Here is a 57,671-nt window from a genome sequence, read left to right as displayed (position 1 = left end):
TGGTTCCCGGCGAAACCGTGGATTCGATAACGACTGTCGCTCCCTTGGAACACACGTTCATCACCTCTTTGACAGCTCCGATTACATAAGATGGATCGACCTTCTTACTGAATTTATCGTAAGGAGTCGGTACCGAAATGATGTACGTATCTGTTTTCTGATATTCCGTAGTAAATTTGATGCCGGCTTTCAGCGCATCGCGAAAAAGTTCATCTATGCCTTTTTCTTTAAAAGTGGTCTTCCCCGCATTCAATGTCGCAACAAGTTCCTTATTATAATCCGTTCCAACGACCTCCATTCCGTGGGCAGCCATCATTAGGGCGGTCGGCAGTCCGATATACCCTAAACCGATAACATTTATCATACTATGTAAATTTATTATATTTTTAGTCTATGCTTTAATAATGATATTAGATCTTCTAAAAAGAAGCGGCGCCGTTTCCCCAAATAGGTTTTTTAACTATACCGGTCTTGGCCATGTTGTAAATGTGGATTCTTCCTTTGGATTGAGAAGTATTGGATTCCAAATGCTTCTCAATTCGGTTTAAAGAATAAGAATATATATTGTGTTTACTTAGAAAAGTGACGGAATTTTTAATTAGATAAGGGAAAGCGGGAGCTATGGAAAGAAAGATGACAATCAATGCCGGGACTATAAACTTAATTACGTTATAGGAAATGGTCATCCATATTCCCGAATCCGTCTGCTCAATCAAATCGATTTTAAGTAGAGAAGGAAATAAGAGCAAGCCCAATATCGATAAACTCTTGAACATTGCTTTATAATCTACCGGAACAAAGGGTAAAAACAGAAAAGGAATACCGAAAATAAAGAAATCGAGAAAGTAATGTATTAATTGCGATTCCGTGTTTCCTAAAAAAAGCGGAATCAAAAAAAACAATAATACATATACGACAAAAATAAAATGATGCGTATAATTCCGTTTTATTAAGTATCCAATGTTTAAACCGATAATCAGTATAAATGGTACGTATATCGAAAACACAACACACTTGGGAATAAAATCCAATAATATTGCTACCGAGTTGCAAGCCAACATTACGGAAATTAAAATACTGTTGATTGTTTCTATTTTATTTCTAAATAATTTCATATTCTCTTTAAACCGGAATGCGGATACTTACATTAAATACTCCCGGAAGAATCTCTCCGAGCAAATAAATGTCCATAATATTTTATGTCAGTTCGACGTAACATTTTTTATATAAAATACCCGAAGTCTTTCTTATAAATTGTAAGACTTTATAATAGTAAGGCTTTTTGGTTATTTGATGCAACTTTTCTATATCATTATATGTAAATTGGGAATTTATAGAATAACGTATGAAGTTTTTGATTATTGTTTCGAAAGAATGATTCGCATGAGCATGATCAAAACTTTTCAGAGAAAGTTTTGTATAATCCGACTTATGATAATCCCGGATAATATCATAAAAGAAACGGGATTTTCCGTTTTCATTATACGACTTGTCTACGGAGAGATCAAAGCCGTCTGAATCAAATAACCATATGTACCGTTTTTTTGTTTTGCTGAAAAATGCACTTTGTACGGGAGAGGGGAGAAGAACTGTCGGGATTTTTCTTATCGCGAACTCCAATGCAGAAGTACCCATGGCAAAACCAATGTCAACCAAATTCAAATATTTGTCTAATTCCTTTCCAAAAAGCTTGCCGATTACAACAAGGTTTTCATCGGCATTTATTTGTTTTAGAAGCGAGCCGTCTCCTATAATATGCAACCTTATTTTATAGCCCGATATGCGATTAAAAATTTTCACATCTTCAATCAAAAGCTCTAAACTTCGAATCTTATCTGCTTCTATTCTACCAAGCCAAGATATATTAATCTCATTTTTTCTCTCACAAATTGATTGCTCGTAATTTATCAGTCGATAATTTTCGGGTATCGGAATCGGAAGGAATAGCGGTTTTATGTGGAAATTAAATAAATTTTTATTAAATAGCAAATTCCTCTTACACATAAAATACACGGCCGATCTCCGAGTCCCTTTCTCAATAAATTCTCTAATTCCACGAATCGTCCCTTTTTCCAATAATTTACAACAAGCTGATAAAAAAGAGAAGGACGACATTTTATAAATATTAGAAAAAATCAAAGAATTGACCAAAGCATTGGGGTGCAAATCCCAAAATACAAAACGCGTCTGCTTTTTGGGGGTTACATAAATTCGAAAATCCCAAAAATCGGACAAAGATAATACGTAGAGTTCGTTTTCGGACATTCCATATTTTTCATTTTCGCTTACAATCGTAAAGTCGAATAAAAGATTTCTTTCCTCGATATATTGATGAATGAAACTTTTTTCTTTAAATTCCAAGATAACTACTTTATAGCCGGCGTTTATCAAGCCTTCTGCCAAACGGGAAAACAATAACTGAGCCCCCCCTATTCTTATAGAAGGGTAAAAAAATACATATTGAGGCTTTCGTCGATCGTTCATTTTTTTAAAGCAATTGCAAAATTTCCAATAAGGGTTTTCAACTCAAGAATATCTGCTTTGTTCAACATAAAAAGAACGAATAAAAACGGTAAAAAAAGCATATATGCTACCAAACCGTGGAAATACATAGATAACAGATTGATAATGATTATAAACAAAACAGCTATATATGATTTATATCCTATGAAGAATATATGCATCTTTACCGCCCAAAAAGAAGCGATAAGCAAAGCCAATAAATAACCGATAGGTATTGTATATGAAACGCCGACAATTCCAGATCCGTTCTGAAGCAGTATTACACATAAAACAAGACCCGTTAAAACTCCGCTTCCTAAAGATATCAGTGAAAAATAACTCTTTCCTGCAATCGTGAATTGATTCGCTATGATTTGATATAAAATCAAAAAAAGCGGAGATAAAAACAATTGATTGAAAACAGAATATCCTCTGATATAATCGCCTGTGAATAAACTCTTATAAAACCATGGGGCAATAGGCGTTATCAGTGCATATGCCACGATTATTATTAAGAATAGAATGTGAAAAATTTTTTCTTTCATTTCTTTTTGGTCCGAATCATTCATTGTCGAAAAAGTAAAATAAGACCAACCTCCGGCAAAAGCAGCCTGCAAAAAAGTACTTATGGAAGCATATTTGCTGCCTATTGCAAAAACTCCGAGTTCCGAAGCTCCCAAATACTTTACAATCAGCATACGAGCTACGGAGGTATTCGCCCAATATATTACAAAAATTGGCATTAAAGGAATACCGATTCGCAATAAGGGCTTGACGATTTCCCAATCGATTTTTAAAGGAAATATTATCTTTCTATTGATAATAAAAAATGTAAGCATCAATAATCCGGCGGCTATAATCTGGCCATATATCAAAGCGAATATTCCGAAAGAATATTCAAGGAATAAGATTACGATACCGTAATAGAGAAGGGCATAAATCAGTGTATTTAATAATAAATGTTTTCTGTTATTAACTATTCGGGATGGATGAACAGCCATGTTCATCATATTTTGTACAATCGCATATAAAACAATGAAGTATATGATAAAAGGATCAGAGACACCTTGAAAAAACGATTGATAAATTATATCTTTAAATAATAAAAAAATTCCGGAAGTTATAAAAGAAGTTATAAAGATCAATGCGGTACTGGTGGAATTCACCTTTTTACGATATGCGATATTCTCGATTATATGGCATTGACGAAACATTGCTTCTTGTACGCCCAACATGGAGATACTGCATAGAAAGCTCCCAATTACTGTAAAAATATCATATGCGCCGAATGCCTCTGCCGAACCTAATTTAAATGTTATATAAGGTAATATCAGTAATGGGAACAATGAGCTAAAAACCTTTAAACCTCCGAAAAAAACTATATTGGTGATCAATAATTTAAAACGACTATTTCTATTCTCCATTTTAAAGCTGGAAATGATTCAAAGCATATATAACTTTCTGGGTCTCTTCTTCAGTCAAAACCGGACTTATCGGAATGCTTAATTCTTCGTTATGGATTTTCTCTGTGATGGGATATGACCTCATATGCCATTCCCGGTAACACTCTTGTCTGTGAGGGGGAATAGGGTAATGGATCAATGTTTGAATATCGTTTTTTTTCATATGTTTCTGAAGGCTCGTTCTCTCTTCTGTGCGTATCGGAAAAATATGAAAAATATGAGTGCTCTTATCTTCTAATACAGGTAAAATGAGCCGAGGGTTCGAAATATTGTTGAGATACATTTCAGCAACTTTTTTACGTTGCTCGTTGTCTCTGTCGAGATATTTTAACTTTACATTTAAAAAAGCAGCCTGTATTTCATCTAAACGGCTATTTCTTCCCGTATATTGAAAAACATATTTTTCCGACGAACCATAATTTGCCAAGGCTCGAATTACTGCAGCCAGTTGAGCGTCGTCCGTAGTTACGGCACCTCCATCTCCTAATGCTCCAAGATTTTTCCCGGGATAGAAACTATGTCCTGCCGCATGTCCAAGCGAACCGGTCTTTTTGTTATTATAAATACAACCGTGAGCTTGCGCATTATCTTCCACTAAATACAAATTATATTTATCGCACAATCTGCCTATCTTATCCGTATAAGCACATTGTCCGTAAAGATGGACAATAAGAATCGCCCGTGTACGTTCCGTTATGACATCTTCTATTTTTTCAGCATCAATTTGATACGTTTCGATATTCGGTTCGACGAGAACCGGCTTTAATTTATTTTCTGTAATTGCTAAAATCGATGCGATATACGTATTAGCCGGTACAATGACCTCATCCCCCGGTTGCATCATGCCTAATTCTATATAGGCTCGGAATATCCATATCAAAGCATCCAATCCATTAGCCACTCCGATGCAATATTTAGAGCCTATATACGAGGCGTAATTGTTCTCAAATTTCTCATTCTCCGAACCCTGCAAGTACCATCCGGAATCTATTACCTTTGCGGCTGCGTCTTTCAATTCCTGTTCATATTGCGCATTGATTTTTTGTAAATCCAAAAATTTTATCATAATAATACTAACTACTTGTTTTCTCAATCAATCTTTGCGAACATTTTTCATGTATTTGGCCGGTGTCCCTATATGAATTTCATAATCCGGAATATCTTTTGTCACCAAACTTCCGGCACCTGCAACTGCAAAATTTCCGATATTTACTTTTTCAATTATTTTTGCTCCCAAAGTTACATCCGAACACAAACCTATATTAACATAGGAACTTGTTATAGAGCCGACGGAGAAATGACAAAGCGCTCCCACTTCCGTATTATGTCCGATCATAGAATTGGCCATCATCAAAGAGCATTGTCCTATATGTGCCTGAGCTCCGACATAGCAATTGGACATTATAAACACTCCGGGATCCAAAACGGCCGTATCCGCAACAAATGCCGTTTTATGTACTATAGTCGCAAATCTATCTTTCGGAATATTTACTTTCCTGAACACTTGTTCCGTAAGAATATTTCTTCCGATCATATGTATTCCCCACATAAAATAATAATCGGGATTTTCAAGTAATCTCGAAACATCATCCGTCCCTCCTAAAACCGGATATTTCACAACCCGTTTTTCATAATCATTGACAAATCCGACAACCTCCCACTCTAAATCGCCGAATCTTTTGCGATTGTCTTCGATACACGCAGCAATAACTCCTCCATTACCCTCTCCTCCGATAATTACAACCTTCTTATTCATGCCTTCCCCTTATTTGATATAAGTTTATATTTTTTCAGAATTTTATTCGCCATTTTTACCATCGGAGGTCCGATAAATTTCCCCTCTTTTACAGCAACCCCTTTACCTTGAGCAACGGCCTCTTTCGATAACTGCAACATCTCTTCGGCCCAATAAACTTCAGTATCGGTAGGGGAATAATACTTATGAACCAACGGCAATTCTTTCGGATTCAAAACAAGCATACCTTCAAATCCCAAATTCCTTCCGATAATCAAATTTCGCTCCAAGTCTTCCAAATCGTGTACTTTAATATGAACCGTATCAATCGGAATAATATTATATGCCTTAGCTCCCATGGCAATCATTGCACGGGCGGTAAATATACTATCGCTTTTATCATCATGCTTCCCTCCCAATTCGGTCATAAAATCCTCGCATCCGAATGCAACAGCCACCAATCTTTCGGGACATGCCGTACAAATATCCTGTATATTAATTACCGCTCCCGGAGTCTCGATTAATGCGATTATCTTAAAAGTATAACGAGGGATATTTTTCTCAGCTTCAATAGTTTCAAGCAGTTTTCCGAAAAAATATATATCCTCTCCCTTTTGGGCTTTGGGATACATAAAACCGGTAATTCCCTTTAATGTGAGTTGATATACATCCTGTAGAAGATGTCCGCTTTCTCTGTCATTCACTCGCGGAAATACAATTCTGTTTTCTAATTTCCCCTCTGCCAAATATTTTTTTATATTATCTCTTGCTATTTGTTTATTTTCCGCCGGCAGAACAGAATCTTCTATATCGAGCAACAATACGTCCGCTTCTCTTTTAAGAGCGCTTTCAAGAAGTTTTTCGTTATGTGCAGGAACGAACATTAAGCTACGCATCAAATAATCATTGATTATCATATTCCCGTTTTTTAATTAAAACCTTTCTTTTAAAACTGATAACATCTATTCCATCTTGATTATAACCGATTGTTTCAACGTACACAATCCCTCTATCAGGCTTGCTTTTCGATTCTCTTTTACTAAGAATCTTGGTTCTTGCGTAAATCGTGTCATTTATAAAAACCGGAGCCAGGTGTTTTATTTCCTCATATCCTAAATTAGCAATTGCCTTCCCGCTTATGTCGGGAACCGTCATTCCTACGACAATCGAGAAAACCAAGGTTCCGACTACAAGAATCCGACCATGTTGATTTCTTTGTGCATAATCAATGTTGGTATGCACGGGATGGTGATTCATCGTTAATAAACTAAACAGATTATTATCGCTTTCAAAAATTGTTTTTGAAAGCGAATGTTCGATTTCTTTACCTTCTATAAAATCGTCATAAAATAATCCCATTATCGATTGCTTCATTATCGGAAATTTTTGTATTTTAAATAATCTTCATAATCTCTGATATAATCATTTTCATCGTATTTATGAGAAGCCAACACCAGGCAAACGGAACCGGAAGAAAAATTTCTTAATTCCCGCCATATACCCGGCACTATTAATAAGCCTTGATAAGGGCGATTTAACGTAAATGTTCGTTTAACGCATCCGTCATCCAAAACGACATCAAAGCTACCGCTCACAGCTACAATCAATTGTTGAAGTTCCTTATGGGCATGTGCTCCGCGTTCTTCCCCGCCCGGAATATCGTAGAGATAATAAATTCGTTTGATATCAAAAGGTATAACAATATTATTTTCGACAACTGTAATATTTCCTTTACGTTCGCTATGATGTTTATCCATTCGAATAATGGAACATTGATAAACATTGGCTTCTTTCATCCCCGGTTAATTTTTAAAAATGTGTTGTAGTCCCGAATGTAATCGGCTTCTTCAAATTCTGCAGAAGCCAGGACCAAAGCGACAGCATTCGTCGAAAAGTTTTGCATCTCTCTCCACAGCAGATTAGGCACATACAATCCGTAATAAGATCTATTCAAAGTAAATGCTTCCCGAATATTGCCGTCATCCAAAACGACATCGAAACTCCCGGAAAGAGCGATGATGAATTCCCGGTTTTTCTTATATGCATGTCCTCCACGAAATTCTCCTCCGGGTACATCGTATATCCAATAAGTCCGTTCGATTTTAAACGGAATATGGTTATTTTCTTCCACAAATGAAAGATTGCCTCGAGCGTCCAAAAATTTGGGGAGGTCTATAATTTTTACTTCATCAATCGTCATATACTACCTCTCTTTATACATCGTATCGTAATATCTCTGATAATCTCCGCTCGTTACATTATCCAACCAGGCCTGATTATCGAGATACCACTTCACCGTCCTTTCGATGCCTTCCGCAAACTGAAGACTCGGCTTCCATCCGAGTTCCCTGCTCAGTTTCGTCGAATCTATGGCATAGCGCATATCATGCCCCTGTCTGTCCGTTACATAAGTAATAAGCCCCATGTCCTCGTTTTCCGCCCTTCCCAGAAAACGATCCACTATGCGGACGAGCATTCGGACAATATCGATATTCTTCCATTCGTTAAAACCTCCGATATTGTAGGTCTCCGCTACTTTCCCGGAATGAAAAATCACATCGATCGCCCGGGCATGGTCTTCAACATAGAGCCAGTCGCGCACATTCTCCCCTTTACCGTAGACCGGAAGCGGCTTACGATGCCGGATATTGTTTATGAACAGCGGAATAAGTTTTTCCGGAAACTGATAAGGACCGTAATTATTAGAACAATTCGTCACGATAGTCGGCATTCCGTACGTATCGTGACAGGCTCTTACGAAATGGTCGGAAGAAGCCTTGGATGCCGAATACGGACTATGGGGATCATATTTTTTGTCCTCCGTGAAAAAATCTTTTCCATAGGGGCCTCCTCCGCATTCATTTCCACCCGGAATTCCTTCCGGAAGCGTCAACTCAAGCGTCCCGTAAACTTCGTCCGTACTTATATGGTAGAAATATTTACCGTCGTAACCTTCCGGAAGCGATTCCCAATACAGTCTTGCCGCCTGAAGCAGCGATAAAGTACCCATCACATTGGTCCTGGCAAAAGCAAAGGGATCTTTAATACTTCTGTCCACATGACTTTCGGCGGCAAGATGAATTACGCCGTCTATCTTTTCCTTCCGCATTAAGGCATATACGGCATCAAAGTCGCAAATGTCCGCCTTGACAAAAGTATAATTCGGTTTATTTTCAATATCCTTGAGATTCATAAGATTACCGGCATAAGTCAGTTTATCCAGATTAATGATACGGTAATCCGGATATTTATTGACAAAAAGTCTGACAACATGGCTGCCGATAAAACCGGCGCCGCCCGTAACGATAATATTTTTTTTATAGTTCGATATCATGCGTCCTCCTGCTCTAACTTTTTTTCATTGACAATCTTGAGCAAATACTGTCCGTATTCATTTTTAACCATAGGCTGCGCCACCTCCCGCATCTTTTTCTCATCAATCCAACCTTTCCGGAATGCGATTCCTTCGAGACATGCGATTTTCAGTCCCTGACGCTTTTCAATAACCTCCACAAATGTAGAAGCCTCGGAAAGCGAATCGTGCGTGCCCGTGTCCAACCAGGCGAATCCTCTGCCCAATGTTTGCACCTTGAGTTCGTCGTCTTTCAGAAACTCCCGATTTACTGCGGTGATTTCCAATTCGCCCCTCGCGGAGGGTTCGATATGTTTGGCAATCTCCACTACCTTATTCGGATAAAAATAAAGTCCGACTACAGCGTAATTGCTTTTCGGTTGTTTCGGCTTTTCTTCGATGCTTATGCAACGGCCCTTCTCATCGAATTCGGCGACTCCGTATCTTTCAGGGTCTTTCACCCAATAACCGAATACGGTAGCTTTACCGTTCTCCTCGGCATCCTTTACCGCTTCTTTGAGTTTGCTCGTGAAATAACTGCCGTAAAAAATATTATCCCCCAATACCAAACATGCCGCATCATCTCCGACAAACTTTTCCCCGATGATAAAAGCCTGAGCCAAACCATCGGGAGAGGGTTGTTCGGCATATTCGAAACGGAGACCGTAATCCGAACCGTCTCCCAAAAGACGTCTGAACCCCGGCAGGTCCTGAGGTGTCGAAATAATCAAGATCTCTCTGATACCCGCTAACATAAGAACCGAAATCGGATAATAAATCATCGGTTTATCGAAAATGGGAAGCAACTGCTTGCTCACTCCCTTAGTGATAGGGTAGAGTCGTGTTCCGCTACCGCCAGCTAATACTATTCCTTTCATATAGTCGGATATTTGATTGCGTTCTTTTACGGCTTCGCCGTCGTCGAGTTATGGCATATAACTCGACGTACGGATGTAATTAGCTTGGCAAAAATAAGTATTTCTTTGATATTATTCAACTTTAGGGTGGGGAGAATGACGAGAATTAACAGAACGATATCGAATGTTTAAAACAATATCGAATGCCGAAATGAAAAATATGAAAAAATAGTAAGAAAAAATATCTTCACTCTTTCACTCTTCCCGGGTACGCTTCTAACGCTTTTTTTAGGACAAGGAGGGCTTTTTCCAGATCTTTTTTATTGAGCACGTAGGCCAAGCGGACTTCGTTACAACCGATGCCGGGCGTGGTGTAGAAGCCGGATGCGGGAGCCATCATCACCGTCTCGCCTTCGTAATCAAAGGCTTCCAGGCACCAACGGCAGAACTTGTCGCTGTCGTCGACCGGCAGTTTGGCTACGGTGTAGAAGGCTCCCATCGGGATGGGAGAATATACGCCGGGGATCAGGTTCAGTCCGTCGATCAAACATTTTCTGCGCTCTACGTACTCGTCGTACACGTTACGGTAGTATTCTTCGGGTGCATCCAGGGACGACTCGGCGATGATCTGCCCGATCAGAGGAGGCGAGAGACGGGCCTGACAGAATTTCATGACGGCCTTGCGCACTTCCGTGTTCTTGGTGATCAGGGCTCCGATGCGGATGCCGCATTCGCTGTAGCGCTTCGAGACGGAATCGATCAGGATGACATGCTGTTCGATCCCCTCCAGATGGCAGGCGCTGATGTAAGGCGAGCCAGTGTAGATATATTCGCGGTACACTTCGTCCGAGAAGAGGTACAGGTCGTACTGCTTGACCAAGTCGCGTATCTGGTTCATCTCTCGGCGCGTATAGAGGTAGCCTGTCGGGTTATTGGGGTTGCAGATCATGATGGCGCGCGTGCGTTCGTTGATCAGCTCTTCGAACTTTTCTACCTTGGGCAGGCAGAATCCTTCGTCGATGGTGGTAGTGATGGTGCGGATTCTGGCTCCTGCCGAGATGGCGAAAGCCATGTAATTGGCATAAGCCGGTTCGGGAACGATAATCTCGTCACCCGGATTCAGACAGGAGAGGAAAGCGAAGAGCACTGCCTCACTGCCGCCGGAGGTAATGATGATATCGTCGGCGCCGACATGGATCTGGTACTTTTCATAGTAACCTACGAGCTTCTCCCGATAACTTTGATTGCCTTGAGAGGGAGAATATTCCAGAATCGTACGATCGATGTGCTGAAGTGCGTCTATTCCGACTTGCGGAGTGGGCAGATCGGGCTGACCGATGTTGAGGTGATAAACTTTAATACCTCGTTTTTTTGCGGATACGGCTAATGGGGCGAGTTTCCGGATAGGAGATTCGGGCATTTCCATTCCGCGTGCTGAGATCTTAGGCATTTGTATCTTGTATTTATTCGGCAAAAGTAATGGTTTTATTTTAATTAAGAATGAAGAATGAAGAATTAATTCGGAACTTCCAGAAGCCGTCAAAACGAGAAAGTAAGTTCCGAAAGTCCTGTAAGCGTTTCCGAAAATATAGCTTGTCGGGTATCCCCAAACTCATATAGAATAACAATAAGTAGGTATTGTCGGATAAGTTTCCTGCAACGATCTTTGTCCAATCGGATAGGTGTAAAAACAATCTACTCGAAAAGAAATACTCAAATAAAAATATCAATATGCGTAAGAAACTACTTTTTATGGGATGTTTGTCGGTTCTCATCTCTTGTTCCCTGAAGGCTCAGGAGAAGCATTATGCACATAACGCCTTTGGTACGGAACAACATGCACATGGAGGGCGTATCTTCGTTGGAGGTGCATTGACCTACTGGAACGACAATAAGGCTAAAACTCAAACATTGGATTTAGTCCCGGAAATAGGCTATCTGTTTAACGATACCTGGGGAATAGGAACCCTGCTAGGTTATGGTTATGAGACTGAACGCATGGAGACGAGTAATGCGAAAAAGAACACGCGAACTCTTCATATATCCCCTTTTGTACGTTATTATTATGTGCATCGCGGCCCTTTTAACCTGTTTTTGGATAGCGGTTTCGGGTTAAATGTTAAAAAGATAAAGATGAAAGGAAGCGATACCGTTCATACCCGTGGTTTTGAAGTGGGCGTTCGTCCTGGAGCATGCATAGACCTTACCGAAGGACTTTGCCTATGTCTGCGTATGGGATTCGTCGGTTATCGGAAAGATTATTTTTCCGGAGAAGAAGAAGGAATCGGGAATCAGGGATTCGGTATTCGTTTTGCTCCTGAAGAGCTTGCCATTGGTTTGGAGTTAGAGTTTTAACACAGGCTTGTTTGACGGCGATTAATAGAAGATGAATCCTGCGACGCCGCACAACACGATCGTCAGGACGGGATTGATCTTGAATCGGCGCGTGGCAATGAATGCCCCGATAAAAATCGATATGCTGAGGAGGAATTGCTCGTTGGCCGGGAAGAAATGACGGATTTCATCCCACGAGAAAGGGGTGAAGTGTCCGAAGTTTTCCGCATCCATGAGAATTAATGCGGCAGCGGCTAACAGACCGACAATGGCGGGACGCAAACCGCCGAATACGGCTTCCACAGACGGATGATTCCGATACTTCAGAAAGAACTTGCTGATAAGCCACATCAGGATGAACGAGGGCAATACCACGGCCAAAGTGGCGGTGACGGAACCTAATAGCCCCAGGAGAGGGTCATAGCCTGTATTAACCAACGATGTGTAGCCGATGTATGTAGCCGAGTTGATGCCGATCGGGCCGGGCGTCATTTGACTAATGGCTACGATGTCCGTAAATTCGCTGGGACTGAGCCAGTGATAACGGGTCACTACCTCGCTCTGAATCAGGGACAGCATGGCGTAACCGCCTCCGAAGCCGAACAGACCGATCTTAAAGAAGGTATAAAACAAATAGAGGTAAATCATGCTGCTGTCTTTTTATGTTTATACTTGCCGTAGAGGAAGCCGCCTACGCCTGCCAGTATGATGACGTACACTGGAGAGAGTCCCAACCGCCAGATCGCCAATGCCGACATGACGGGAATCCAACTGTTGGATCTCGTAATCCGGACACTTTTCGCCAATTGGAAGGCGGGAGCGGCAATCAGGGCTACGACTCCCGGCCGGATGCCCTTAAAGATGCGTTGCACTGTTTCGTTGTCCTTGAACTGCTGGAAGAACAGGGCAATACCCAAGATGATGAGGAAGGAGGGGAGGATAGTCCCCAACGCCATAGCTACGGCTCCTTTCAACTTGCGTAATTTATAGCCAATGAAGATAGATATGTTTACGGCGAAGATTCCTGGAATGGATTGGGCGATGGCCATCAAGTCTATAAACTCGTTCGAATCGATCCATTTCTTCTTATCGACGATTTCGGATTGAATAAGCGGGATCATGGCATAGCCTCCCCCGATCGTAAATAATCCGATCTTGAAAAAGGTGAGGAAGGCTTGTAAGTAAAACGTCATTTGCTGCCTACTTTTTCAATCCATTCCTTGGCATTCACAAAAGCTTCCATCCACGGAGTGACCTGGTCGCGATCCTTCCGGCCGGCAGGATAATACGGGCATTGCCACGGGAAATACGCTCGCTCCAAGTGAGGCATCATCGCTACATGGCGTCCGTCGGCGCTGGCGATGCCTGCTACGTTGTAATCCGATCCGTTTGGGTTGGCGGGATAATCCTCGTAAGTGTATTTCAATACCACCTGATATTTTTCTTCCGGATAGGGAAACGAAAACTTCCCCTCGCCGTGAGCCACCCAGATGCCGAGTTGGCTTCCGCTCAACGAGCCGAAGAGCACGCTACGATTGGCCGGAACGGTTACGCCTAAAAAAGCCGATTCGAACTTGCGGGAGTCGTTGTGAAGCATCCTCGTCCGCTTCTCCTGTTCGGGTGCGATCAGGTTCAGTTCGATCATCAGCTGGCATCCGTTGCACACGCCGAGCGAAAGGGTATCCTTGCGGGTATAAAATTTGTCTAAAACGGCTTTCGCTTTCGGATTGTACAGGAAGGCGCCTGCCCATCCTTTGGCGGATCCTAACACGTCGGAATTGGAGAAACCACCGCAGAAGACAATGAAATTGATCTCTTCGAGCGTCTCGCGCCCGGCAATCAAATCGGTCATGGTTACGTCCTTGACATCGAACCCCGCCAACCAGAGCATGTAGGCCATTTCGCGCTCGCCGTTCGTACCTTTCTCACGGATGATCGCAGCGCGGACGCCGCTCTTCGTACGACGGTCGGGATTCAGTCCCCATTGCGAGAGTTTGCCTTCGAACGAGGGGTTGATAGCGTACGTTATCGGTTGCTTCTTATAATTTTCGAAACGTTTCGTGGCGCAACCGTTCATGCTCTGCTTGCAGTCGAGCAGATACGAGGAAGCGTACCATATATCGCGCAAGTAATCGATGCCGAACTGATGCGTAGTGCCGTTTTTCGTGACGAGGATGTGCCGTTCTTCGGTCGGTATGCCGATTTTTACGTAACCTACGCCGGCATCTTCCAATATCCTTCTGACTTGTGCTTTATGTCTGTCGTTCACTTGGATGACGATTCCCGGGTTCTCGGCAAAGAGCAGCTTGACTGTATCGTCTTCCTTGATTTTGTTTAAATCGACCTCCATGCCTCCGTTCGTGCGGGCGAAACACATTTCCAACAAAGTCGTGATCAATCCGCCGGCAGAGATGTCGTGGCCGGCGAGGATCAAACCTTGATCGACCAGTTTCTGGACGGCGGTGAAGGCATTTGCGAAGTATTGGAAATCGACGACTGTCGGTACATCGTCGCCCACTTTATTCAACGACTGCGCAAAGGCGGATCCCCCTAAACGGAGGCGGTCGAAGCTGAAATCGATATGATAGAAAACGGAATGAGGGTCGTTAACCATGACCGGCGAAACGACTTTCTTTACGTCCGAAACTTCGCCTCCGGCAGTGACAATGACTGTTCCCGGGCTCAAAACCTTTTCTCCGTTTGGGTATTTCTCTGTCATGGAGAGGGAATCTTTCCCCGTTGGGACATTGATTCCCAAGGCGCAGCAGAAGTCGGACAACGCTTGTACGGCCCGATAGAGCCGGGCGTCTTCGCCTTCTTGTGCACGGCACGGCCACATCCAGTTGGCCGAGAGGGAGATGCTCTTCAGTCCTTCCGCCAGAGGAGCCCATATGATGTTGGTCAAGGCTTCGGCTACGGACAATACGGCACCGGCGGACGGGTCGGCCAAGCCTGCCTGCGGTGCATGCCCTACAGAAACGGCGATGCCCTTCTCACCCCGATAGTCGAGTGCCACGACTCCGCAGTCGCTCAACGGCAATTGCAGTTCGCCCACGCATTGCTGGCGGGCGATCTTTCCCGTGACGGAGCGATCGACCTTATTGGTCAGCCAATCCTTGCAGGCCACCGCTTCCAATTGCAATACGCGACGGATATGTTCGTCCAATCGGTTTGTATCGTAAATGGCATCGGCGTAGTGCCGTTCTTTGGTTTGGTCGATCATGTAGGTTTTGGGCGAAGAACCGAACATCTGATCGACAGCCAAGTCGAACGGACGAGTACCGTCGGGATTTTCGAACGCGAAGCGGGCGTCTCCGGTCGTTTCACCCACTTCGTACATCGGCGCCCGTTCGCGCGCCGCAATCTTCTTTACGTGGTCGATAGCCGACTCGTCGATCAGCAGGCCCATGCGTTCCTGCGATTCGTTGGCGATGATTTCCTTGTCCGACAAGGTCTTGTCGCCGACAGGCAACTTGTCCATCTCGATCAACCCCCCGCAATCTTCCACCAGTTCGGAAAGGCAGTTGACATGACCGGCTGCCCCGTGGTCGTGGATGGAGATGATCGGATTCCGCTCTTCCTCGCACAAGGCACGTATTACATTGTATATGCGCTTTTGCATTTCGGCGTTGGCACGCTGTACCGCATTCAGTTCTACGCCGGAGGTGTAACGTCCCGTATCTACCGAAGAGACGGATCCACCTCCCAACCCGATGCGATAGTTGTCGCCGCCCATTACGACGATCTTGTTCCCTTTTTCGGGAGTGCCTTTCAAACAATCTCGTTCCGTGCCGTAACCTACTCCGCCAGCTTCCATAATCACCTTGTCGTAACCGTATCGCTCCCCATTTTCTTCGTGTTCAAATGTCAGCAGGGAACCGCAGATCAGCGGTTGACCGAATTTATTGCCGAAATCGGATGCGCCGTTGGAGGCCTTGATCAGGATTTGTTCCGGCGTCTGATACAGCCATTTGCGTACGGGGAGAATCTTTTCCCAGCTGCGCCCCTCGTTCGTACGGGGGTAGGATGTCATGTAGACTGCTGTTCCTGCGATGGGCCACGAGCCTTTCCCGCCGCCCATCCGATCGCGTATTTCCCCTCCCGTGCCGGTAGAGGCACCATTGAACGGTTCGACGGTCGTAGGGAAGTTGTGCGTTTCGGCCTTCAACGAAATGACGGTTTTTATGGGGCGGACGAAAAAGTAATCCGACGTGCTTTGATCGGTCGGAGCGAATTGTTCTACCGTTGGCCCTTCCGCAAAGGCTACGTTGTCTTTATAGGCGGAAATAATTTTATTGGGATGCTCTTTCGTGGTTTTCTTGATCAACTGGAAGAGGGACGATTCTTTTTCTTTGCCGTCGATAACGAAGGTACCACCGAAGATTTTATGGCGGCAATGCTCCGAATTGATCTGTGCAAAACCGAACACCTCCGAGTCGGTCAACTTGCGTCCCAAGTTTTCGGCGACCCGATGCAAGTATCGGATTTCCTCGTCAGAGAGCGCCAGTCCTTCTTTCTCGTTGTATGCTTCCAGATTATCGATGTGGATGATCGGTTCGGGTTTTCGGTCGATGGTGAAAAGCCGTTCATCCAGTCCCTTATACATTCGTTGCAACATTACGTCGTATACGGCATTCTCGTCTTTTACGGGAAAGTATTCTTCGATGCGTCGGATACCGTTCATACCCATGTTCTGCGTAATTTCCACGGCATTCGTGCTCCACGGCGTAATCATTTCGCGGCGCGGACCGACGAAGTACCCTTTCAGGTCCGAGGCTGTCTGGACGACGGCATTCCCATAAAGCCAACTTAATTTCTGAATCTCTCCGGTCGACGGCGTATGGTCGACTTCCGTTGCAATGACACTCTCGGAAGGAGTTCTGAAAAATAGAATCATAGCACTGTATGTTATATATTTGCTTTTTTCGATCGCAAAGTTAGGTAAAAGCGCTTGTCTTTGAAAGAAAAACGGAAGCAAATATACGCGATATTAGCAAAAAAGTAGCTATCTTTGCGGACATGAATCTGATAGCGGTAGTTATATTGGAATTGGTAAAGGGACTTGTAATTGGGATCGTTGCCTCCGCACCGATGGGGCCGGTGGGTGTGCTGTGCCTTCAACGGACGCTCAATAAGGGACGATGGTTCGGATTCGTCACCGGCCTGGGTGCGACGTTGAGCGATATCTGTTATGCTTTGCTGACGGGGTACGGCATGAGTTTCATGGACGATTTTATTATTAAGAATCAGGTGACGCTTCAGTTACTGGGCAGTGCGATGCTCTTGGTTTTCGGTATCTATACGTTTCGCAGCAATCCCGTGAGGTCGATCCGACGGTATGATCCCAATCAGAAATATCCTACCGGCACTTATTTCCACAATTTCATCACCGCTTTTTTGGTCACACTTTCCAATCCGCTGATCATTTTCCTTTTCATCGGTTTATTCGCCCGCTTTTCGTTTATCAATCCCGAATTGTCCTGGCCGATTCAGTTGGCCGGTTATGTGGCTATCGTATGCGGAGCGATCTGCTGGTGGCTCATGCTGACAACCGGTGTGAACAAGATCCGTTCGCAATTTAATCTGAGAGGAATATGGATGATGAACAGAGTGATAGGGGGGATGGTCATCTTTATTTCGGTGGTGGGTATGATTCTTACGCTGACTGGGACGACCATCTATTGACGGCGCGTCGGTGATCGGTTGATTTTTAAAGTGAATATGGTATGTTTATTTCCCGGCAATTGAAAGAAGAGAATATGGCAGAATACCTGTTGTATATGTGGCAGGTGGAAGACTTGATACGCGCCAATGGCTGCGACATGGAGGAGATAAAAAAGAAAATCGTCGATCCGTATCCTGCCGCGGAGGAACAGAAACAGGAACTAATGCAGTGGTATACCGAGCTGATCGAAATGATGCGGCGGGAAAACGTGCAGGAAAAAGGACATTTGCAGGTCAATAAGAATGTGATTGCATGGCTCACCGATTTGCATCTTCGTTTGTTGCGTTCCGCTAAGTTTCCTTATTACGATTCCGCTTATGATAAGGTTTTGCCCTTTATCGTCGAACTGCGGGCGAAGGGAGCGAATCCGGACGAACCCGAATTGGAGACCTGTTTTGATGCCTTGTACGGTATCCTGATGCTGAAATTACAGCGGAAAGAAGTGAACAGAGAGACTGCCGAAGCGCAGGAGGCGATTTCGAACATGCTGGCTATGCTGTCCGACTATTACCGGCAGGTTAAAGCCGGCGAGTTGAATGTGGATTAAAATTTTGCCCATATGCTTAATCAGGAAATAGAGAGAAGGAGAACCTTCGCCATCGTAGCCCATCCGGATGCCGGCAAAACCTCGTTGACGGAGAAATTCCTCTTGTTCGGCGGACAAATTCAGGTAGCCGGCGCCGTGAAGAGTCATAAGATACGTAAAACCGCTACGTCCGATTGGATGGACATAGAGAAGCAACGGGGCATTTCGGTGACTACCTCGGTGATGGAGTTCGACTATCGGGATTACAAGATCAACATTCTCGACACGCCCGGACATCAGGATTTTGCGGAGGATACGTATCGGACGTTGACGGCCGTCGACAGCGTTATTATCGTGGTGGATGCGGCCAAAGGCGTAGAAGCGCAAACCTTGAAACTGATGGAAGTTTGTCGGATGCGCAAGACGCCTGTCATCATCTTCGTCAATAAGATGGATCGAGAAGGAAAAGATCCGTTCGATCTGCTGGACGAATTGGAGAGCGAACTGGCTGTATCCGTCCGTCCACTGACGTGGCCCATCGAATCGGGCCCTCGCTTCAAAGGCGTGTATAATATTTTCGAAGAGAAGTTGAATCTTTTCCAGCCGTCCAAGCAGGTGGTTACGGAGAAATACGAAGTGGATGTGCGTACGGACGATTTGGAACAACATATCGGAGCCTCTTCGGCAGAGAAATTGCGTTCCGACTTGGAACTGATAGCCGGCATTTATCCTACCTTCGAAGTGAATGCTTATTTGAAGGGCGATTTGGCCCCGGTGTTCTTCGGCTCGGCATTAAATAATTTCGGTGTGCAAGAATTGCTGGATAGTTTTGTTGAGATCGCTCCCCATCCGCGTCCCGTACAATCGCAAGAACGGTTGGTAGATCCGGAAGAGCCGAAGTTTACCGGCTTCATCTTTAAGATCACGGCGAATATTGATTCTAACCATCGTTCATGTATCGCTTTCTGCAAGGTTTGTTCGGGAAAATTCGTCCGCAATGCTCCCTATTATCATGTCCGTAACGAAAAGATGGTGCGTTTCTCTTCGCCCGCACAGTTCATGGCGCAACGCAAACAGACGGTGGACGAAGCGTGGGCGGGCGACATCGTCGGTTTGCCCGATAACGGTACCTTCAAGATAGGCGATACGCTGACCGAAGGCGAAGTGTTGCACTTCAAAGGTTTGCCCAGCTTCTCTCCGCTGATGTTCAAATACATAGAGAACGCCGATCCGATGAAACAGAAGCAGTTGGCAAAAGGCATCGATCAGTTGATGGATGAAGGTGTCGCGCAGTTGTTTGTCAATCAGTTCAACGGTCGGAAGCTGATAGGAACCGTGGGACAGTTACAGTTCGAGGTCATCCAGTACCGACTGGAAAACGAGTACGGGGCCAAGTGTCGTTGGGAACCGGTCAGCCTTTACAAAGCTTGTTGGATAGAGAGCGACGAGGTAGAAGAATTAGAGAATTTCAAGAAGCGAAAGTATCAGTTCATGGCGAAAGATCGGGAAGGTCGCGATGTCTTTCTGGCCGATAGCAATTACGTGCTCGCTATGGCCCAGCACGATTTTAAGCACATCGGATTTCATTTCTCAAGCGAATTTTGAGCAACTCTTCTCTGCGATCGTTCGCAACGCGGATAGGCGAATTCTTTCGGTTTTTTAGAAAAAATCACTATTTATCGGTATTGCCATCGTTAGACGAAACTCCTATTTTTGTCCTTATAAACCATATAATAGTTTAGGAGGAATCGATTATGAATGAATGGCAATTCTTCACTGCCTTAACGCCCGGTTGGTTCAATGCTTGGATACCCGTGTGGGGGATGGTGCTCATCCAGTTCGTATTTATGTTTCTGTACCGGGAGGGTGGCAAACGGGCGGTTGACACGTCGTGGTACACGGCGAAGGACAGGCGTAACGCCTTGTGGAGCACATTCTTTCAAATAACCCTGCTGCTCGTTTCCGTATTCGTGCCGTTCAAGACGGGCACGGCATGGTTTGCGGTCGGTTGCGTGCTGTTTGCGCTCTCTTTAATGGCGTTCATCGCTGCCTTTTACGCTTATGGCGCCGCTTCGCCCGACGAGGCGGTAACGGGCGGTGTCTATCGCTACTCGCGCAATCCGATGTACTTTGCGTTCCATTTAGGCATGCTTGCCGTTTGTATCGCTTCGACTTCGCTGTGGCTGCTCATAGTGATCGTTCCGTTCTTTGTCTTCACGCACCTGACTATTTTGGGTGAAGAACGGTATTGCGAAGCGACCTATGGCGAGACTTACCGAGCGTATAAAGCAAAGACGCCCCGCTATTTCCTGATTGGATAAATTAAGGAAGGCTTATGACGAAAATGCAGAAGAACGATTACCCCAAACTTGATGAACCGGTACGACGGATGTATTGACCGCCCGCAAATGATGGTCGCGGCTCTACATCTTGTGTAAGATAGATAATGTTCCCATTGTGTACTAATGGATTAATTTCCAGCGTAAAGGTATTGAAAAACGTTGGAAGAAACGAACCGAAGAACGGTGAAACTCCCCGCTCTTGACGCCAGGACCTCTTTAAGAAGAGGGGCAGGGAGAGCAAATGCGTCAACCCTGATTGCCATGAGAATCGGCCTCCATGCCGACGGCGTGTTTTTCGGAGAACTCTGTCAGGTAGTCGAAGAAAGATTTTTCATTTTTTAGTTCGGCCGGTTTGTAATCGGAAAATTTTGTCTAAATTTGTAGACAACAGACGAATCTAAGTGCTATGAAACGAATTCAATACGATGATGCGTATAGAGAGATTTTACTGACGATTACATTACTGAAAGATCTGCAAGAGAACATTAGGAGAGAGCTTATAGAGAAGCTCGATGTGCTGGTGTACGAAATCCCGAAAGGGGAGACGGTGATTAAACAGGGCAGTATCTGTCGGAAATTATATGTGTTGCTCAAGGGGAAATTGCGTGTAGATATGATCGATGTCAACGGAAATGATATTTTAATCGAATATATCGAGGCTCCGAGAGCATTTGCCACTCCTCTTTTGTTCAATGAAGACGCCAAATTTTCGGCTACTTTCACTGCCGTGGAAGATAATATTCTGCTGACGGTTTCCAAGGAATCGGCTTTTGACGTATTCTGCGAATATCCCGAAATATTGAAACGTTTCTTGAATATTGCAGGGAAATGCAATGTCTGTACGACGGTGCGTTTGGATATCTTATCGCGGAAAACTATACGTGAGAGGCTTTTGGTCTATTTCTTCAAACATAAGAAGAAAGAAGATCTCGTCGTTTCGATGATGCATTCGCAAATTCAATTGGCCCAATATCTGAATGTGTCGCGTCCTGCCCTTTCGACGGAAATCAATAAGTTGGAGAAAGAAGGCCTTATCAAACGAAAGGGAAAGAATCGCATCGAATTGAATCTAAAGGAGCTGCGCGAGCCGATGTGAAGATGTTTCCGTGCTCTTCATATCGGCTGGGTAGCTGAATGGTTGAAAGTAAAGGTTTACCATTTGGCAGAGAATAATTTCGGAGTCAAGTTTAAGGAAATCCACCCCCAATCTTGCCAGCTTTTGTGGTTCCCACCTTTTACGGCATCCATCGTCTTCGTGCCGAACATCACCGAATAACCGAATGTCAGGGTTGCATCCTTCATGATTTTCCAGTTCAGCTGATAGTCGAGCTCCGTGCCCAGGCTGCGATTTAAATCTTCCAGTTTGGCAGCGGTATTGAAGTAATGTCCGGTAAGTCCCATGTTAATTTCGGGTGAAGGTTTGAAGTGGAGGTCGATATAATTGTCCCATAATCCGGGGGCGTGCCCGGAGGTGAACGAAGATGCATAGAAATAATCCATCGTGCCATAGAACTTGTGATGAGTCCCGTAGAGCGGATCGAATGCATTATACTTGTCTCCTTTACCGTTTTCGCCGCTCATATAGTCGCTTCCGAGACTGATTTTCCATGAATCGTTGATTTTATATCCGGCAGTGATGCTTGCCATAAAACCGGAAACGCTTTGCGAAGCCTTGTTCTTTCCGCTTTGATAGTAGAACGTTCCGCTGAGGTCCCATACCGATGGCGCGTAAGTCATATATGTTCCGAAAGTTTGCAGGTATTTCGTATCCGATTTCTTCTCTGTCGCATCGCCTGTTTCGAAGCCGAGATTCATAAAGAGTAAGGAGATATTAAACGGGGTTTGTGAGCCGGTATAATGATACCACAACGTTTGCATGTTTTTATAGGGCTGAGCTCCGGGGGCATAATAAGTGCCCCCGATGATTTTTTCGTCATTTTGATTGAATGCCAGGATCAAATGTAACTTGCGGTTTCGGTCTTCGTATCCGAATTTTAATGCGTCGTGATATCGCCCGGCCACATTCCAATCGAGGCTGCCGAGAATACGGTCGTCATCGTACACCAGATCTTGTCGGCCGAGCTGGGTAAAGAAGCCGTTGCCGAGTCGGAGCTTTGCCCAAGCCTCATGGAGAATAAAACGGCCGTTTTTGTCGATTTGCGGATCTTGTCCCCATACCCCTACGTGTTGTGTGGAGAATTTTATTTCCAGATTGTCACGTTGATATCCCATCGACAACCTGGCGCGGCTGTTTATGAAACTGGCCGGCTTCTTCCCCTCATCGCGCGGGGAAATCATACCGTTGCGATATTCGCCTCTCGTGCGTATTTGTGCAGACAGGCCGAACGTATTTTCTTGGGATGTATTTTGAGCCTGTAAGGTCGCTGAAACGCATGCGCCCATCAGCAGTAAAACAAAAAGGTGTTTCTTCATGATAATCATAATTAATGTGAAACGGTATTATTCGATATGATACATACGTGTTATTTATATTCGCATCGGGGACAAACGGTCTGTCCGGCAGTAAAAATGAAGAAAGACGGTATGCGTTACATTTGTTCTAAACGGCCGTTTTCTTTCGCTTTCTGTATCCATTGCGGGACGATGGTCTTCATAAATCCGGCCTTCGTTGCCTTTTCTTTTTCCATATCGAGGCCGATGTAGGCCTGTGCTTTGGCCTTCGTCGAGATGTCAGGCATAGGCACATCGTCCGTGTACCCGAGTTTCGCCAATACTTTTGAGATGACCAACCGCGCCTGTAAGGTATTGTCCAAACCGTTGTGGATGATACGCATAAATTCTTGCGGAGCATGGAATGAACCGCCGTGCGTGGCCCCCGCGAAATCCCAGCGCCATTGCGCCTTCCGGATAAGGTCGAGCACGGGTTTCATTTGAGTCTCGGTTGCACCTTTTTCCCACGCGAATTTGGCTTCGATATGCGCTTTTGCAAGTTCTGAAGTCAGGTGATCGAGGGCGGCATATGCCTTGCCGTGGCGTTCGCGAACATTTTGGATAAGGGTCTCTTCGCTTTCCCGATGGCAAACTTGACAGGTACGATCGATTTTTGCCAGTGGACTTTGAATATGATGATCGCTGAATTTTACGCCTCCTTCGCTCTTATAGGGCATGTGACAGTCGGCGCACGAAACGCCTCGTTGTCCATGAATTCCCATTTTGCTAAGTTCGTAATCCGGGTGTTGCGCTTTCAATATCGGCGCTTTGCTTAACGGATGAATGTAGTCGTAATAGTTTATTTCGTCGTAGTACGTTTCCATATCTTCGCATGTGAATCCTTTGTCCCATGGGAAAGTAAGGTATTTGCCGTCTCCTTTGAAATAATATTCTACGTGACATTGTGCGCACACGAGCGAACGCATTTCCTGTTGTGTCGCATTTTTAATATCCGTTCCCTGTCGTTCGAGGGCTTCGATCAGGGCGGGTCGACTGATTTGCAGATTCATATTTTCCGGTTCGTGGCAATCGGCGCAACCGATCGGGTTCACGATTTCGCTGCCTAATGCTCCCCATTTGCTCTTATAGAAATTGGCAATGCCCATGGCCTCCATCATACGCGGTACGTCGGGGCTCTTACAAGTCCAGCAAGTAGCAGGTTGCGGACCGTCGGTTTCAGTCATGGGAGCACCTGTGCGCAATGAACGCGTAACGTCTTCGATGGCATGCATGTGTCCGCGCGGAGTGGTATAGTCTTTTGAAAAAGCATATCCGGCCCACATGATAACTATTTCGGGACGTTCTTCAAGTACATCGACAGCCTCGCTTCCTTGGAAGAAGTCACTGCGAAACGAAGTGTCTTCCGTATCTTTCCAAGTCTTGTATTCGCGTGGGAAATCGTCTTTAAATTTTTCATTCTGGGCCACGATTCCGCTCATCGGCGTGCGGCGATTATTGAATACACTGATCACTTCGGCTCTTCGTTCCATCAACGAGGAAACGAGTAAACCTAAAATAAATACGACAACCATTGATACTCCAAACAATAGCCATCCTTGCCATGATTTTAATTTATTTGTCATATTTAAAAATTATTGTTTACGGTTAGTCATTATTTTTTTTAGCCATGCGGGGACGGGAGAAGCGGGATAGGGGGCGATGGCGCCGGGCGTACCCGACAAGCTGTTCTTTCCGCCGTGAGGAACGTCCCGATGACAGTCCCAACAAGCTTTTCCCGCACCTGCTTGCGACATCATGTAATCGATGCGCCCCGTCTTAACGAATTCGGTATTCAGTTGCGTATGACAACGGATACAGTTATTCATGATCACTTGCGAACTGGCTTCGTGGGCTTGTATCACCTGCGGTTCGCCTTTCGCGAGGAAGACCGAAACATGGTTCATTCCGTCTTTCCCTTTAAAGAACCATTTGGAAACGAGATTATCGTGCGGCACGTGGCAATCATTGCAAGTAGCGTCTCTGCTATGCGAACTATGCATCCAGGTGGCGTAATACGGCGTCATTATATGGCAGTTCACGCAAGCAGAAGGTTCATCCGTCAGATAGGAATGCGCTCGGAGCATGTAGAGAAACAGACCTCCCGCTCCGACGATGATTCCCATCAAAACAATACCTATCATTTTCTGTTTTTTCGAAAATACCATGATCTTTTCACTTTTTGACGGAAAATAGGATTAAATTTTCAATATGATTGTCATAATTATGACATTATCGAGTTTTTTTCTCTATTTTGTCGAGGAAGGGAGAATTCATACGCGGATCATGGAAATTTCCGTGAAAAACCAGGATAGAGCGGAGAAAGGAAGAGTATGCATGGTCGGTTGCGGCTGCGACCTATTTCCAGGCGATGGCGAAATAAGTGATGTTTACGTATTCTGATCCCGCATCAACCGATTGATGCAATCTTTCAAACTGTCTCTCCAATAGGGGATAGAGATGTCAAACGTTTTCTTAATCTTGGTCTTGTCCAAAACGGAGAATGCAGGCCGAGGCGCCTTACTTGGGAATTCGTCGCTGTGACAAGGCGACACGTTGCAGTGATGTTGGGCCAATTCGTTGATTGCCTGTGCAAAATCGTACCACGAGATGGCTCCTTCGTTGCTGAAGTGATAAATCCCTTCCTTATCCAATCGGTCCGATTCGATCAGGTGGACGATCGCCGTTGCCAGATCGTATGCATACGTGGGCGTGCCTGTCTGGTCGAACACTACTTTTACGGTAGGATTTTCGGCTGTGAGCTTCAGCATGGTCTTTACAAAATTGTGTCCATAAGGAGAATAGAGCCATGACGTCCGGATGATAATATGCTTGCATCCTGCAGCTCGTATCGCCTCTTCGCCTGCTAATTTGGTCTTGCCATATACGCCGGCCGGTCGGGGCGGGTCGTCTTCCTTGTAGGGGATTACCCTGTCTCCCTGAAATACATAATCGGTCGAGATGTGGATCAATACGGCATCGGATTCTTTTGCGACCGTAGCCAAATCGGATACAGCTTGCCGGTTTAACGCATCGGCAGCGGAGTAGTCGTCCTCCGCCTTATCCACATGGGTGTAGGCGGCGCAGTTTACGATGACATCGATAGGCTGTGCATCGATTGTCCGGCGAATGGCGTCCTTGTTCGTAATGTCCAATTCGTCGATATCGGTGAAGATATACCGATGGAGGCTCTGCGCGGTCGCCTCCCGGATGGAAGCGCCTAACTGTCCGTTGGCGCCGGTAACTAATACATTCATTCGGACATGTTTTTTACAGGTTCTACAAAGCCGACGGGAATTTCGGTGCCTACACATCCCAGCCAGTCGATGCGGACAACTACCTTCGACGTGCGATTTACGCGGATCAGTTCTCCTTGCAGTCCGGTCAACGGGCCTTTGATCACGGTGATCATCATGCCGGGCGTCAACGGAGTATTGAGTTTTTCTATCGCCGTATCGGAATAATCGAGCATGAAACGAAAGCGATCCATCTGATCGGAGGGGATCGTCGCTACACGATGTTGCCCGATGGCCATCAAGTAATGTGTGACGGAGGGAAGTTGCAACGCTGCGAGGCGTTCTTTATTCGTACCGTGAATAAAGATCGTCATGGGGAGTACCACGCGTTGGATTTTTTTGCGGCCTCCTTTGTAAAAGCGGATTTCCTCCTGAACGGGCACATAACATTCTATCCCCATCAGTTTGAGCTTCTCCGCTACGCTCTTTTCGTGACGGGAGAGCGTGTAGGCCACATACCAACGGCGTTCCGGGCTCGTCATGACGGTTTTCTTCATAGTGCAAAGATACGTTTTTTTTGAGATAGGCAAGGCAGGAAGAGGGAAATAGAAAAAGGTGCTCCCGTAAAAAAATAGTAGAAAAATTTTAATATTTTCTTTTTTAATTCTACTTTTGTTAGGCGATTAGCCGGAGGGTACGGTCGGCCGAGGGCGGGTAAATCCCTTTTGAAAGCGATCGTGTAAACTGTTGGTTTCATTTAGAACAGATATATGGATTCTTTCGTTTCAGATATGCTTTTCTGGTGGGGTATCATGCTCCTTGCTATCCTGATAAGTTCCTTCTACAATGGGTTCATTACTCCTAAGATTCTGCTGATATCTTTTAGAAAAAGACTGTTCGACGAACCTGATAAACGAAAGATTCACCATGATCCTATCCCTCGCTTAGGAGGTTTTGCCTTTGCTCCATGCATTATCTTCACGGTTTCTTTTGCCGTAGGTGTGGCGCTTGTTTTTTCCAAGGGCGAGTTGATCACTCATTTGGTAGCGGAGTCGCGCAGTATGGCATTCGGCCTGTGTGCGTTGACCCTTATCTTTTTGATCGGTACGATGGACGATTTGGTAGGAGTGAGGTATTGGAACAAGTTCTATATTCAAATATGCTGTGCCGTACTGTTGATTGGCGGAGATATGTGGCTGAACGATTTGCACGGTCTGTTCGGTATTCATGAGATCTCTTGGTGGATTGGCTATCCGTTGACTATTTTGGTGGTGGTTTTTATCATCAATGCGGTCAATCTGATGGATGGAATCGACGGGCTGGCTTCCGGTTTGAGCGGCGTGGCACTGATTTATTACGGGGCGATCTTTATGTTTGAAGAGAAATACGCGCAGGCCCTGATCTCTTTCTCCGCATTAGGCACGATCATTCCTTTTTATTACTATAATGTATTCGGAAGTGCGGAACATGGGCGGAAGATTTTCATGGGAGATACCGGTTCCTTAACGCTCGGACTGATTTTGAGCTTTTTGAGCATCGAGTTGTGCTCTCATACTCCGAATGAGAAGTTGGTGCTCTATAATTACTTCGTATTGGCATTTGTGCCGTTGGTCGTTCCCTGCTTCGATGTGGTACGCGTGTTTTTTCACCGCATTCGCCTCGGGCGCAGTCCTTTCCTGCCCGACAAGAATCATCTTCATCATAAACTGTTGTCGATGGGGATGAAACAGCGCCGGGCTATGGTTTCGATCTTGTGTATCGCTGCTTTTCTGATCGTCATCAATATGATATTGTCTTGTTTCATTCAGGTTACTTTGTTGATCGTCATCAATATGGCGGCATGGTTGCTTTTCATCAAGTTCTTGAATAAGAAGATCGACAATCGTGATGCTCGCAAAGACAGTTGCGTAGAGAACTAACAGCTTTTATATGAACCGTACTACGAATGAAATGACCGAGGGAGCTACGCTGCCTCAAATATTTCGTTTCGCAGGGCCTTTGTTGGGTGGGAATCTGCTTCAACAGACCTACTCGTTGGTGGACGCCGCCATCGTGGGGAAATTCTTGGGCATCCATGCCTTGGCAGCCGTAGGCGCCGGCTCTTCGGTGATTTTCCTGATCCTGGGCTTTTGCAACGGTTGTTGCGGCGGCTTCGGTATTCCTGTAGCTCAGAAGTTCGGGGCAAGGGATTACGCCAGCATGCGAGGCATGGTGTGGACCGCGTTTAAGTTAGCCGCCCTTATGAGCATGGCGATCATGCTCGTCACTTCCCTGCTGTGCGACGATATCCTGCATTGGATGCGTACGCCGGAGGCTATCTTTCGGGATGCCTACTGGTATTTGCTCATTACTTTTATAGGGATCCCCTGTACGTTCTTCTACAATCTGCTGTCGAGCGTTATCCGCGCTTTGGGCGACAGCGAGACACCGTTCTGGTTTTTGCTGTTCAGCACCGTGCTGAACATCGTATTGGATCTATGCTGTATTCTTTTGCTGGGTTGGGGCGTGGCGGGAGCGGCCGTCGCTACGTTGATCGCGCAGGGAGTATCGGCTGTTCTCTGCTATCGGTATATGCATCGGCATTTCGATATTTTGCGGAGTAGCGTGCAGGAGCGGAAATATCGTTCGAAATACGCGCGTATACTGCTTTATATCGGCGTACCGATGGGTTTACAATTCAGTATTACCGCTATCGGCAGCATCATGCTTCAGAGCGCCAATAATGCGTTGGGAACGGCGTGTGTAGCGGCTTTTACCGCTGCCATGCGCATCAAGATGTTTTGTATGTGCCCTCTGGAAAGCTTAGGCATCGCCATGGCTACTTTCGCCGGCCAGAATTACGGGGCTGGAAAACCCCAGCGGATTTGGCAGGGCATGAAGTCTGCGTGGTGGATGATGTGGATCTATAGCCTCGGTATGGGCGTAGTGCTATGGACTTGCTCGGAGATTTTCGCCTTTCTGTTTATCGATCCTTCCGAAACGGAAATCGTTCGCGATACCGCTCTGTTCCTGCACATATCCGTATCGTTCTATCCGGTGTTGGGTACGCTTTGCATCTTGCGTTACTCCATTCAGGGGGCGGGATATACGGGGCTCTCCATGTTGTCGGGCGTGTCGGAGATGATTGCTCGCGTCGTGGTCAGTGTCGTTGCTGTACCCGCTTTCGGTTACGTGGCCGTGTGTTTCGGCGATCCCACCGCATGGGTGGCAGCGGTTGCTTTCCTCGTCCCGGCCTTTGCGTGGGTTTATCGGAGGATCAGTGAGGCGTAGCGAACAGATCTCCGCTTTTGCTGCTTGCGGCAGCCGGGTGTCTCGGCGGAGATTCTTTTTCGATGCCTCGGCAGCCGGGTGCTCCCGGCGGAGACTCTTTTTCGATGCCTCGGCAGCCGGGTGCTCCCGGCGGAGACTCTTTTTCGATGCCTCGGCAGCCGAGTGCTCCCGGCGGAGACTCTTTTTCGATGCCTCGGCAGCCGAGTGCTCCCGGCGGAGACTCTTTTTCGATGTCCCGGCAGCCGGGTGTTCTCGGCGGAGACTCTTTTCGACATTCTGTCGAGTGCGAATATCCGTCGACCTTATCGGCAGCGCTGACCGTTGGGAGCGGGGGTAAAAACGGGATGTCGTTTCGAGGTATTTATTCGAAATAATAGAGGAAGGTCGCCACGCCCTCCAAGGCTTTCTTCCCCTCTTCTTTGATATCCAGGGTAAATTTGATCTCTGCTTTAGTGATTCCCCTGAGGTTTTGAATGCTCTGCAGGACGGCGGTAAGGCGAATGCTTTGACCGGCCAGTACGGGCTGTCCGAATTTCATTTTATCCATCCCGTAATTGACCATCATCTTGAGGTTATGCACTTCGATGACCTGGTTCCACAGCCGGGGGAGCATGGACAGCGTGAGGTATCCGTGAGCGATGGTGCTGTGGTAGGGCGAGTCTGTCCGAGCGCGCCTCACGTCTACGTGAATCCATTGATGATCGTCTGTAGCGTCGGCGAATCGGTTGATCCGGTCTTGATTGAGTGGCACGTAATCGGATACGCCGATGACCTTGCCTTGCCATGCGGCGAACTCTTCGTAGTTATGAACGATACATTTTCCCATTATGCTTTTCCTTCCTTTTGTTTAATTGTTTCCGAGGTGCAGAACAGCTTCTTCCATGCGGTGAATTGAGCCTCCAGATAGATCCATGCGCAGCTTCCCGCGAATCCCAGGAAGATACATCCGACGAGCAGAAGCATCTTGTGGGGTTTGGACGGTTTGAGCGGGACGACCGAGGGTTGAATCACGACGAAAGCCGGCGTATTCTCCTGCACTTTCGCCTTGGCGGCCTGTAATTGTTGAGTGGTTTGCGAGTAGATCTGGTATGTCAGGTTCATTTCGTTTTGCAGTCGTTCCTGTTCGGCCCGGTAGCTGTGCAAAAAGATATTCTGATTGGCGTCCGTAAAGTGGGCGTATTTATCCTGGGCTTCGGTGTATGCGGTTTTCGCTTCTTGGTAGAGCGTTTTCGAATAGGCCAAATCTTTCCGCGCTTTGTTGGTGCGGTAAGTGGTGATATAATTCTGCAGGTTGACTAAAATCGTGTCGGTGATCTGCGCGGAGATGACGGGGTTCTGCATGGTTACAGAAAGGTCCATCACACCGGTTTTATTGTCGACTGTGAGGATTAAGTTCTCTTTTAACAGGGTGATGACCTTTCTTTCTCTCTTGGTCAGGTTGGAGGGGGCGAAGATTCGCTCCTCCTCTCCTTTTTTCTCTTTGAAGATGCCGATTATTCTTGACGGGACGGAGAATATGCCTCGCATGGCGATGTTCCACCACGGGGTTCTGTAATCGTTTAGGAGGTAGTTGAACAGGGTGGTCACGCTGTCTTCGTTTTGTACTTTTACGTGGAACAGATCGATGAGGAAAGGGGTCGAGTTCATCACCTCCGGATAAATCTGATCGGACAGCGCGTCGGAGCTCGAGGAGCTCAGGTTAATGCCTGCCATTGCCGCCAACGAACTTAGGCTTCCTCCGCTCCTTCCCGTGGTCCTTTCCAGGGACACTTTAACGCGGGTCGTATATTCTTTCGGGATGCTGAAAGCGATAAGCAAGCCGAACAAGGCAGCTCCTCCGCAGACTTTATAGATCAGCTTGCGTCTCTGCCAGAGCTTTCGGACGATTTCCGTCAAGTCGATTTCTTGCTCTTCGTATTGCCGTTCGGTTTCTTTGATGGGGGGCGTATGTGTTTGACTCATATTCTTTTACTTGAAGAGTTTGATCATGGAGGTCACCAATGCTGCCATAGAGGCGGTGAGGGTGCCCATCGTAACGATTTCCTGTAACGACAATTTGTCTTTTTTATCTTTAGAGGGGACGATGATTTCGCAACCCGGCTCGATTTCTCTTTTGCTGCGGAGGCTCAGTTTCGAAGCTTTTCCGTTCAGGTTTATCACGAATACCTTGTGTTTGCGTGCAGAATTGCCGAAGCCTCCTGCCCGGTTGATATAGTATTTCAGGTTTTCCCCTTCTTGATAGAGGACGGTGTTGGGATACATGACGGCGCCGCTCACCTTCACCGTATTGATATATTCGGGGATGTAAATGACGTCTCCGTCGCGCAATACGATGTCGTAGTCGGAATTCGGATTTTGCAAGGCTTTCTCCAGGTCGATGCCTATGGGATAACTTCTTGTCATATCGGACGAATTGACTCGAAGGGAATCGTCCCCCGACGATCTTTCGGCCAATTGCACTACGTCTTGCTGTCGGAATAATTCTTCCCTCGTCATCTGACGCACGAGACGGGCTCCTTTCACATAGGCTTCCGGCGTCACGCCGCCCGCTCTCGCCACGATGGAGGAGAGGCGTTCCGTCTTGCTTTGCAAGGCGTAACGACCTCCGAAGAGCACTTCGCCGTTGATGGTTATGTTCTGTTGTCTGTGATAGGAAGGACTTTTGCGGATGTAGACCTCATCGAAAGGTTCTAACAGGAACGTTTCGTTCCCCACCTTGAAGTCGTTGGATAAGTCGATCGTATAGGTTTTCCCTACTTCTTTGGAGTAGGTCGTGCTATTCGGGTTCTTGATGCGGCGAGTGATGTCCACCTTGACCGTGGCCGCATCTTCCAGCAAGCCTCCTGCCAGAATAATCAGGTCTTCCACCTTCATCTTTTCCGCATACAGGTAGGTGCCGGGGTTGCCTACCTCGCCGTGGATGGTCACCGTTTCGTTTTCTTTTAGTCCCTGTATGCTCGGAACGTAGAGCACGTCGTTCTTCTGCAGGGGAATGTCGGCTACCGTTCCGTCCATGATGCCGTTTAAGTCGACGGAGATTACTTCGTGGTCGTAATTCTCTTTTTCCCGATTCAGGATGGCTCGTGTCAGGAAGGCATCTCCCCGTAAGCCGTCGGCTTTTTTTATCAAGGCCTTTACGGTGTTTGTCTGTTCGTCCAGCTGATAGACGCCGCCTCGATACACGGCGCCTAAAATCTCCACGCGATTCTCGTAGCGGTCCAAGATGGATTCTACTGCTACTTCGTCGCCGTCTTCCATGCGGAAGACGGAATAGTCCGTTTCGGCGATATTGTAGATCTGATACTCGCGTCCCGTCTTACGAATCAGTCGGACGGACTGCTTGTAGGCGTCGCCGGTAAAACCTCCGGCATAATTCAATAACGTTTTGAAGGATTCGTACGTTTTCAATTCGTAGAACATCGGCCGTTTTACTTTGCCGCTGATCTGAACCAGCGATTGGTAAGGTTCTACGATGATGACGTCTCCTTCCTGTAGACGCACGTCGTCGTTCATCTTTCCCTTCATGATGAAACTGTATACGTCCAGATCGGCTGCCGTCTGTCCGTTTCGTACCACTTTGATGTTGCGCAGACTGCCGATCTCGTTGACGCCTCCGGCACGATACAAGGCGTGGAATACGGAGGAGAAAGCGGACAGGGTATACGTGCCGGGGATGGCGACTTCGCCCATGATGTTGATTTGAATGGAGCGAGTGTTTCCCAAGGTCAGTCTGATTTGGGTGGAAGGCCCCGAATATATTTTCGATAATTCGTTTTGCAGAAAGCGACTGGCCGATTGAATGTTCATGCCGCTCAAATAGATGGGACCGATGCCTTCGATCTGGATGTTGCCGTCGGGCGAGATGGTTTGGCGAATAGTATTTTCCGAAGCTCCCCAGATATCGATGATCACTTCGTCGCCCGGACCTAAGATGTAGTTTTCCGGCGTGGCCATGTTGGAATTGGGTTCGAAGGTGAGGTTCTTATTGGTAAATAAGTTATGTCCGAAGATCGGTTTGGAAGGTGTTCGGGGCGTTTTTTCGGCAGGTGTCGTTCCCGTTTCCGGCTCCGCATTGGTGCGCAGCCTTTCCTGCGACTCGTCCGATGCGGCATTTTGGGACAGATTCGCTACCTGTTGTTCCTGTAAATATCGATTGCGTATACGTTCTACTTGTTGGCGGGTAACGCCTCTTCGCATGAGCTCCATAGCTGTTTCCGACTGAGATTTGCCGGTAGCTTGCGCTCGTTTTAAATATTCCACGACTTGTTTATCGGACATTTGTTGTGCGTGCGCAGCACCCGATAACATCGTTAAAAGAATGAATAGAGTAAAAAATTTACGCATGAATTGTTTTATTTTTAATTTTGTTACGTAATCATGTTCTCATCCTGCAAAGGTAGCAAATTTATAGTACTTTCTTCGTTTGACAATAAAATAATATAAATGCGTTTGAAATTTAATGGTTTATTCTGCCTCTCATCACGTTCCGATAGTTATCGCTAACTTCACCCGGGTGTACGAAGATTATGCTTTTCTGCGTACTTCGGTATCCTGTATTTGGGTCGATTGTACGGGGATTGTCGGTACGAACGGTTATTGCGACGAAAAGGCCGAACGGATTTTAAACGATAAGCTGAGTGCCTGCCCTCTTCGCGCCATCCATTTACTGGACAACGGGAATTACCACTATCTTACTTACCTGTGGGCGACGAGGATAGCGGAAGATTTTTCCTTGGTTCTTTTCGATCGTCATTCGGATATGCAAAAGCCTCAATTTGGCGAGATTCTCTCTTGCGGCGGCTGGGTGCGGTATTTGTTGGCACGTCAACCGCATGTGAGGCAAGTCTTTATGGTCGGGACGGATCCGCAGAGACGCGCCGTTTTCGAGGGCTATGAAGACCGTATACTTCTGGTGAAGGATTTGCGGGATATAGAAACCGATTGGCCTTTCTATGTCTCCGTCGATCTGGATGTATTGGCTACGACGTATATGCGAACGAATTGGGATCAGGGTGCCCTTTCGCTGGCGCAGTTGCAGTCTTTTCTCTCCGGACTTTGGGCTTGTCAAAAGGTACTTGGCGTCGATCTGTGCGGGGAAGATACGAGGGGTATTTTCCATGCGCAGAACGAGCAGGTTTATCGGGCCTTGATCGCTCAAATCGACGGCGCTCTTTCTTTTTGAATTCGGGAAATCATTGATTTTTTGACGGGATGTCAGACGAGCGTTCTCGCCGGCGGGTTCGGCAGTGGTCGTCACCCGACACTGCATGAGCTAAGAGGCGGTTTCAGGAGCGGTTCGTTTTTCTTTTGGAGTGTCGGTTTTGCGTGCGCCTCTTTTCTTGGAGTGCATCCCTGCCGCTTTTCGTTTTTCGTACTCGTCTCTTTGTCTTTCCAAATAATTGTCTGCCATGTGCTCGATAATAAATAAAAAGGATGCACCTGCGTGAGGCGCATCCTTTTTATTGTAGGTTTAACGGATTATTTGTTTCGCATGATCACTACGCGGTTCAGGTAGTTCTTACCGAACATGTTTTCCGTACCGCCGTTGGCAACCTTGGTCAACTGATTCGGATTAACGCCTTCGGCGATCAACGTGTCGTAAACGACTTGAGCGCGTCGCTCCGACAGGCTTTGGTTGATGGCTGGCGTACCCGTTGCTTTATCGGCATAGCCGTTGATGATGAAGGTGGCGTTGGGCATCTCTTTCATCGCTTCGGCGATCAGCTTGAGGTTCACCTTGCTCTGATCGTTCAACGTCGCACGGTTGATCTTGAAGAATACCGCACCGGCAATAGCACCGTTGCAGGTTTCTTTCACCACTTCCTTGATCACTTCTTTGGGAACTTCTCTAACCACTTCCTTGATCACTTCTTTCTCGATCACGCGGTCGGAAACCTTATTGAATTTCTTCCCGCCGAAGATATAGCTGAAGCCGACCGTTACGGCGCCCGTACCTTCGCTCTTGCGGTATTCGCTTACATTGCCGAAGTTGGACGGAGCGATGGAGCCGCGAGCTTCCACATCCAAAGCGAACGATTTGTTCAGGTTGAATTTCAATCCCACGCCGGCCGATGCGCCGATGCGCGCATGCGTTTTTTCTTCGCCGCCGTTGTTATTAAACTCGTGCGTCCCTTTGGCCTGATCGATAATCAACAAGCCGTTATTCGACTTGGAAATGTTGATCTGAGGGCCTAAGAATGCGAATACTTCGAATACCCGATTGGTATTGACGCCGGCCAGCAGGGTGGATAGGTTCAACAAACCGTCGATGTTACCGCCGTAGAATTTGTGTCTGCTCTCGGAATAGTTCTTCTGAGAGATGCTTGTCCATATACCGTTGACTTGGGCACGAACTCCCCAAGTAGGAGTAATCAGTTTACCGATCGAAAGGTTGAAGTGGGGATTTCCTTTTACGAATTCGTTGTTATAGATCGAGTAGATACCGCCACCCACACTTACGAAGATATTATCGCTCCATTTCGGAGTATAATAATTGTCTTTTGTACTCTGCGCACTCATCGTGCCGCATGCGCTTATGAAAAGCAGTGAAAGAGCTATCGTTTTAAATTTCATAATCGTACGTATTTATCAATTGTTTAATATTAGCTTGTTCAATATCTACTCCATTTAGTCTGCATTGATGATGCCGCCGCCTGCATTGCTCGAACCGCCGTGGCCTGCATGACCGTGACCATGCTGATAATGACCTGCGTGCGAAGGATGTCCGATCTCTTCAGGGACAACCTGATGGTACGATTTGTCTTTCATATCGAAGGTAGCAACATCAGTCTTAGAACCGTCTTTACATACTCTTACAATGGCGTATGTATATGTTATAACGGTTGGTTGAACGTAAGCTGTGAATAAGCTATAAGCACTTGCTGTAAAGGTGTACTCTTTCATTTCCGTGTTATCGTAAGACATTCCTTTTACAAGATTTTCAATTATGGCATTTAATTCTGTCTCATGCTCTAAATCAAGGATAACAGGAGAACCTGCAAGAGCACGTTTCTTATTGATCGGAGCCTTTACCGTTACCGTCATGAAGTACTCGCTGGGATTTTCGACGTACTGTTTGCCGTTGTGCGTATACGCATGAGTCGTCGGAGTCATGTAAATCTTATCACCGAGTACAGGGTCTGATTGTTTTCTCAGTTCTAATGAGTTGTAACAGTTGCATTCCGGATTTATCGGTCCCTTTTCGATGATGAAGATCGTCGGGTTCATGGTAACGATACCCGTCAAAAGCGCAGGAGTCTTTACGGTTACCGAACCGGAGATTTCTTTGTAAGTGGCCGTGATCGTTACGGTTGCTGCCGCGATGGAGGGGTTGGTAGTCGTTCCGGCGATAGTCGCGGTATTGCCGGATGCGGTGATTCCCGCCCAAGTGAAAGTAGCTGAAGAGGTAACATCCGATACCGTTCCTTTTTCCATATCGATGGCCATTACCTGCGGGGTGATAATGACCTGAGCAGGATTGTAGATGACTTTAGTGTCAAAGTCTTCTTTTGAACAAGACGTAAACGTTAATGTGGTTAACGCTACTGCAGATAGTACTAATCTGATACCTAAACTGCTAAAAAACTTGTTTTTCATCATTGTAATAATAATTAATAATTTAATAATTTTGTAACTCTGATTTGATAAAATAGGGGTTATAGCGATTGTCTTGCATTATATTATCACTAACCTCAGCTTTAAATTCTCTATAATATTTACGTTCATTATTTGCATTATAAATAATTCCCATATTGTTAGACGTATTCACTCTCGGTACATAGCCGTGCCGTTTCATCCGATAGGCCGGTAAAAGGATTTGGAATCGAAACCCTCCGTTTGCTTTTGCATGTTCGGCCTTTTCTGCGTAGAAACCGACAGAAGCATATCGAAAATGGCGTATCATCTCGAATTTCACACCCTTCTCTTTCAGAAGATACTGTTCCGCTTTTAGGCTGAACTGTGTGTTATACCGCGGCCAATAGAAGTGTCCTCCCACAGACCATGTCGTTTTCATTTTATCGTCGTAGTGCAATCTGAAACCGTCCCAATACCCGATACCTACATAGCTGATTCGCCCTGTTACGGAGAATCGCTGGTCGGCAAACGGATAAAAGAGTTGCAGATCGCCTCCCCAACGATCGGTATTGAAATAACCGAACGTAGCCTTGCCTTTGATATGGTAAGGCAATCGAAAACGCTGGGAAATGGTTAAATGTCCCGGATGTACCTGATCTTCCAACACGCCGTATCCGTCATTATATAGGGGGATTTTCACCATACCGGTCAATTTGCCTCCCGGCCACAACGAAACTTCTACGGCCGGACTCAAATCGAACAGGATCTGATAAATCTGCGTGATGATCATATTCTTATACGATAATTGCGGGTATACGACCACCTCCACTTTAAACAGCGAACTGTTTCGCTTCGGCTTTTTCTTTACTTTCTCCCAGCTCTCGTCCAATTGGTAGGAAACATTCCAATCGGCAGGCCGTACGGTCGCGCTATCATGGGGAGAATAGTAGGAGAGTGCGACTTGGGGGATATTATTATCCGTCACGATGACGCGGCATCGTTTCTCCGCAGGAAGCCCTCCGTCCTGAATGGTCTTTAAGGCATTGGCAATGCCTAAGCCTATCCGCTTTTCTTCGTTACTTTCTATCGTATAAATGCGTTCCTCAGGCGTTTCAATCCATCGAACATTTTCATAACCCATCCTAACAAGCTTGTCAACGATCGCATCGCCGGAAATTTGTCCTTTCACCTTCAGAGGACACACGATAAGCGCCAACACACTTAATGCTTTCATCCAATCTCTTGTCTGCATGCCTCTAAAGCGACCTTAATGATGTTCCGATCTCATAATTTCATAGGTATTTTCCATATACCAAAACTATGTGGCAAATTTAGCTACTATTTTTTAATCTCCAAATATTTTTTCTTTAAAACTCGTGATTTCCTTTAAAAAAAGTAGAAAATACGCAATTTGTTAGCCTCGAATACTCGTATCAAATATAAAAATTGTACTTTTGTTCCAACTATGGGTAGAATCTTAGCATTGGATGTGGGAAAAAAACGGACGGGGATCGCTGCGACGGATCCGCTGCAATTGATTGCAAACGGACTTACTACCGTGGCTACGATCGATTTGATGGAGTTTGTCCTGCACTATGTGAAGATGGAAGAGGTAGAACGAATTATCCTCGGATATCCGAAACGGATGAATAATGAGGACAGTGAGAATATGAAACGTGTACTTCCCTTTATGAATCGTTTGAAGAAAACATTTCCTGCCGTACCTGTAGAATTGTATGACGAGCGTTTTACTTCGATACTGGCTCGCCAGGCAATGTTGGATGGCGGGTTGAAAAAGAAAGACCGCCGGAATAAGGCACTCGTGGATGAAATCAGCGCTACGATCATCTTACAGTCGTATTTGGAAAGTAAACGAAATAAATTGACATATAAATGATATTACCTGTTTATATATATGGGCAACCTGTTTTACGGGAAGTTGCTGAAGATATTACTCCCGATTATCCCCATTTGAAAGAGTTGATTGCCAACCTGTACGAAACCCTTGACCACGCCGACGGAGTGGGCTTGGCTGCTCCGCAGGTGGGATTGAATATTCGGGTTGTCGTTATTAATTTGGATATTGTCAGCGATGATATCCCTGAACTGAAAGGATACATTCATACTTTTATCAACCCGCATGTCATAGAGACCAACGACGAAATGGAAGACATGGAAGAAGGCTGTCTGAGCTTGCCCGGTATTCATGAAAGGGTGAGGAGGCCTACGAAAGTACATGTGAGGTATTTGGATGAAAATTTCCAGGAACATGATGAATGGAAAGAAGGATACGTGGCTCGCGTCATGCAACATGAGTTCGATCATTTGAATGGAAAACTTTTTATCGATTACTTGTCTCCGTTGCGCAGACAACTCATACGTGGCAAGTTGAATGCGATGCTTAAAGGGAAAGCGAGAAGTTCGTACAAAATGAAACAAGTGAAAAAATAAGTTTCTTAGAGGCAGTTCTATTCGGGCAGTATGATAAAGTGCTTTCGATACCTTATACTATTATATATATATTCTCTCCTTCCTTTCGGGGGAACGGCGCAGATAAATACGGAACGTGTAATGGATATTGCACGCAATGCGCTTTATTTCGAAGATTATGTATTGTCTATTCAATATTTTAATCAGGTGATTAATGCCAAACCGTATATGGCGGATCCGTATTTTTTCCGGGGAGTAGCTAAATTTAATCTGGACGATTATCAAGGGGCCGAAAAAGATTGTTCGGAAGCGATAGAACGAAATCCCTTTGTGGTGAACGCTTATCAGGTACGAGGGTTGTCACGTATCCGTCAGGATAACTATGAGAGTGCTATTACCGACTATGAAGCAGCATTGAAATTGGATCCGGAGAATACGGTGCTTTGGCATAATTTGGCCTTATGCCGGATTAAGTTGGAAGATTATCAGGGAGCTAAGAATGATTTGGATTCGTTGCTGGTCATCTCACCTCGATACACCAAAGCCTATTTGATCCGCAGCGAGATCGATTTGCAACAGAAGGATACGATCATGGCAGAAAAGGATATTAACCACGCTTTGCAAATAGATAAATACGATCCGGATTCGTGGAACACTTTAGCACTCCTCCACTTGCGACAAGCAAAGTATAAGGAAGCGGAAAGCGACTTGGACCAGGCGATACGCTTATCCATCCGCGATGCTTCTCCTTATATAAATCGCGCCTTAGCCAGATTTCATCAACACAATCTTCGCGGAGCAATGGAAGATTATGATTTGAGTTTGCAAATCGATCCCCATAACTTTATTGGCCATTACAATCGAGGATTGCTTCGTGCGCAGGTGGGAGATGATAACAGGGCCATCGAGGATTTCGATTTCGTTTTGGAGATGGATCCCGCCGATATGATGGCGACTTTTAACCGAGGCCTGCTGTTGGATCAGACCGGTGATTATAAAGGGGCGATCAGAGATTATACCACCGTGATCGACCAATATCCCAATTTCCTCGTAGGCTATCAGCAGCGTGCGCAGGCAAGGAAAAAAACAGGAGATTTGAAAGGAGCAGAGGCGGATGAACTAAAAGTTTTGCGGGCACAGTTGGATCGCCAGAACAAGCTCGATCGGCATACTCCGAAGGGAGATGAAGACGAGGAAAGCGACGAGAAGACGCGTAAACGCTCGGATAGAAATGTGAATAATTATCATAAATTGGTCGTGGCGGATAGCGATGAAGGAAATCAGAAGTATAAGAGCGATTACCGCGGACGAGTTCAGGATAAAAATGTAGCGATCAAGCCGCAGCCGATGTATGCTTTGACGTATTACGAAAAAGCAAGCGACGTTAAACATCAGGTCAATTACCATAAGTTTATCGAGCAATTGAACGCTTCGAAAGCATTGCCCGGTCGTTTGATTATCACCAATGACGAAACGGCATTGACCGAAGAACAGGTCAAACGACATTTCGTATCCATCAATGAAATGTCGGCGGAGATCGTCGCTCATCCCGATGTAGTAACCAAGAAGTTCACCCGGGCCTTGGATTTCTATTTGGTTCAGGATTTCAATAATGCTATCCGGGATTTGGACGAAACGATCCGGCAATCGCCCGATTTCTTTCCGGCTTATTTTATGCGGGCGCTGATTCGATATAAACAATTGGAGTACCAACGCTTAGGCACTGATTATGAAGATAGATCGAATCCGGAAAAGAAGTTGGCGAAAGCCGTAGACTACGAAAGTGTGAAGAAAGATCTGGATAAAGTCATAGAGTTGGCCCCTGATTTCATGTACGCTTATTATAACAGGGGGAATGTGGAGTGTATCATGAAAGATTACCGTTCGTCATTGGTGGATTACGATCGATGTCTCGAAATGGACACCAAATTTGCAGATGCTTATTATAATCGAGGCTTGACAAATATTTATCTTGGAAATAATCGACAAGGAATCTCGGATTTAAGCAAGGCGGGGGAGTTGGGCCTGTACGCCGCTTACAGTATCATCAAACGTTTTACGGATATAAAAGAATAGTTTTTTCCGTAAAGTAGGTAGGATTGTAAAAGAAATAGTTATTTTTGCAACTTGTGAAAGAACTGTTGTTGTATGACAGCTCTGTCAGAGATTATACGATTATGATAAAAATTACATTTCCTGATGGCTCCGTTCGTGAGTATAACGAGGGAGTAACTGGTCTGCAAATCGCAGAGAGTCTGAGTCCGCAATTGGCCAGAGACGTGCTGGCTTGTGGCGTAAATGGTGAAACATTTGATTTGGTTCGGCCGATCGAAACCGATGCTCAATTCGTCCTTTATAAATGGGATGACGAGGAGGGTAAGCATGCTTTTTGGCATACGAGTGCCCACTTGATGGCCGAGGCGTTGCAGGAGTTGTATCCCGGTATTCAGTTCGGCATCGGACCTGCTATCGAGAACGGCTTCTATTATGACGTTGATCCCGGCGATACCGTCATTCGCGAAGAACATCTTCCCGCTATTGAAAAACGCATGCAAGAACTGGCCGCTCAACACGAAGAACTGATCCGTAGAAATATTAGCAAGACTGATGCCATGAAGAAGTTCGGCGACGAAGGGCAAACGTATAAAGAAGAATTGATTTCCGAATTGGAAGACGGTCATATTACCACCTATACGCAGGGGAATTTTACCGATTTGTGCCGTGGTCCGCACTTGATGTCTACGGCTCCTATCAAGGCTATTAAATTGTTGAGTGTTGCCGGTGCCTATTGGCGTGGCCGGGAAGACCGCAAACAAATGACCCGTATCTATGGCATTACGTTTCCTAAGAAAAAAATGCTGGACGATTATTTGGTGATGTTGGAAGAAGCGAAGAAACGCGACCATCGTAAGATCGGGAAAGAAATGGAATTGTTCATGTTCAGCGATACGGTGGGTAAAGGATTGCCGATATGGTTGCCGAAGGGTGCCGGTCTTCGCTTGCGGTTGCAGGAATTTCTGCGTCGCATTCAGGTTCGTTACGAGTATCAGGAAGTAATTACTCCGCCTATTGGGAATAAATTATTATATATTACCTCCGGCCATTATGCTCATTACGGCAAGGATTCGTTCCAGCCGATTCATACGCCGGAAGAAGGAGAGGAATATTTCCTGAAACCGATGAACTGTCCTCATCATTGTATGATTTATAAGAGCATTCCGCATTCCTACAAGGATTTGCCTTTGCGCGTTGCGGAATTCGGTACGGTTTGTCGTTACGAACAGAGCGGCGAATTGCACGGATTGACTCGCGTCCGCAGTTTTACGCAGGATGATGCGCATATTTTCTGTCGTCCGGAGCAAGTGAAGGACGAGTTCGTTCGGGTAATGGACATCATTGCCATCGTATTCCGCGCCATGAATTTCGATAATGTCGAAGCTCAGATTTCTCTTCGCGACCCCAACGATCACGAGAAATATATGGGGAGCGACGAGGTTTGGGATAAAGCGGAAACAGCTATCATCGAAGCTTGCCAGGAGAAAGGCCTGAAAGCCAAGATCGAATACGGTGAAGCGGCGTTTTATGGCCCGAAGCTGGACTTCATGGTGAAGGACGCTATCGGGCGTCGTTGGCAATTGGGGACGATCCAGGTGGATTACAATTTGCCCGAGCGTTTTCAACTGGAATATACCGGCACCGATAACAAGAAGCATCGCCCGGTCATGATACATCGCGCTCCTTTCGGTTCGATGGAACGTTTTGTGGCGGTGTTGATTGAACATACGGCAGGTAAATTCCCGCTGTGGTTGACCCCGGATCAATGCGCTGTTTTGCCGATCAGTGAGAAGTTTAACGACTATGCTTATGAAGTAAAGAAGCTATTGAGCAAGTACGAGGTCCGTGCGTCGGTCGACGACCGAAATGAAAAGATCGGACGTAAGATTCGCGACAATGAACTGAAGCGCATTCCGTTTATGCTCGTTGTGGGAGAAAAAGAAGCGGCCAATGCAGAAGTAGCTGTACGCAAACAGGGTGAAGGCGATCAGGGGAGTATGAAAGTGGAAGAATTCGGTAAAAAAATAGCGGAAGAAGTTTCGGAAATGATAAATAAATGGTAAATTTGCAGCCGGTTTTCGTAATAGGACTCGGAAGCCTTTCTAACAGTGTGGATTGATAAAGGAATAACTAGAAAAAAGGAAACGAACAGGTACAATTATTCATGAAGAATGACACTATCAAGGGACAGTATCGGGTGAATGAACAAATTCATGTCCGTGAAGTACGAATCGTAGGCGATGATATCGAATCGACCGTGGTTCCCACTTATAAGGCCATTACGATGGCGCAGGAAAGAGGATTGGATTTGGTCGAGATTTCGCCGAACGCCGTTCCGCCGGTTTGTAGATTGATTGATTATTCTAAGTTCCTTTATCAGTTGAAGAAGCGTCAGAAGGAACAAAAGGCCAAACAAGCCAAGATGGAAGTGAAAGAAATTCGTTTCGGCCCCCAAACAGGCGACAACGATTATAATTTTAAGCTGAAGCATGCCGTCGGATTCCTGAAGGAAGGAAACAAGGTGAGAGCTTATGTGTTCTTTCGCGGACGTTCCATTCTATTTAAAGAACAGGGAGAGGTATTATTGCTTCGCTTTGCCAATGATTTGGAGGAATATGCGAAAGTGGAACAGTTGCCCGTATTGGAAGGGAAGCGAATGACGATCCAGTTAACTCCTAAGCCCGGCATGGTGAAAAAGAAGTCCCTCGTGAAGTCGCAGCAGCAACCCCTTGAAAAGCCCCTTACTTCCGTCGAACGAAAGAGTGTACCCACATTGGCCGACGCTTTAAAGGCGGAAGAGGTGGCCAAGCTGATGAGCCATGCGGACGAGAAGGAAAAGAATGAGTAACGTGCAGGTATAGTACGTTGCCACGTGAATACTAATAATTTAAAATTAAAGAAGATGCCAAAGATCAAAACGAACTCCGGTGCTAAAAAAAGATTTGTTCTTACCGGAACGGGTAAAATCAAGAGAAAGCACGCTTATCACAGTCATATTTTGACGAAGAAGACCAAAAAGCAGAAGAGAAACCTGCAACATTTTGCCATCGTGGATTCGACCAATACCAGGCAGATTAAAGAACTGCTCTGTATACGTTGACCGAGGGAGAGCGTAAGCGTAAAGAAATGAAAGTATTAATCGAGTGTGTAGCTTAAAGTTTGCTGGATAAATCAGCAACGCTAACATTCCCAAAAGATTTTTAAAACTATGCCAAGATCAGTAAACAATGTTGCTTCAAGAGCAAAACGGAAGAGAATTTTAAACCTGACCAAAGGTTATTTTGGTGCAAGAAAGAATGTTTGGACGGTTGCCAAGAATACGTGGGAAAAGGGATTGACTTATGCCTATCGGGATCGGAAGACGAAGAAACGCAATTTCCGCGCCTTGTGGATTTTGCGTATCAATGCGGCCGCTCGTTTGGAAGGATTCTCGTACAGCAAGCTAATGGGGTGCTTGCACAAAGCGGGAATCGAAATCAACCGAAAAGTATTGGCCGATTTAGCCGTTAATCATCCAGAAGCGTTCAAAGCGATCGTCGAGAAGGCTAAAACGGCCTGAGGACGAAATTGATACCCAACTTATACAAAGGGAAAAGACTGTTTCAGAATAAAGCCAGAACAGTCTTTTTTCGTTCAGGAAGGAGAACGTAAAAAAAAAGTAGCATTAAAATTTGTGTTTCTCAAACAAACTGTTTATTTTTGTACGCAAAGGAAGAAAGTAAGCCGCATTAGTTGTACTGGGAAACTCATCAAGTTATATTGAATTCCGAGACAAGCTTCTTCAACCAATGGCGGGCCACGCCTTCGGGTAGCAGCAATGTCGGTGGATTACAAAGGCTGAAGAGCACTCAAATCCTGTCATTCGGAGTTTCATCGCATCACTGGTGCGGCTTCATATAAGGGCGATGCTGTAGGCGGCATCGCCCTCTTTATCTTAGGAAAAAGTCGTAATAGTATGATTTTTTATTTTTCCGGAACGGGAAATTCTGCCTGGGTCGCCGAACGAATGGCGGAAGCGCTGCAGGATCGAACGGTTGCGATAGCAGAAGCATCGGTCCAGGAGAGGACGTATGCCCTCCGGGCTGACGAGAGATTAGGATTCGTTTTTCCCGTTTATGCGTGGGGACCGCCGAAGTTGGTTCAACGGTTCGTCCTTCGGCTGAAAATCGACAAGCCTTCGTATATCTATTGCGTTTGTACGTGCGGCGATGAGGCGGGACGGACGGCTCAGCTTTTCGAGTCCACTTTGCGCAAACGGAGGTGGCATTGCGATGCCGCCTTTTCAGTCGTAATGCCCGAAGTGTATATCTGTTTGCCGGGTTTTCAGCTGGATTCGCAGGAAAAGGAGGATCGAAAGATACGGAACGCCGTCGCCCGCATCGGGTTTATCGCCGAAGCGTTGCGAAGGCATGTTCGTCAAGTTCGCTACCAGTGCCATAACGGCCCCTTACCTTTTCTGAAGTCGTATCTTATCCGTCCGTTGTTTTACCGATTTCTGATGTCTCCCAGACGGTTTCGCGCTACGGATGCCTGCATTGCCTGCAGGCGTTGCGAACGGGCTTGTCCGCTGCATAATATTCGGGTGACGGGGAAACCGGTCTGGGGAGCTACTTGCACGCACTGTCTGGCTTGCTATCACGTGTGTCCGCGCCATGCGATCCACTACGGAAACCGCACCCTCCGCAAGGGGCAATACAACCGTTTTCTTAAAGAACGATTTCAGTGAATGTGCCGCCGATTCAGCGCCTGCTGATACCTCCGTGCGTTCGCGGCGTGCTGCGCGCTATTTACGGCAAAGTGATGATACCCGGAAAAATCTTCCTTGGCGCACATATACAAATAGGTATGACGGACATAATTCAGCACGCTTTCGATGCCCTGTACGCTGGCGATGCGGATGGGGCCGGGAGGGAGCCCCTCGTGTTTGTACGTGTTGTAGGGCGAATCTACTTCCAGGTGTTGGAAGAGAATGCGGCGGACGGCGGGATCGTTCAGGGCGAACTTGACGGTCGGATCGGCTTGCAACCGCATTCCTTTTTTCAGTCGGTTGAGGTATAATCCGGCGATGATCGGCTTTTCGTCGTTCTTGGATGTCTCTTCGTCGACGATGGAGGCGAGTGTCGCCGCTTCGATCGGCGTCAACCCGACGGCAGCGGCTTGCGCCGTCCGCTGTTCGTTCCAGAAATGCTGGTAGGCTTGTCTGAGCTTTCGGAGGAGTGCTTGGGGAGAAACGTTCCAATAGCACTCGTAGGTATCGGGGATGAAGAAAGCGGGGAGTGTCCGTTCGTCGAATCCCCATTGTTTTATCGTTGCCGTATCGGTGAGGGATTTTCTAATTTCTGCGGAATCGATCATCAGTTGGCGGTCGATGGTTTTTACCAGCTGACCGATGGTTTTCGTCGCTGGGACGGTCAGCATCAACGGTGTTTGTCGGCCTCTCGACAGTGTTTTATAGAGCCCCAGCATGTTGCCGCCGGGATTGAGCGCGTAGCGACCGGTACGGATTTTCCGCCCGTAGCCATCGTATGCGGCCAACAGGTCGAATCCCTCCATGCGTGTGACGCGCCCCGCCGCTCTGATCTTGACCCGTACGGAATCGATATCGTCGTCCCTGTCGATATAGAGGTAGGCCGTTTTTTCATTCCGAAGAAGGGGAGAGCACACGGTCCGGTACAGGTAACCGCCTGTCAGGCAGGCGATAACAACCAGGCTGGAAGTTATCGCGAGCATCGTATGTTTGTTTCTCTTCATCTTTTTTCTGTCCGATCTTTGAAATGCAAATTTAATGTTTTTACTTTGCATACGTACTATGTGAAAGCTTAAATACGAAGATCGTAGACGAAAAGCGCTCGGATGGAGCGGGTGATCGCCCGGTACGGAACCTTGATACCCGGGCGAGTTTATTGAATGGATAACTGATAAAACGGAGAGAAGATGAAAAAAGGATGGATCGTTGTCGCGCTGACGGCCGTCGTGCCGTTGTGCGCGCAGGAAGTGACTACGATGCAGATTCGCCCGCAGGAAGGCGAGCAACTTATTCGCAAGGAGATTTACGGGCAGTTCGCCGAGCATCTCGGCACCTGCATCTACGGTGGATTATGGGTGGGAGAAAATTCGTCGATCCCTCATACGAACGGATATCGGAACGATGTGCTGCAGGCGCTCAAAGAGCTGAAAGTGCCCGTGCTGCGCTGGCCGGGGGGATGTTTCGCCGACGAATATCATTGGCGAGACGGCATCGGCCCGAAGGCGAATCGCCCGAAGATGGTCAATAACAATTGGGGAGGAACGGTGGAGGATAACAGTTTCGGCACGCACGAGTTCCTCAACCTTTGCGAATTGCTCGGGTGCGAGCCTTACATCAGCGGAAACGTGGGGAGCGGCACAGTGGAGGAATTGGCCGAATGGGTGGAATACATGACGGCCGAACAGGGCAGTCCCATGGCAAAACTGCGAAAGGAAAACGGGCGCGAGCAGCCCTGGAAAGTCAAGTACATCGGCGTGGGCAACGAGAGTTGGGGCTGCGGAGGAAACATGCGCCCCGAATATTACAGCGATCTGTACCGGAGGTATGCCACCTATTGCCGCGAATATAACGGAAACCGACTCTACAAAGTGGCTAGCGGAGCCAGCGATTACGACTACGGCTGGACGGAAACGCTCATGAAGAACGTGGGGCACCGCATGGACGGCCTCTCCCTGCATTACTATACCTGCGTCGGATGGACGGGCAGCAAAGGCTCGGCCACCGACTTCTCGGACGAAGATTACTATTGGACGATGGGCAAATGCCTGGAAATAGAACCGGTGATCCGCAAACACATCGCCATCATGGACACGTACGACCCGAAGAAACAGATCGGCCTGCTCGTCGACGAATGGGGAACGTGGTGGGACGAAGAGCCCGGCACCGTCAGCGGACATCTCTACCAGCAGAACACCCTGCGCGACGCGCTGGTGGCCGCCCTCACCCTGAACGTCTTCCATCGGTACGCAGACCGGATCAGGATGGCCAATATCGCCCAGATAGCCAACGTGCTTCAAGCCATGATTCTCACGAAAGGAGACCGGATGGTCCTCACGCCCACCTATCACGTGTTCGAGATGTACAAGGTGCACCAAGACGCTCTCTTCCTGCCGTTTTCCCTCAACGGCGCCAAAAAGGTGGTTCGCCACGATCGGATCGTACCCCTGGTCAGTGCCACGGCCTCCAGAGATAAGGAGGGAACGATCCATCTCTCGCTGGCCAATATCGATTTGCAACAGACGCAAACGGTCGAAGTGAGCTTGGACAGCCTCCGCGCGAAACGCGTGGGCGGACGCGTGCTCACGGCACCCGACGTCCGCGAACACAACACGTTCGACCGCCCGAACGCCGTCGTCCCCCAAACCTTCGGCGGAGCGGAAATCCGGAACGGCCTCTTGCAAATCACGTTGCCCGCCAAATCGATCGTCACGCTGACGCTGCATTGACGAAAAAACAAAAAAAATCGTTTTTTATTTCCGCGTATCCAAAGAAAGACGTATATTTGCACCGTTCTCGTACAGGGCGGTGCGAATATTCGACTCAGGCCGAATTGGCTCAGTTGGTAGAGCAATTCATTCGTAATGAATAGGTCCCCGGTTCGAGTCCGGGATTCGGCTCGCTTTTTTTCGTACACTCGCAGGGCGTGACTTTTGTGATGCGTCGAAGCATCTGCTACCTCGTTTATCGAAGAGATAAAACGAGGTAGCAGGTTTTTTATCCCCGAAAATGCCGGGCGCCCCGGCCACCGCCCCTCGAATGCCGGCCTGCCTCTCCCGCATGCTGAAATTTTTTCTCGGAAAAAATTGGCCGTACGGAAAAATTTTTTTAACTTGGGCTCGTAATTCGAAAACCGATAACTATGCGCACCGAAAACACGTTCGTTTGTTCAATTCCCGCCGGAAGATCCGGCTGGGAAGATCCGGTGTATTTTACCTCCACCCGATTAATCTTATTTTCCCCCTTGCGATATGGTTCTTCTCCCGCGCCCCGAAAGGTGCGGGGTAACTTGTGTTATACTATTTTATCCCAATCGGTTATTTTTTAAAAAAAGGAGGATGTATGTCCGTGAAGTACAAAGTGATTGAACGGGGACAACCCGGAGTGCCGGGCGGAGGCACGAAGAAGTTCTACGCTGCCGCCGTGCTCTCGGGCGAGAAAACCCTGGCGGGACTGACTCGTGACATTGAGAAGATCAGTACCGTGAGCGGCGCCGATATCCGCGCCGTACTCTATGCCCTGGTCGACGTGATGACTGGCTCGCTGGCCGACGGTTATGCCGTCCGGCTGGGCGAATTGGGCAGCCTTCGCGTAAGCATCAGCAGCGAGAGCAAACTCGTTGCCGAAGATGTAACCGCCGCTGCCATACGCCGAGCGAGAGTGATCTTCACCCCCGGCAAAGGCATCAAAGACACGCTGGCCGACCTGAGATTCGAAAAAATGTAGTCGGGCGTTGAGAATTTCGTAGGCACGGAACAACAATTTCATACGTATGAAAATTTGTTAACGTGCCTATGTTAACATTTTTTTATCCGCATGAAACGGATGTGTCGAGCCTATCGGCCGAGCCGCGGGAAAGCAAAGTCCGCTCCGCTTCGGCGGAGAGGGGCGGGCGATCCTCGCCTCGCCTCGAGGAGCTGAACGAGACGGAACGAAAACGGCTGTGCCGAAACTTTCGTTTTGACACAGCCGCCCAATCAGTGTCGTGTTTTATTCGTGTTTGCGAGTCGGTTTAAGTCGTTTACAACATCTGATTAGGTAGTTGATCCCTAATAGCGTACCGGTGAACGAAACGAATGCTCCCGCCAGTAACAGCGACCACATCACGAGGGTCCAGACTGCGGGATGCCCCATGAAGACTTTGTACCGGAGGCTATGGAGTCCCTGATACAGTTGGAAATGCCAGCGCGAATGGGTATCGACGCTGCGGAAAGAACCGGTTTTCGGATGGATGTAATAGCAGGTTTTATCCGCATTGTCTATTTGCACTTTCCACACGGGCAGATCCAGCCTTCCTTTGCGGTCCAGGTAATAGTGGTCATACTCCGTCATCTCGGTGACCGTGAAGGGCTCTTCTCCGTGGATCGCTCGAACGGCTTCGCAGACCTGATTCTCTGTCAAACGGAAAGGGCGAACGGCACTTCCCGAAGCATCGATGCATATCGAGCCTTCTTCCTTCAGTTGCACCAGATAGGAAGGATAGCGATAGAAACTGCTCCAATCGATTCGGGTCGCCTTTCCCGCGTATCGTTCGGCTACCGTTCTGTAATCCAGCCGGTAGCTCGACAACGGGAGCAGCCCCTTGTTCAGTACCGAGCGCGCCGGGTAGGTTTGGTGGACTTTGCCCAACCAATCGGGCGTGTCGGTCAGCGAAAGCATCCCGCTCAAGAGCCAGGTCAGCAGGAAAATGCCGAAGAGGGTTCCGTACGCGTGATGCCAGCGGTACCATTTCTTTTTGTAGGGGCTGACGAATCCTTTTCCCCGTTTTGCCGAGATTCGGTACGAGCGGATGCCGAGGTAGAGGCCGGCGAGGATCATGAAGATGCCCGCGGCCGATATCCACTCGATGACGTTTGCCCATAATGCTGCGTCCTGCCGCAGCCACGTGAAGTAAACCCAGTGGGGAATGGCGCCGAGCCAAGCCCACACGCGCTCGCGGTGCGTGGTGCATTGCAGCACCTCGCCCGTGGCCGAGGAGAGGTACGCCTGCGTTTTGTCCTTGTCGGAAAAATGGAACTTGTAGATGGGGAAGTCCTTCTTCAGCCGACCGAAAGGAATCCATTGCTCGAGGCGATAGAGCGTATCGATGCGGGCCACGGGCGCTTCGCACCAAAGGGCGGCCACGTTGCGGAGGTAATCTCCGTCGATTTTCGGCGGCGTCTGCAGGCTGTCGGCTAAAAGCTTTTTCGGATTCGCCCTGTCACCCGTTTCCATGTACGTCCGTCCTAAATAAGCGTAGAGGCTAAGGCTTTTGAGCGAGTCTTCTCCTCCGGCACGGCCGACTGCCGTTTCGATGGCCGGCAACGAGTCGGGCAGCGCCTCGTACCTGGCTAGCTTTTCTTGATGGCTGGCCGAGGGGAAGCGATGATAAATCATCACGATTCCCGTCAGGAACCACATCAGGAACAGCACGCTGAGCATCGTGCCCAGGATTCTGTGAAGCGAATATATAAGCCTGTCAATCATATTGAGATTCGCATTGCGGCGATGCCGTCGATCCTGATGAGGGAGCGAAAGAATCCGCGTACGGACAGTTGTTGGAACCCTTTCCTGCGACGTTGCGCATGAACGGATAATCCTGTCGGCACAGACAGAACGAAAACAAAAAATTTCTTCATAAAGAAAAAATTTGCAATACGTAAATTAAATCGGTTCTTTACCCGAGAACTTCGTTAACTGTGGCAATCGGGCAGGTCTCCTGACTCGATCCTTAGGACCTTCCCATTCGTACGATCGGATCGTCGTACAAACAGTGGCTGTAGCACTTCCCTTATTCCGTTGAGGAATCGGATCTTACAGTAGCGGGTACTGTTCCGGCATCTCACCGGATTCCCTTTTAAAGAATCGGACGGGTTCGTCCTCTTCTCACCTGATTTCCGTTGCAAAATTAGTTATTTTTTCAATTCATTACTATCTTCGCATAACATTTTCTATTTTTCATATTCAATAACGGTCAAATGAAGAGAACCTGTTTATTTGTTTTGGTTTGCCTCGTTTCGATCGTATGCAGCGGACAAGGGGCAGAGGACTGTACGGAAAGCGATTTTCTCCAAGGGATGGAGCCAGGAGAAAAGGCCGCCTTGCTGTTGGTACATTTCGGGACGACTCACGACGATACCCGTGCCTTGACGATGGACGCCCTCCGTACCAAGGTCGAAAAACGATTCGCCTCGTTGGAGGTATACGAAGCCTATACGTCTCGCATTGTCGTCAAACGGTTGAAAACTCGAGGCATCGCGAAGCGAACGCCTCTCGAAATGTTGCTGAAGCTCTGCGCCGAAGGCTACACGCGTGTGCTTGTCCAGAGCACGAATATAATCAGCGGTTTGGAAAACGAGTCTTTGCGGAGGGAGGTGGAACGCGTGCGCCCCTTCTTTAAAGAGGTGCGATTGGGCAATCCGTTGCTGTACGAGGTGGAGGATGTGGAAAAGGTCGTGGCGATTTTGACCGGACGGCATCCGGCGGATAAGCGGAAGGGGCAACACGTGGTCTTTGTCGGGCATGGAACCTCTACGCCTGCTACGGCCATCTACAGCGAACTCGATTATATGCTCAAGGCCGACGGATACTCCCACTATCATGTGGGAACCATCGAAGGATACCCCACTTTCGATACGATGCTCGCCCGGCTCAAAAGCGATAAGGCCAAGCAGGTTACGCTCGTGCCTTTGATGTTCGTAGCGGGCGAGCATGCCAAACATGATATTTCAGTGGAGTGGAAAGAAAACCTCGAGGAAAAGGGTTTGAAAGTTTTACTGCGCATCGAAGGCCTGGGGCAGATCCCTGAAATTCAGGATATCTTCATCGATCATATCCGTCATGCGCTGAAGCATCGCGCTCACGATATCATGGAGAAGAAGGACGCCTATAGCAAGCAATCGGATTCTCTATGACCCGCCACCGGACCGCGGGAAAGAAATGCTTCCCGTTCCCCTTGATAGTCTGAGATAAAAAAGCATTACATGATAAGATCGGGCAAGATAGAAAAGTTTTCCGATTGAGAAGTGTGGCGAGGATAAACGGAAAGAATTAATGATATCTTCCCGTTTGTCCGGTAACTGTTCGATGCGTGCGACCGTATTTAATTAAGGAATGTGCAATAAATCCGTTTGTCCGGGTGGGTTATTCGTGTTTTCCGAATTTCTCCTTTTGCAAGAAGGATAATTTTTTGTATTTCGAATGAGAACTTGCTGATATATAGCTGTTTAATTCTGTTCTTTCCCTTTCGGGCAAAAGATTCTTCGAAAAAGAAGAATTTTTTTCTCGATTTCTTTGATCGGTAATCGAAAAAATAATATATCTTTGTCAGCACAATGAAACGATTCGGAAAAGGAGAATTTATTTTCTGCTTTCGGAATCGAAAATATCTCGAATCGGAAAATATTTTTATCAATTTAAAATTAAAAGTTCTCCAAAACTGTCTTACCATGGAAATAAAAAACTTTACAATTACCAAGCGTAACGGAACCTCGGATCGTTTCTCGCTCGACAAGATTATGAATGCTATTATCAAGGCATTTACTTCTGTAGAAGAACCGATTGACTTAGGAAGTCTGTCGAAAATAATCAGTCATTTAGATATAAAGGAAGGCATAAAGGTAGAGGATATCCAAAACCAAGTGGAAGAAGCGTTGATGAAAGAAGGTTACTACAAGGTGGCAAAGTCGTTTATGCTCTATCGGCAACGCCATACGGAAGACCGCGAAGTTTTGGAAAAAATGAAATTCCTTTCCGATTATTGTCAGGCAGCGAATGCGGCGACCGGTTCCAAGTACGATGCAAACGCCAATGTGGAGCATAAGAATATCGCCACATTGATCGGCGAATTGCCGAAGTCGAACTTTATTCGTCTGAACCGTCGCTTGCTGACGGAACGGATAAAGAAGATGTACGGCAAAGAGTTGGCAGACGAATACATCCATAAGCTGAAACAGCATTTCATTTATAAAAACGATGAAACCAGCCTGGCTAATTATTGCGCTTCTATTACGATGTATCCGTGGCTTATCGGCGGGACTTCTTCCATCGGCGGCAATTCTACGGCGCCGACTAATCTGAAGTCGTTCTGCGGAGGCTTTATCAATATGGTTTTCATGGTTTCGAGCATGCTGAGCGGTGCTTGTGCGACGCCGGAATTCCTGATGTATCTGAACTATTTCATCGCGTTGGAATACGGCAAGGATTATTGGAAAGAGACCGACAGGGTGGTCGATCTCTCCGCGAAGCAACGTACCATCGACAAAGTCATCACCGATTGTTTCGAACAGGTGGTCTATTCCATCAACCAACCCACGGGCGCCCGCAATTACCAAGCCGTTTTCTGGAACATCGCCTATTACGATCGGTACTATTTCCAAAGCATCTTCGGCAACTTCTATTTCCCCGACGGTTCGAAGCCCGATTGGGATGGCCTCTCGTGGTTGCAGAAACGTTTCATGAAATGGTTCAACAAGGAAAGGACAAAAGCCGTATTGACTTTCCCCGTGGAAACCATGGCGCTTTTAAGCAAGGACGGGGACGTGATGGATGAAGAATGGGGAGAGTTTACGGCGGAAATGTATGCGGAAGGCCATTCCTTCTTTACCTATATGAGCGATAACGCCGATTCCTTGAGTTCTTGCTGCCGCCTGCGCAATGAAATTCAGGATAACGGATTCAGCTATACGTTGGGGGCGGGCGGCGTATCGACCGGTTCGAAGAGCGTCCTGACCATTAATCTGAATCGCTGTATTCAGTATGCGGTAAACAATGAGTTGGATTATATGGAATTCTTGGGCCGTATTATCGACCTTTGCCACAAGGTACAATTGGCCTACAATGAGAATCTGAAAGAATTGCAGAAGAGCGGCATGCTCCCGCTCTTCGACGCGGGATACATCAATATGGGCCGCCAATACTTGACCATCGGAGTGAACGGTTTGGTGGAAGCTGCCGAATTTATGGGACTTCGGATTACGGATAATCCCGATTATTTGCATTTCGTCCAGTCGATCCTCGGTTTGATAGAAAAATATAACAGGCAATACCGTACGAAAGATGTACTTTTCAATTGCGAAATGATTCCTGCCGAAAATGTCGGCGTCAAGCATGCCAAATGGGACAAAGAAGACGGTTATTTCGTTCCGCGCGACTGTTATAACAGCTATTTCTACATCGTGGAGGACGATAGCTTGAGCATTATCGATAAGTTCAAGATGCATGGCGCTCCTTATATCGAACATCTCACCGGAGGATCTGCACTGCATACGAATTTGGAAGAACATTTGACGGGGGCGCAGTATCGGCAATTGTTGCGCGTTGCGGCCAAAGAAGGATGCAACTATTTTACTTTCAATATTCCGAATACTATTTGCAACGATTGCGGACACATCGATAAACGTTACCTGCACGAATGTCCGGCCTGTCATAGCCATGACGTAGATTATATGACGCGTATCATCGGCTATTTGAAACGCGTGAGCAATTTCTCGCAGGCCCGTCAGGAAGAAGAGCACCGTCGCTTCTATATCGGTTCGAACAAGGTGACCGTTTAGTGCGTCGACCCGATGTTGAAGTATGTGAATACGGGAGTCGTCTTTCAAGAAATACCCGATGAGGTAACGCTCTCCATCAATATATCGAATTGTCCGTGTCATTGCCCGTACTGTCACAGCAAATACCTGTGGGAGGATGTCGGGACGCCGCTGACTTCGAGCGAGATCGACGACATCATCCGTAAATGTAACGACGATATTACCTGTATTTGCTTTATGGGAGGAGATGCGGAGCCGATTTCCGTCAATCGATTGGCGCGATATGTCCGTCTGGCTCATTCTCATTTGAAGGTGGCGTGGTATAGCGGCAAGCAACTCATCCCTCCCGTCGTTCACAAGCCCGACTTCGATTATATCAAAGTCGGGCCTTATATCCGTCATTTGGGAAGCCTCAAGAGCCAGACGACCAACCAACGCTTGTACAAGCGAGGGCCGGAAGGAAATTTCATCGATATTACTTTCCGTTTCTGGCGGAAGTAGTTTTACCGTTTAAACCGGAGTTTCAATCCGACAGTCAACGCCCTGCCCGGTGAAAAGAGTGCGTATCTTCGGAGCTTGCTGTCGATCCGACGGTCTGTTTTGTCAAAGATATTGTCTATTCCGAGACTCGGTTCGATATTCAGAAATGGGAGAAAATCGAAAGTATGCGTGGTGTTGATATTCCATATTCCGTATCCGGGCGCGTTTTCGTAAAGCGGATAATACGTTTCGCTTTGCATCCGCGCGTGGATATTCGCATTGAATGCATAGTGCCTCCATCCGTGATGATAGTTGACGGCTAGGGTCAAAGCATGCTTGAACGAACGGTCGAGGGCGGTCCATTTCCCGCCGCTTTTAGTCCGTGCATCGGTATACGAATAATGCACGTTGATATAGAAGCCGTTGAAGGCATTGGCAGACAGACTCACCTGGATGCCTTTTACCTCGCCTTTATCGCTGTTCGTGTGGAAGGTGTATCGATCCAGTTTGTCGGCTTCCGCCGCTGTCATTTCCGGAAACTCTTTCATCAGGAGGGCGCGGGTGACGTTGTCGATGGCGGTAGCCTCCTTGACGATCATATCGTCGATGAAGTTCATAAAGCCGGTTATCGACAGAGAGAAACTGTTCGCGTGGTATACCGCATTCAGGGAGAAGTACTTGCTTTTCTCCGGCTGCAGCCTCTTATTTCCGAAGATGATTTGCGGTTTACCTTTATAGGTGCTGTAATAATGATAATAGAGCTCGTCCAATCCCGGCGCGCGAAAACCTGTAGAATAAGTGGCGCGGAAGGTAAAATGTCGGGGCGAATACATCAAGGTAACTTTCGGGGTGACTTTGTCGCCGAACGCTTCATGGCGATTATAACGGGCGCCGAGAGTCGCTTTCAGGTTTTTGAACAGCAGCAGTTCGTGCTGCGCATATCCGGCTAACGTATAGGCATGATTGTCGACAGAGCCGGCAGAGGAATTTAGAAAATCATTGCTCCAGTAAGCGCCGAAGATGGTGGTGCTGTTTTTCGTAAAGCCGAAGATGCCTTTCAGCTCGTTTTCATAATGCTGTTGTTT

51 protein-coding genes, 1 tRNA gene and 1 riboswitch (1 of these 53 cut by a window edge) are annotated in these 57,671 nt (G+C 46.8%); of the genes, 23 read left to right on the top strand and 29 right to left on the bottom strand.

The window, feature by feature from the left end; translation table 11 throughout:
* The 12 genes from BN102_RS09550 to BN102_RS09490 all read right to left on the bottom strand — a co-directional run.
* A protein-coding gene (locus BN102_RS09550) for a nucleotide sugar dehydrogenase (protein WP_019208919.1) crosses the window boundary here: on the bottom strand, positions 1-364 show its 5' end (the start). It extends 857 nt beyond the left edge of the window; only the first 364 of its 1,221 coding nucleotides appear in the window; the start codon lies at positions 362-364; its stop codon lies beyond the left edge, outside the window.
* Between the two features lie 833 nt (positions 365-1,197).
* Positions 1,198-2,484, bottom strand: a complete 1,287-nt coding sequence (locus tag BN102_RS09540) for a glycosyltransferase family protein (RefSeq protein WP_019208917.1) — start codon at positions 2,482-2,484, stop codon at positions 1,198-1,200.
* Complete coding sequence (locus BN102_RS09535) at positions 2,481-3,926, bottom strand: oligosaccharide flippase family protein (RefSeq protein ID WP_019208916.1); 1,446 nt, start codon at positions 3,924-3,926, stop codon at positions 2,481-2,483. Before BN102_RS09535 ends, BN102_RS09540 begins: the two co-directional genes overlap by 4 nt.
* Position 3,927: 1 nt before the next feature.
* Positions 3,928-5,031, bottom strand: coding sequence for a DegT/DnrJ/EryC1/StrS family aminotransferase (locus BN102_RS09530; RefSeq protein ID WP_019208915.1), 1,104 nt, complete (start codon positions 5,029-5,031; stop codon positions 3,928-3,930).
* 27 nt (positions 5,032-5,058) lie between these two features.
* Positions 5,059-5,721 (bottom strand): PglD-related sugar-binding protein, encoded by a 663-nt coding sequence (locus tag BN102_RS09525; RefSeq protein ID WP_019208914.1) that lies wholly within the window; start codon positions 5,719-5,721, stop codon positions 5,059-5,061.
* Entirely contained in the window at positions 5,718-6,617 is a 900-nt protein-coding gene (locus BN102_RS09520) for an HpcH/HpaI aldolase/citrate lyase family protein (protein ID WP_019208913.1), read from the bottom strand. Before BN102_RS09520 ends, BN102_RS09525 begins: the two co-directional genes overlap by 4 nt.
* The gene (locus tag BN102_RS09515) at positions 6,604-7,074 is read right to left on the bottom strand and encodes a MaoC family dehydratase (protein ID WP_019208912.1); all 471 of its coding nucleotides are present in this window, start codon (positions 7,072-7,074) and stop codon (positions 6,604-6,606) included. The genes BN102_RS09520 and BN102_RS09515 overlap by 14 nt, the downstream gene beginning before the upstream one ends.
* Positions 7,074-7,496, bottom strand: a complete 423-nt coding sequence (locus tag BN102_RS09510; RefSeq protein ID WP_019208911.1) for a sugar 3,4-ketoisomerase — start codon at positions 7,494-7,496, stop codon at positions 7,074-7,076. The genes BN102_RS09515 and BN102_RS09510 overlap by 1 nt, the downstream gene beginning before the upstream one ends.
* Positions 7,493-7,900 carry a sugar 3,4-ketoisomerase gene (locus BN102_RS09505; protein WP_019208910.1) on the bottom strand — a complete coding sequence of 136 codons (408 nt, stop codon included), beginning with the start codon at positions 7,898-7,900 and terminating at the stop codon, positions 7,493-7,495. The genes BN102_RS09510 and BN102_RS09505 overlap by 4 nt, the downstream gene beginning before the upstream one ends.
* A gap of 3 nt (positions 7,901-7,903) precedes the next feature.
* Positions 7,904-9,034, bottom strand: coding sequence for a dTDP-glucose 4,6-dehydratase (rfbB, locus tag BN102_RS09500; RefSeq protein WP_019208909.1), 1,131 nt, complete (start codon positions 9,032-9,034; stop codon positions 7,904-7,906).
* Positions 9,031-9,930, bottom strand: coding sequence for a glucose-1-phosphate thymidylyltransferase RfbA (gene rfbA, locus BN102_RS09495; RefSeq protein ID WP_036787950.1), 900 nt, complete (start codon positions 9,928-9,930; stop codon positions 9,031-9,033). Before rfbA ends, rfbB begins: the two co-directional genes overlap by 4 nt.
* A 226-nt stretch (positions 9,931-10,156) precedes the next feature.
* A complete protein-coding gene (locus BN102_RS09490) occupies positions 10,157-11,359 on the bottom strand; it encodes a pyridoxal phosphate-dependent aminotransferase (protein WP_019208907.1) in 1,203 nt (400 codons plus the stop codon).
* A gap of 281 nt (positions 11,360-11,640) precedes the next feature.
* Between BN102_RS09490 and BN102_RS09485 the strand changes: the two genes are divergently transcribed.
* Positions 11,641-12,264: an autotransporter outer membrane beta-barrel domain-containing protein gene (locus BN102_RS09485; protein ID WP_035456538.1), complete on the top strand. Its 624-nt coding sequence runs from the start codon at positions 11,641-11,643 to the stop codon at positions 12,262-12,264.
* 21 nt (positions 12,265-12,285) lie between these two features.
* On the opposite strand, the gene BN102_RS09480 is transcribed toward BN102_RS09485, so the two are convergent.
* Genes BN102_RS09480 through purL form a run of 3 tightly spaced genes read right to left on the bottom strand, consistent with a single transcriptional unit; the run spans position 12,286 to position 17,140 of the window.
* Positions 12,286-12,891, bottom strand: coding sequence for a chromate transporter (locus BN102_RS09480; protein ID WP_019208905.1), 606 nt, complete (start codon positions 12,889-12,891; stop codon positions 12,286-12,288).
* Positions 12,888-13,436, bottom strand: coding sequence for a chromate transporter (locus tag BN102_RS09475; protein ID WP_019208904.1), 549 nt, complete (start codon positions 13,434-13,436; stop codon positions 12,888-12,890). The genes BN102_RS09480 and BN102_RS09475 overlap by 4 nt, the downstream gene beginning before the upstream one ends.
* Positions 13,433-17,140, bottom strand: coding sequence for a phosphoribosylformylglycinamidine synthase (gene purL / locus BN102_RS09470; protein WP_019208903.1), 3,708 nt, complete (start codon positions 17,138-17,140; stop codon positions 13,433-13,435). The genes BN102_RS09475 and purL overlap by 4 nt, the downstream gene beginning before the upstream one ends.
* 122 nt (positions 17,141-17,262) lie before the next feature.
* Here purL and BN102_RS09465 point away from each other — a divergent pair, with 122 nt between their 5' ends.
* From BN102_RS09465 to BN102_RS09445, 5 genes are all read left to right on the top strand, one after another.
* Positions 17,263-17,928: a LysE family translocator gene (locus BN102_RS09465; protein ID WP_019208902.1), complete on the top strand. Its 666-nt coding sequence runs from the start codon at positions 17,263-17,265 to the stop codon at positions 17,926-17,928.
* Positions 17,929-17,969: 41 nt separating this feature from the next.
* Positions 17,970-18,515 (top strand): DUF4924 family protein, encoded by a 546-nt coding sequence (locus BN102_RS09460; RefSeq protein WP_019208901.1) that lies wholly within the window; start codon positions 17,970-17,972, stop codon positions 18,513-18,515.
* A 12-nt stretch (positions 18,516-18,527) separates the two neighbouring features.
* Complete coding sequence (locus tag BN102_RS09455) at positions 18,528-20,099, top strand: peptide chain release factor 3 (RefSeq protein ID WP_019208900.1); 1,572 nt, start codon at positions 18,528-18,530, stop codon at positions 20,097-20,099.
* Positions 20,100-20,248: 149 nt separating this feature from the next.
* Positions 20,249-20,815, top strand: coding sequence for a methyltransferase family protein (locus BN102_RS09450; RefSeq protein WP_019208899.1), 567 nt, complete (start codon positions 20,249-20,251; stop codon positions 20,813-20,815).
* Between the two features lie 427 nt (positions 20,816-21,242).
* Positions 21,243-21,932: a Crp/Fnr family transcriptional regulator gene (locus tag BN102_RS09445; RefSeq protein WP_019208898.1), complete on the top strand. Its 690-nt coding sequence runs from the start codon at positions 21,243-21,245 to the stop codon at positions 21,930-21,932.
* 56 nt (positions 21,933-21,988) lie between these two features.
* On the opposite strand, the gene BN102_RS09440 is transcribed toward BN102_RS09445, so the two are convergent.
* The 5 genes from BN102_RS09440 to BN102_RS09415 all read right to left on the bottom strand — a co-directional run bounded on the left by BN102_RS09440 (position 21,989) and on the right by BN102_RS09415 (position 27,077).
* Positions 21,989-23,269 (bottom strand): alginate export family protein, encoded by a 1,281-nt coding sequence (locus BN102_RS09440; RefSeq protein WP_036787988.1) that lies wholly within the window; start codon positions 23,267-23,269, stop codon positions 21,989-21,991.
* Positions 23,270-23,385: 116 nt separating this feature from the next.
* Entirely contained in the window at positions 23,386-24,870 is a 1,485-nt protein-coding gene (nrfA, locus tag BN102_RS09435; protein ID WP_036787947.1) for an ammonia-forming cytochrome c nitrite reductase, read from the bottom strand.
* A 9-nt stretch (positions 24,871-24,879) separates the two neighbouring features.
* Positions 24,880-25,452 carry a cytochrome c nitrite reductase small subunit gene (nrfH, locus tag BN102_RS09430; RefSeq protein WP_019208895.1) on the bottom strand — a complete coding sequence of 191 codons (573 nt, stop codon included), beginning with the start codon at positions 25,450-25,452 and terminating at the stop codon, positions 24,880-24,882.
* Positions 25,453-25,674: 222 nt separating this feature from the next.
* Complete coding sequence (gene rfbD, locus BN102_RS09420) at positions 25,675-26,541, bottom strand: dTDP-4-dehydrorhamnose reductase (RefSeq protein ID WP_019208893.1); 867 nt, start codon at positions 26,539-26,541, stop codon at positions 25,675-25,677.
* On the bottom strand, positions 26,538-27,077 hold the full coding sequence (locus tag BN102_RS09415; RefSeq protein WP_019208892.1) for a UpxY family transcription antiterminator: 540 nt from the start codon (positions 27,075-27,077) through the stop codon (positions 26,538-26,540). The genes rfbD and BN102_RS09415 overlap by 4 nt, the downstream gene beginning before the upstream one ends.
* A 213-nt stretch (positions 27,078-27,290) precedes the next feature.
* On the opposite strand from BN102_RS09415, the gene BN102_RS09410 reads away from it, so the two are divergent.
* Both BN102_RS09410 and BN102_RS09405 read left to right on the top strand, forming a co-directional pair.
* Positions 27,291-28,439 carry an MraY family glycosyltransferase gene (locus tag BN102_RS09410; protein WP_245545382.1) on the top strand — a complete coding sequence of 383 codons (1,149 nt, stop codon included), beginning with the start codon at positions 27,291-27,293 and terminating at the stop codon, positions 28,437-28,439.
* Positions 28,440-28,449: 10 nt separating this feature from the next.
* A complete protein-coding gene (locus BN102_RS09405; RefSeq protein ID WP_019208890.1) occupies positions 28,450-29,790 on the top strand; it encodes an MATE family efflux transporter in 1,341 nt (446 codons plus the stop codon).
* Positions 29,791-30,151: 361 nt separating this feature from the next.
* Here the strand turns inward: BN102_RS09405 and BN102_RS09395 are convergent, their stop codons facing one another.
* The 3 genes from BN102_RS09395 to BN102_RS09385 are packed head-to-tail and all read right to left on the bottom strand — an operon-like array spanning position 30,152 to position 34,134.
* The gene (locus BN102_RS09395; RefSeq protein ID WP_019208888.1) at positions 30,152-30,616 is read right to left on the bottom strand and encodes a MaoC family dehydratase; all 465 of its coding nucleotides are present in this window, start codon (positions 30,614-30,616) and stop codon (positions 30,152-30,154) included.
* A complete protein-coding gene (locus BN102_RS09390) occupies positions 30,616-31,752 on the bottom strand; it encodes a Wzz/FepE/Etk N-terminal domain-containing protein (protein WP_019208887.1) in 1,137 nt (378 codons plus the stop codon). Before BN102_RS09390 ends, BN102_RS09395 begins: the two co-directional genes overlap by 1 nt.
* A 6-nt stretch (positions 31,753-31,758) precedes the next feature.
* Complete coding sequence (locus BN102_RS09385) at positions 31,759-34,134, bottom strand: SLBB domain-containing protein (protein WP_036787945.1); 2,376 nt, start codon at positions 34,132-34,134, stop codon at positions 31,759-31,761.
* A gap of 115 nt (positions 34,135-34,249) precedes the next feature.
* Here BN102_RS09385 and BN102_RS09380 point away from each other — a divergent pair, with 115 nt between their 5' ends.
* On the top strand, positions 34,250-34,972 hold the full coding sequence (locus tag BN102_RS09380; RefSeq protein WP_019208885.1) for an arginase family protein: 723 nt from the start codon (positions 34,250-34,252) through the stop codon (positions 34,970-34,972).
* Between the two features lie 296 nt (positions 34,973-35,268).
* Here the strand turns inward: BN102_RS09380 and BN102_RS09375 are convergent, their stop codons facing one another.
* The 3 genes from BN102_RS09375 to BN102_RS09365 are packed head-to-tail and all read right to left on the bottom strand — an operon-like array spanning position 35,269 to position 38,617.
* Complete coding sequence (locus BN102_RS09375) at positions 35,269-36,363, bottom strand: OmpA family protein (protein WP_021311954.1); 1,095 nt, start codon at positions 36,361-36,363, stop codon at positions 35,269-35,271.
* Between the two features lie 54 nt (positions 36,364-36,417).
* Positions 36,418-37,389, bottom strand: coding sequence for a DUF3869 domain-containing protein (locus BN102_RS10595; RefSeq protein WP_083867239.1), 972 nt, complete (start codon positions 37,387-37,389; stop codon positions 36,418-36,420).
* A 19-nt stretch (positions 37,390-37,408) separates the two neighbouring features.
* Positions 37,409-38,617, bottom strand: a complete 1,209-nt coding sequence (locus BN102_RS09365) for a hypothetical protein (RefSeq protein ID WP_051007724.1) — start codon at positions 38,615-38,617, stop codon at positions 37,409-37,411.
* Positions 38,618-38,830: 213 nt separating this feature from the next.
* Between BN102_RS09365 and ruvX the strand changes: the two genes are divergently transcribed.
* The 8 genes from ruvX (at position 38,831) to BN102_RS09325 (ending at position 46,576) form a co-directional block, all read left to right on the top strand.
* Positions 38,831-39,262 (top strand): Holliday junction resolvase RuvX, encoded by a 432-nt coding sequence (gene ruvX / locus BN102_RS09360; protein WP_019208880.1) that lies wholly within the window; start codon positions 38,831-38,833, stop codon positions 39,260-39,262.
* Complete coding sequence (gene def / locus BN102_RS09355) at positions 39,259-39,816, top strand: peptide deformylase (protein ID WP_019208879.1); 558 nt, start codon at positions 39,259-39,261, stop codon at positions 39,814-39,816. The genes ruvX and def overlap by 4 nt, the downstream gene beginning before the upstream one ends.
* 30 nt (positions 39,817-39,846) lie before the next feature.
* Positions 39,847-41,871, top strand: a complete 2,025-nt coding sequence (locus BN102_RS09350; protein ID WP_036787944.1) for a tetratricopeptide repeat protein — start codon at positions 39,847-39,849, stop codon at positions 41,869-41,871.
* A gap of 101 nt (positions 41,872-41,972) precedes the next feature.
* A complete protein-coding gene (thrS, locus tag BN102_RS09345) occupies positions 41,973-43,913 on the top strand; it encodes a threonine--tRNA ligase (RefSeq protein WP_036787986.1) in 1,941 nt (646 codons plus the stop codon).
* 101 nt (positions 43,914-44,014) lie between these two features.
* Positions 44,015-44,698, top strand: coding sequence for a translation initiation factor IF-3 (infC, locus tag BN102_RS09340; protein WP_019208876.1), 684 nt, complete (start codon positions 44,015-44,017; stop codon positions 44,696-44,698).
* A gap of 54 nt (positions 44,699-44,752) precedes the next feature.
* On the top strand, positions 44,753-44,950 hold the full coding sequence (rpmI, locus tag BN102_RS09335) for a 50S ribosomal protein L35 (protein ID WP_019208875.1): 198 nt from the start codon (positions 44,753-44,755) through the stop codon (positions 44,948-44,950).
* Positions 44,951-45,058: 108 nt separating this feature from the next.
* Positions 45,059-45,409: a 50S ribosomal protein L20 gene (gene rplT / locus BN102_RS09330; protein ID WP_019208874.1), complete on the top strand. Its 351-nt coding sequence runs from the start codon at positions 45,059-45,061 to the stop codon at positions 45,407-45,409.
* Between the two features lie 396 nt (positions 45,410-45,805).
* Positions 45,806-46,576 (top strand): EFR1 family ferrodoxin, encoded by a 771-nt coding sequence (locus BN102_RS09325; RefSeq protein ID WP_019208873.1) that lies wholly within the window; start codon positions 45,806-45,808, stop codon positions 46,574-46,576.
* On the opposite strand, the gene mltG is transcribed toward BN102_RS09325, so the two are convergent.
* Entirely contained in the window at positions 46,570-47,601 is a 1,032-nt protein-coding gene (gene mltG / locus BN102_RS09320; RefSeq protein WP_036787981.1) for an endolytic transglycosylase MltG, read from the bottom strand. The genes BN102_RS09325 and mltG overlap by 7 nt on opposite strands.
* Before the next feature lie 183 nt (positions 47,602-47,784).
* Here mltG and BN102_RS09315 point away from each other — a divergent pair, with 183 nt between their 5' ends.
* The 3 genes from BN102_RS09315 to BN102_RS09300 all read left to right on the top strand — a co-directional run bounded on the left by BN102_RS09315 (position 47,785) and on the right by BN102_RS09300 (position 50,320).
* On the top strand, positions 47,785-49,323 hold the full coding sequence (locus BN102_RS09315) for an alpha-N-arabinofuranosidase (protein WP_019208871.1): 1,539 nt from the start codon (positions 47,785-47,787) through the stop codon (positions 49,321-49,323).
* A gap of 98 nt (positions 49,324-49,421) precedes the next feature.
* A tRNA-Thr gene (locus BN102_RS09310) sits at positions 49,422-49,494 on the top strand.
* A 442-nt stretch (positions 49,495-49,936) separates the two neighbouring features.
* The gene (locus BN102_RS09300; RefSeq protein WP_019208869.1) at positions 49,937-50,320 is read left to right on the top strand and encodes an HU family DNA-binding protein; all 384 of its coding nucleotides are present in this window, start codon (positions 49,937-49,939) and stop codon (positions 50,318-50,320) included.
* Between the two features lie 264 nt (positions 50,321-50,584).
* Here BN102_RS09300 and BN102_RS09295 read toward each other — a convergent pair whose 3' ends face one another.
* Positions 50,585-52,060 carry a PepSY-associated transmembrane domain-containing protein gene (locus BN102_RS09295; RefSeq protein ID WP_036787942.1) on the bottom strand — a complete coding sequence of 492 codons (1,476 nt, stop codon included), beginning with the start codon at positions 52,058-52,060 and terminating at the stop codon, positions 50,585-50,587.
* Positions 52,061-52,265: 205 nt separating this feature from the next.
* Positions 52,266-52,482: riboswitch (cobalamin riboswitch) on the bottom strand.
* Between the two features lie 69 nt (positions 52,483-52,551).
* On the opposite strand from BN102_RS09295, the gene BN102_RS09290 reads away from it, so the two are divergent.
* From BN102_RS09290 to nrdG, 3 genes are all read left to right on the top strand, one after another.
* On the top strand, positions 52,552-53,487 hold the full coding sequence (locus BN102_RS09290; RefSeq protein ID WP_019208867.1) for a sirohydrochlorin cobaltochelatase: 936 nt from the start codon (positions 52,552-52,554) through the stop codon (positions 53,485-53,487).
* Positions 53,488-54,021: 534 nt separating this feature from the next.
* Positions 54,022-56,127, top strand: coding sequence for an anaerobic ribonucleoside-triphosphate reductase (gene nrdD / locus BN102_RS09280; protein WP_035456558.1), 2,106 nt, complete (start codon positions 54,022-54,024; stop codon positions 56,125-56,127).
* Between the two features lie 12 nt (positions 56,128-56,139).
* A complete protein-coding gene (gene nrdG / locus BN102_RS09275) occupies positions 56,140-56,607 on the top strand; it encodes an anaerobic ribonucleoside-triphosphate reductase activating protein (RefSeq protein WP_019208864.1) in 468 nt (155 codons plus the stop codon).
* A gap of 2 nt (positions 56,608-56,609) precedes the next feature.
* Here the strand turns inward: nrdG and BN102_RS09270 are convergent.
* Positions 56,610-57,671, bottom strand: a 1,062-nt coding sequence (locus BN102_RS09270) for a TonB-dependent receptor plug domain-containing protein (RefSeq protein ID WP_036787940.1), incomplete at its 5' end; no start/stop codon positions are given.

Origin of the sequence: Phocaeicola abscessus CCUG 55929, assembly GCF_000312445.1 — a bacterium.
Taxonomy (GTDB): Bacteria; Bacteroidota; Bacteroidia; order Bacteroidales; family Bacteroidaceae; genus Phocaeicola; species Phocaeicola abscessus.
This window is presented reverse-complemented; position numbering and strand designations above follow the sequence as displayed.

Coding starts and splice junctions, on each gene's coding strand:
- BN102_RS09540 (WP_019208917.1), bottom strand. CDS start 2,484: ATGAACGATCGACGAAAGCCTCAATATGTATTTTTTTACCCTTCTATA.
- BN102_RS09535 (WP_019208916.1), bottom strand. CDS start 3,926: ATGGAGAATAGAAATAGTCGTTTTAAATTATTGATCACCAATATAGTT.
- BN102_RS09530 (WP_019208915.1), bottom strand. CDS start 5,031: ATGATAAAATTTTTGGATTTACAAAAAATCAATGCGCAATATGAACAG.
- BN102_RS09525 (WP_019208914.1), bottom strand. CDS start 5,721: ATGAATAAGAAGGTTGTAATTATCGGAGGAGAGGGTAATGGAGGAGTT.
- BN102_RS09520 (WP_019208913.1), bottom strand. CDS start 6,617: ATGATAATCAATGATTATTTGATGCGTAGCTTAATGTTCGTTCCTGCA.
- BN102_RS09515 (WP_019208912.1), bottom strand. CDS start 7,074: ATGAAGCAATCGATAATGGGATTATTTTATGACGATTTTATAGAAGGT.
- BN102_RS09510 (WP_019208911.1), bottom strand. CDS start 7,496: ATGAAAGAAGCCAATGTTTATCAATGTTCCATTATTCGAATGGATAAA.
- BN102_RS09505 (WP_019208910.1), bottom strand. CDS start 7,900: ATGACGATTGATGAAGTAAAAATTATAGACCTCCCCAAATTTTTGGAC.
- rfbB (WP_019208909.1), bottom strand. CDS start 9,034: ATGATATCGAACTATAAAAAAAATATTATCGTTACGGGCGGCGCCGGT.
- rfbA (WP_036787950.1), bottom strand. CDS start 9,930: ATGAAAGGAATAGTATTAGCTGGCGGTAGCGGAACACGACTCTACCCT.
- BN102_RS09490 (WP_019208907.1), bottom strand. CDS start 11,359: ATGCCTAAGATCTCAGCACGCGGAATGGAAATGCCCGAATCTCCTATC.
- BN102_RS09485 (WP_035456538.1), top strand. CDS start 11,641: ATGCGTAAGAAACTACTTTTTATGGGATGTTTGTCGGTTCTCATCTCT.
- BN102_RS09480 (WP_019208905.1), bottom strand. CDS start 12,891: ATGATTTACCTCTATTTGTTTTATACCTTCTTTAAGATCGGTCTGTTC.
- BN102_RS09475 (WP_019208904.1), bottom strand. CDS start 13,436: ATGACGTTTTACTTACAAGCCTTCCTCACCTTTTTCAAGATCGGATTA.
- purL (WP_019208903.1), bottom strand. CDS start 17,140: ATGATTCTATTTTTCAGAACTCCTTCCGAGAGTGTCATTGCAACGGAA.
- BN102_RS09465 (WP_019208902.1), top strand. CDS start 17,263: ATGAATCTGATAGCGGTAGTTATATTGGAATTGGTAAAGGGACTTGTA.
- BN102_RS09460 (WP_019208901.1), top strand. CDS start 17,970: ATGTTTATTTCCCGGCAATTGAAAGAAGAGAATATGGCAGAATACCTG.
- BN102_RS09455 (WP_019208900.1), top strand. CDS start 18,528: ATGCTTAATCAGGAAATAGAGAGAAGGAGAACCTTCGCCATCGTAGCC.
- BN102_RS09450 (WP_019208899.1), top strand. CDS start 20,249: ATGAATGAATGGCAATTCTTCACTGCCTTAACGCCCGGTTGGTTCAAT.
- BN102_RS09445 (WP_019208898.1), top strand. CDS start 21,243: ATGAAACGAATTCAATACGATGATGCGTATAGAGAGATTTTACTGACG.
- BN102_RS09440 (WP_036787988.1), bottom strand. CDS start 23,269: ATGAAGAAACACCTTTTTGTTTTACTGCTGATGGGCGCATGCGTTTCA.
- nrfA (WP_036787947.1), bottom strand. CDS start 24,870: ATGACAAATAAATTAAAATCATGGCAAGGATGGCTATTGTTTGGAGTA.
- nrfH (WP_019208895.1), bottom strand. CDS start 25,452: ATGGTATTTTCGAAAAAACAGAAAATGATAGGTATTGTTTTGATGGGA.
- rfbD (WP_019208893.1), bottom strand. CDS start 26,541: ATGAATGTATTAGTTACCGGCGCCAACGGACAGTTAGGCGCTTCCATC.
- BN102_RS09415 (WP_019208892.1), bottom strand. CDS start 27,077: ATGAAGAAAACCGTCATGACGAGCCCGGAACGCCGTTGGTATGTGGCC.
- BN102_RS09410 (WP_245545382.1), top strand. CDS start 27,291: ATGGATTCTTTCGTTTCAGATATGCTTTTCTGGTGGGGTATCATGCTC.
- BN102_RS09405 (WP_019208890.1), top strand. CDS start 28,450: ATGAACCGTACTACGAATGAAATGACCGAGGGAGCTACGCTGCCTCAA.
- BN102_RS09395 (WP_019208888.1), bottom strand. CDS start 30,616: ATGGGAAAATGTATCGTTCATAACTACGAAGAGTTCGCCGCATGGCAA.
- BN102_RS09390 (WP_019208887.1), bottom strand. CDS start 31,752: ATGAGTCAAACACATACGCCCCCCATCAAAGAAACCGAACGGCAATAC.
- BN102_RS09385 (WP_036787945.1), bottom strand. CDS start 34,134: ATGCGTAAATTTTTTACTCTATTCATTCTTTTAACGATGTTATCGGGT.
- BN102_RS09380 (WP_019208885.1), top strand. CDS start 34,250: ATGGTTTATTCTGCCTCTCATCACGTTCCGATAGTTATCGCTAACTTC.
- BN102_RS09375 (WP_021311954.1), bottom strand. CDS start 36,363: ATGAAATTTAAAACGATAGCTCTTTCACTGCTTTTCATAAGCGCATGC.
- BN102_RS10595 (WP_083867239.1), bottom strand. CDS start 37,389: ATGATGAAAAACAAGTTTTTTAGCAGTTTAGGTATCAGATTAGTACTA.
- BN102_RS09365 (WP_051007724.1), bottom strand. CDS start 38,617: ATGCAGACAAGAGATTGGATGAAAGCATTAAGTGTGTTGGCGCTTATC.
- ruvX (WP_019208880.1), top strand. CDS start 38,831: ATGGGTAGAATCTTAGCATTGGATGTGGGAAAAAAACGGACGGGGATC.
- def (WP_019208879.1), top strand. CDS start 39,259: ATGATATTACCTGTTTATATATATGGGCAACCTGTTTTACGGGAAGTT.
- BN102_RS09350 (WP_036787944.1), top strand. CDS start 39,847: ATGATAAAGTGCTTTCGATACCTTATACTATTATATATATATTCTCTC.
- thrS (WP_036787986.1), top strand. CDS start 41,973: ATGATAAAAATTACATTTCCTGATGGCTCCGTTCGTGAGTATAACGAG.
- infC (WP_019208876.1), top strand. CDS start 44,015: ATGAAGAATGACACTATCAAGGGACAGTATCGGGTGAATGAACAAATT.
- rpmI (WP_019208875.1), top strand. CDS start 44,753: ATGCCAAAGATCAAAACGAACTCCGGTGCTAAAAAAAGATTTGTTCTT.
- rplT (WP_019208874.1), top strand. CDS start 45,059: ATGCCAAGATCAGTAAACAATGTTGCTTCAAGAGCAAAACGGAAGAGA.
- BN102_RS09325 (WP_019208873.1), top strand. CDS start 45,806: ATGATTTTTTATTTTTCCGGAACGGGAAATTCTGCCTGGGTCGCCGAA.
- mltG (WP_036787981.1), bottom strand. CDS start 47,601: ATGAAGAGAAACAAACATACGATGCTCGCGATAACTTCCAGCCTGGTT.
- BN102_RS09315 (WP_019208871.1), top strand. CDS start 47,785: ATGAAAAAAGGATGGATCGTTGTCGCGCTGACGGCCGTCGTGCCGTTG.
- BN102_RS09300 (WP_019208869.1), top strand. CDS start 49,937: ATGTCCGTGAAGTACAAAGTGATTGAACGGGGACAACCCGGAGTGCCG.
- BN102_RS09295 (WP_036787942.1), bottom strand. CDS start 52,060: ATGATTGACAGGCTTATATATTCGCTTCACAGAATCCTGGGCACGATG.
- BN102_RS09290 (WP_019208867.1), top strand. CDS start 52,552: ATGAAGAGAACCTGTTTATTTGTTTTGGTTTGCCTCGTTTCGATCGTA.
- nrdD (WP_035456558.1), top strand. CDS start 54,022: ATGGAAATAAAAAACTTTACAATTACCAAGCGTAACGGAACCTCGGAT.
- nrdG (WP_019208864.1), top strand. CDS start 56,140: ATGTTGAAGTATGTGAATACGGGAGTCGTCTTTCAAGAAATACCCGAT.